The organism is Kosakonia cowanii JCM 10956 = DSM 18146, from assembly GCF_001975225.1.
In the GTDB taxonomy this organism is placed as follows: Bacteria; Pseudomonadota; Gammaproteobacteria; order Enterobacterales; family Enterobacteriaceae; genus Kosakonia; species Kosakonia cowanii.
This window is the reverse complement of sequence record NZ_CP019445.1, coordinates 2,479,007-2,536,266: the sequence shown is the minus strand read 5'-3', so window position 1 is coordinate 2,536,266 and position 57,260 is coordinate 2,479,007. Positions and strand designations below refer to the sequence as shown.

51 protein-coding genes (2 of these 51 running past the window's edge) are annotated in these 57,260 nt (G+C 59.3%); 20 read left to right on the top strand and 31 right to left on the bottom strand.

Annotation, left to right across the window (positions count from 1 at the left end):
• On the top strand, window positions 1-789 hold the final stretch of the coding sequence (gene leuA, locus BWI95_RS11905; protein WP_054804128.1) for a 2-isopropylmalate synthase. 882 nt of this gene lie to the left of the window's left edge; 789 of the gene's 1,671 nt are visible here — the last part of the coding sequence; its start codon lies off the left edge, out of view; the stop codon is at window positions 787-789.
• Here the strand turns inward: leuA and BWI95_RS11900 are convergent.
• The 7 genes from BWI95_RS11900 to BWI95_RS11870 form a co-directional block, all read right to left on the bottom strand.
• Window positions 779-1,540 carry an AraC family transcriptional regulator gene (locus tag BWI95_RS11900; protein ID WP_054804113.1) on the bottom strand — a complete coding sequence of 254 codons (762 nt, stop codon included), beginning with the start codon at window positions 1,538-1,540 and terminating at the stop codon, window positions 779-781. The two genes, leuA and BWI95_RS11900, sit on opposite strands and share 11 nt — an antisense overlap.
• 62 nt (window positions 1,541-1,602) lie before the next feature.
• A complete protein-coding gene (locus tag BWI95_RS11895) occupies window positions 1,603-2,349 on the bottom strand; it encodes an IucA/IucC family C-terminal-domain containing protein (RefSeq protein ID WP_054804112.1) in 747 nt (248 codons plus the stop codon).
• A complete protein-coding gene (locus tag BWI95_RS11890; protein ID WP_054804127.1) occupies window positions 2,336-3,133 on the bottom strand; it encodes an ABC transporter ATP-binding protein in 798 nt (265 codons plus the stop codon). Before BWI95_RS11890 ends, BWI95_RS11895 begins: the two co-directional genes overlap by 14 nt.
• Window positions 3,134-3,144: 11 nt before the next feature.
• A complete protein-coding gene (locus BWI95_RS11885) occupies window positions 3,145-4,176 on the bottom strand; it encodes a FecCD family ABC transporter permease (protein WP_076769536.1) in 1,032 nt (343 codons plus the stop codon).
• Complete coding sequence (locus BWI95_RS11880; protein ID WP_076769535.1) at window positions 4,166-5,152, bottom strand: FecCD family ABC transporter permease; 987 nt, start codon at window positions 5,150-5,152, stop codon at window positions 4,166-4,168. Before BWI95_RS11880 ends, BWI95_RS11885 begins: the two co-directional genes overlap by 11 nt.
• Complete coding sequence (locus BWI95_RS11875; RefSeq protein ID WP_076769534.1) at window positions 5,149-6,048, bottom strand: ABC transporter substrate-binding protein; 900 nt, start codon at window positions 6,046-6,048, stop codon at window positions 5,149-5,151. Before BWI95_RS11875 ends, BWI95_RS11880 begins: the two co-directional genes overlap by 4 nt.
• Before the next feature lie 38 nt (window positions 6,049-6,086).
• Window positions 6,087-8,183, bottom strand: a complete 2,097-nt coding sequence (locus tag BWI95_RS11870; RefSeq protein WP_054804111.1) for a TonB-dependent receptor — start codon at window positions 8,181-8,183, stop codon at window positions 6,087-6,089.
• A 283-nt stretch (window positions 8,184-8,466) separates the two neighbouring features.
• On the opposite strand from BWI95_RS11870, the gene BWI95_RS11865 reads away from it, so the two are divergent.
• From BWI95_RS11865 to BWI95_RS11855, 3 genes are read left to right on the top strand one after another with little or no spacing between them, the layout of a single operon-like run.
• Window positions 8,467-8,895: a DUF2231 domain-containing protein gene (locus BWI95_RS11865; protein ID WP_023479947.1), complete on the top strand. Its 429-nt coding sequence runs from the start codon at window positions 8,467-8,469 to the stop codon at window positions 8,893-8,895.
• Window positions 8,892-10,190, top strand: coding sequence for a PQQ-dependent sugar dehydrogenase (locus tag BWI95_RS11860; protein ID WP_076769533.1), 1,299 nt, complete (start codon window positions 8,892-8,894; stop codon window positions 10,188-10,190). The genes BWI95_RS11865 and BWI95_RS11860 overlap by 4 nt, the downstream gene beginning before the upstream one ends.
• 60 nt (window positions 10,191-10,250) lie before the next feature.
• Complete coding sequence (locus BWI95_RS11855; protein WP_054804110.1) at window positions 10,251-10,730, top strand: tetratricopeptide repeat protein; 480 nt, start codon at window positions 10,251-10,253, stop codon at window positions 10,728-10,730.
• A gap of 21 nt (window positions 10,731-10,751) precedes the next feature.
• Here the strand turns inward: BWI95_RS11855 and BWI95_RS11850 are convergent, their stop codons facing one another.
• From BWI95_RS11850 to BWI95_RS11840, 3 genes are read right to left on the bottom strand one after another with little or no spacing between them, the layout of a single operon-like run.
• Window positions 10,752-11,531 (bottom strand): ABC transporter ATP-binding protein, encoded by a 780-nt coding sequence (locus BWI95_RS11850; RefSeq protein WP_076769532.1) that lies wholly within the window; start codon window positions 11,529-11,531, stop codon window positions 10,752-10,754.
• On the bottom strand, window positions 11,528-12,556 hold the full coding sequence (locus BWI95_RS11845) for a FecCD family ABC transporter permease (RefSeq protein WP_023480010.1): 1,029 nt from the start codon (window positions 12,554-12,556) through the stop codon (window positions 11,528-11,530). The genes BWI95_RS11850 and BWI95_RS11845 overlap by 4 nt, the downstream gene beginning before the upstream one ends.
• Before the next feature lie 32 nt (window positions 12,557-12,588).
• Window positions 12,589-13,707: an ABC transporter substrate-binding protein gene (locus tag BWI95_RS11840; RefSeq protein ID WP_076769531.1), complete on the bottom strand. Its 1,119-nt coding sequence runs from the start codon at window positions 13,705-13,707 to the stop codon at window positions 12,589-12,591.
• A gap of 205 nt (window positions 13,708-13,912) precedes the next feature.
• On the opposite strand from BWI95_RS11840, the gene BWI95_RS11835 reads away from it, so the two are divergent.
• On the top strand, window positions 13,913-14,341 hold the full coding sequence (locus BWI95_RS11835) for a hypothetical protein (RefSeq protein ID WP_054804108.1): 429 nt from the start codon (window positions 13,913-13,915) through the stop codon (window positions 14,339-14,341).
• A gap of 290 nt (window positions 14,342-14,631) precedes the next feature.
• Here BWI95_RS11835 and mtnA read toward each other — a convergent pair whose 3' ends face one another.
• The gene (gene mtnA / locus BWI95_RS11830) at window positions 14,632-15,639 is read right to left on the bottom strand and encodes an S-methyl-5-thioribose-1-phosphate isomerase (protein WP_054804107.1); all 1,008 of its coding nucleotides are present in this window, start codon (window positions 15,637-15,639) and stop codon (window positions 14,632-14,634) included.
• A 102-nt stretch (window positions 15,640-15,741) separates the two neighbouring features.
• Between mtnA and mtnK the strand changes: the two genes are divergently transcribed.
• On the top strand, window positions 15,742-16,941 hold the full coding sequence (gene mtnK / locus BWI95_RS11825) for an S-methyl-5-thioribose kinase (RefSeq protein WP_076769530.1): 1,200 nt from the start codon (window positions 15,742-15,744) through the stop codon (window positions 16,939-16,941).
• A 31-nt stretch (window positions 16,942-16,972) separates the two neighbouring features.
• Here the strand turns inward: mtnK and BWI95_RS11820 are convergent, their stop codons facing one another.
• The 4 genes from BWI95_RS11820 to BWI95_RS11805 form a co-directional block, all read right to left on the bottom strand.
• Window positions 16,973-18,217 (bottom strand): LVIVD repeat-containing protein, encoded by a 1,245-nt coding sequence (locus BWI95_RS11820; protein ID WP_076769529.1) that lies wholly within the window; start codon window positions 18,215-18,217, stop codon window positions 16,973-16,975.
• 263 nt (window positions 18,218-18,480) lie between these two features.
• On the bottom strand, window positions 18,481-19,545 hold the full coding sequence (locus tag BWI95_RS11815; protein WP_023479928.1) for a sugar ABC transporter substrate-binding protein: 1,065 nt from the start codon (window positions 19,543-19,545) through the stop codon (window positions 18,481-18,483).
• Between the two features lie 18 nt (window positions 19,546-19,563).
• A complete protein-coding gene (locus BWI95_RS11810; RefSeq protein ID WP_023479978.1) occupies window positions 19,564-20,559 on the bottom strand; it encodes an ABC transporter permease in 996 nt (331 codons plus the stop codon).
• Complete coding sequence (locus BWI95_RS11805) at window positions 20,552-22,057, bottom strand: sugar ABC transporter ATP-binding protein (protein ID WP_054804106.1); 1,506 nt, start codon at window positions 22,055-22,057, stop codon at window positions 20,552-20,554. The genes BWI95_RS11810 and BWI95_RS11805 overlap by 8 nt, the downstream gene beginning before the upstream one ends.
• Before the next feature lie 162 nt (window positions 22,058-22,219).
• Here BWI95_RS11805 and BWI95_RS11800 point away from each other — a divergent pair, with 162 nt between their 5' ends.
• Window positions 22,220-23,308, top strand: a complete 1,089-nt coding sequence (locus tag BWI95_RS11800) for an oxidoreductase (protein WP_054804105.1) — start codon at window positions 22,220-22,222, stop codon at window positions 23,306-23,308.
• Window positions 23,309-23,873: 565 nt separating this feature from the next.
• On the opposite strand, the gene fic is transcribed toward BWI95_RS11800, so the two are convergent.
• On the bottom strand, window positions 23,874-24,950 hold the full coding sequence (gene fic, locus BWI95_RS11790; RefSeq protein WP_076769527.1) for a protein adenylyltransferase Fic: 1,077 nt from the start codon (window positions 24,948-24,950) through the stop codon (window positions 23,874-23,876).
• Window positions 24,951-25,624: 674 nt separating this feature from the next.
• The gene (locus BWI95_RS11785; protein WP_232374350.1) at window positions 25,625-26,218 is read right to left on the bottom strand and encodes a TetR/AcrR family transcriptional regulator; all 594 of its coding nucleotides are present in this window, start codon (window positions 26,216-26,218) and stop codon (window positions 25,625-25,627) included.
• 107 nt (window positions 26,219-26,325) lie between these two features.
• Here BWI95_RS11785 and BWI95_RS11780 point away from each other — a divergent pair, with 107 nt between their 5' ends.
• A complete protein-coding gene (locus tag BWI95_RS11780; RefSeq protein WP_054804596.1) occupies window positions 26,326-27,069 on the top strand; it encodes an SDR family oxidoreductase in 744 nt (247 codons plus the stop codon).
• A gap of 42 nt (window positions 27,070-27,111) precedes the next feature.
• Here BWI95_RS11780 and BWI95_RS11775 read toward each other — a convergent pair whose 3' ends face one another.
• From BWI95_RS11775 to entC, 7 genes are all read right to left on the bottom strand, one after another.
• Window positions 27,112-27,309, bottom strand: coding sequence for a YbdD/YjiX family protein (locus BWI95_RS11775; RefSeq protein ID WP_054804595.1), 198 nt, complete (start codon window positions 27,307-27,309; stop codon window positions 27,112-27,114).
• 14 nt (window positions 27,310-27,323) lie between these two features.
• On the bottom strand, window positions 27,324-29,429 hold the full coding sequence (cstA, locus tag BWI95_RS11770) for a pyruvate/proton symporter CstA (protein ID WP_076769526.1): 2,106 nt from the start codon (window positions 29,427-29,429) through the stop codon (window positions 27,324-27,326).
• A gap of 165 nt (window positions 29,430-29,594) precedes the next feature.
• Entirely contained in the window at window positions 29,595-30,008 is a 414-nt protein-coding gene (gene entH, locus BWI95_RS11765; protein WP_054804598.1) for a proofreading thioesterase EntH, read from the bottom strand.
• Complete coding sequence (entA, locus tag BWI95_RS11760) at window positions 30,008-30,763, bottom strand: 2,3-dihydro-2,3-dihydroxybenzoate dehydrogenase EntA (protein ID WP_076769525.1); 756 nt, start codon at window positions 30,761-30,763, stop codon at window positions 30,008-30,010. Before entA ends, entH begins: the two co-directional genes overlap by 1 nt.
• Window positions 30,763-31,614 carry an isochorismatase gene (locus BWI95_RS11755; protein WP_023479247.1) on the bottom strand — a complete coding sequence of 284 codons (852 nt, stop codon included), beginning with the start codon at window positions 31,612-31,614 and terminating at the stop codon, window positions 30,763-30,765. The genes entA and BWI95_RS11755 overlap by 1 nt, the downstream gene beginning before the upstream one ends.
• Before the next feature lie 10 nt (window positions 31,615-31,624).
• A complete protein-coding gene (entE, locus tag BWI95_RS11750; protein ID WP_054804593.1) occupies window positions 31,625-33,223 on the bottom strand; it encodes a (2,3-dihydroxybenzoyl)adenylate synthase EntE in 1,599 nt (532 codons plus the stop codon).
• 9 nt (window positions 33,224-33,232) lie between these two features.
• The gene (entC, locus tag BWI95_RS11745) at window positions 33,233-34,408 is read right to left on the bottom strand and encodes an isochorismate synthase EntC (protein ID WP_076769524.1); all 1,176 of its coding nucleotides are present in this window, start codon (window positions 34,406-34,408) and stop codon (window positions 33,233-33,235) included.
• Between the two features lie 185 nt (window positions 34,409-34,593).
• Between entC and fepB the strand changes: the two genes are divergently transcribed.
• Window positions 34,594-35,553 carry a Fe2+-enterobactin ABC transporter substrate-binding protein gene (gene fepB, locus BWI95_RS11740; protein ID WP_083699387.1) on the top strand — a complete coding sequence of 320 codons (960 nt, stop codon included), beginning with the start codon at window positions 34,594-34,596 and terminating at the stop codon, window positions 35,551-35,553.
• Window positions 35,554-35,736: 183 nt separating this feature from the next.
• Here fepB and entS read toward each other — a convergent pair whose 3' ends face one another.
• Window positions 35,737-36,972: an enterobactin transporter EntS gene (gene entS, locus BWI95_RS11735; protein ID WP_076769523.1), complete on the bottom strand. Its 1,236-nt coding sequence runs from the start codon at window positions 36,970-36,972 to the stop codon at window positions 35,737-35,739.
• A 112-nt stretch (window positions 36,973-37,084) separates the two neighbouring features.
• On the opposite strand from entS, the gene fepD reads away from it, so the two are divergent.
• From fepD to fepC, 3 genes are read left to right on the top strand one after another with little or no spacing between them, the layout of a single operon-like run.
• Complete coding sequence (fepD, locus tag BWI95_RS11730; RefSeq protein WP_054804592.1) at window positions 37,085-38,089, top strand: Fe(3+)-siderophore ABC transporter permease; 1,005 nt, start codon at window positions 37,085-37,087, stop codon at window positions 38,087-38,089.
• The gene (gene fepG / locus BWI95_RS11725; RefSeq protein ID WP_054804591.1) at window positions 38,086-39,078 is read left to right on the top strand and encodes an iron-enterobactin ABC transporter permease; all 993 of its coding nucleotides are present in this window, start codon (window positions 38,086-38,088) and stop codon (window positions 39,076-39,078) included. The genes fepD and fepG overlap by 4 nt, the downstream gene beginning before the upstream one ends.
• On the top strand, window positions 39,075-39,872 hold the full coding sequence (fepC, locus tag BWI95_RS11720; protein ID WP_076769522.1) for an iron-enterobactin ABC transporter ATP-binding protein: 798 nt from the start codon (window positions 39,075-39,077) through the stop codon (window positions 39,870-39,872). The genes fepG and fepC overlap by 4 nt, the downstream gene beginning before the upstream one ends.
• A 569-nt stretch (window positions 39,873-40,441) precedes the next feature.
• Here the strand turns inward: fepC and entF are convergent.
• The 3 genes from entF to fes are packed head-to-tail and all read right to left on the bottom strand — an operon-like array spanning window position 40,442 to window position 45,788.
• Window positions 40,442-44,329, bottom strand: a complete 3,888-nt coding sequence (gene entF, locus BWI95_RS11715; RefSeq protein ID WP_076769521.1) for an enterobactin non-ribosomal peptide synthetase EntF — start codon at window positions 44,327-44,329, stop codon at window positions 40,442-40,444.
• Window positions 44,330-44,339: 10 nt separating this feature from the next.
• On the bottom strand, window positions 44,340-44,555 hold the full coding sequence (locus tag BWI95_RS11710) for an MbtH family protein (protein ID WP_023479066.1): 216 nt from the start codon (window positions 44,553-44,555) through the stop codon (window positions 44,340-44,342).
• A 33-nt stretch (window positions 44,556-44,588) separates the two neighbouring features.
• A complete protein-coding gene (gene fes / locus BWI95_RS11705) occupies window positions 44,589-45,788 on the bottom strand; it encodes an enterochelin esterase (protein WP_076769520.1) in 1,200 nt (399 codons plus the stop codon).
• Window positions 45,789-46,040: 252 nt separating this feature from the next.
• Between fes and BWI95_RS11700 the strand changes: the two genes are divergently transcribed.
• The 6 genes from BWI95_RS11700 to BWI95_RS11680 all read left to right on the top strand — a co-directional run bounded on the left by BWI95_RS11700 (window position 46,041) and on the right by BWI95_RS11680 (window position 52,217).
• On the top strand, window positions 46,041-48,293 hold the full coding sequence (locus tag BWI95_RS11700) for a TonB-dependent siderophore receptor (protein ID WP_054804548.1): 2,253 nt from the start codon (window positions 46,041-46,043) through the stop codon (window positions 48,291-48,293).
• Between the two features lie 611 nt (window positions 48,294-48,904).
• Entirely contained in the window at window positions 48,905-50,140 is a 1,236-nt protein-coding gene (locus tag BWI95_RS11695) for an EAL and HDOD domain-containing protein (RefSeq protein ID WP_076769519.1), read from the top strand.
• Between the two features lie 62 nt (window positions 50,141-50,202).
• Window positions 50,203-50,622, top strand: coding sequence for a winged helix-turn-helix domain-containing protein (locus tag BWI95_RS11690; protein WP_076769518.1), 420 nt, complete (start codon window positions 50,203-50,205; stop codon window positions 50,620-50,622).
• 118 nt (window positions 50,623-50,740) lie between these two features.
• Window positions 50,741-50,839 carry a YoaK family small membrane protein gene (locus tag BWI95_RS23300; RefSeq protein WP_042717833.1) on the top strand — a complete coding sequence of 33 codons (99 nt, stop codon included), beginning with the start codon at window positions 50,741-50,743 and terminating at the stop codon, window positions 50,837-50,839.
• Between the two features lie 130 nt (window positions 50,840-50,969).
• Window positions 50,970-51,902: a nucleoside recognition domain-containing protein gene (locus BWI95_RS11685; protein ID WP_054804546.1), complete on the top strand. Its 933-nt coding sequence runs from the start codon at window positions 50,970-50,972 to the stop codon at window positions 51,900-51,902.
• A gap of 117 nt (window positions 51,903-52,019) precedes the next feature.
• Complete coding sequence (locus BWI95_RS11680; RefSeq protein ID WP_054804545.1) at window positions 52,020-52,217, top strand: hypothetical protein; 198 nt, start codon at window positions 52,020-52,022, stop codon at window positions 52,215-52,217.
• Between the two features lie 59 nt (window positions 52,218-52,276).
• On the opposite strand, the gene BWI95_RS11675 is transcribed toward BWI95_RS11680, so the two are convergent.
• Window positions 52,277-53,368: an NADH:flavin oxidoreductase/NADH oxidase gene (locus BWI95_RS11675; RefSeq protein ID WP_076769517.1), complete on the bottom strand. Its 1,092-nt coding sequence runs from the start codon at window positions 53,366-53,368 to the stop codon at window positions 52,277-52,279.
• Between BWI95_RS11675 and BWI95_RS23295 the strand changes: the two genes are divergently transcribed.
• Together BWI95_RS23295 and BWI95_RS11670 are read left to right on the top strand one after the other, a co-directional pair.
• Entirely contained in the window at window positions 53,361-53,768 is a 408-nt protein-coding gene (locus BWI95_RS23295; protein ID WP_156884908.1) for a hypothetical protein, read from the top strand. The genes BWI95_RS11675 and BWI95_RS23295 overlap by 8 nt on opposite strands.
• Window positions 53,769-54,228: 460 nt before the next feature.
• Window positions 54,229-54,633: an H-NS family histone-like protein gene (locus tag BWI95_RS11670; protein WP_023479043.1), complete on the top strand. Its 405-nt coding sequence runs from the start codon at window positions 54,229-54,231 to the stop codon at window positions 54,631-54,633.
• Between the two features lie 148 nt (window positions 54,634-54,781).
• Here the strand turns inward: BWI95_RS11670 and BWI95_RS11665 are convergent, their stop codons facing one another.
• Both BWI95_RS11665 and BWI95_RS11660 read right to left on the bottom strand, forming a co-directional pair.
• Complete coding sequence (locus tag BWI95_RS11665; RefSeq protein WP_076769516.1) at window positions 54,782-56,665, bottom strand: glucose PTS transporter subunit IIA; 1,884 nt, start codon at window positions 56,663-56,665, stop codon at window positions 54,782-54,784.
• Between the two features lie 122 nt (window positions 56,666-56,787).
• Window positions 56,788-57,260 carry the end of a glycoside hydrolase family 1 protein gene (locus tag BWI95_RS11660; RefSeq protein ID WP_076769515.1) on the bottom strand. Its footprint extends 931 nt past the window's final position, so the window shows 473 of its 1,404 coding nt (coding positions 932-1,404); its start codon lies beyond the right edge, outside the window; the stop codon is at window positions 56,788-56,790.

Genomic DNA, 57,260 nt, shown 5'->3' with positions numbered 1-57,260 from the left:
ATTGCGCCGGGCCTTGAGTTTAGCCAGATGAAAAAGGTGGTGGAGGTGGTCGAGGAGTGTAACCAGTTGCCGGTTGCGCCGCGCCACCCGTACGCCGGTGAGCTGGTCTTTACCGCCTTTTCCGGCTCGCATCAGGACGCGATTAAGAAAGGGTTTGCCGCGCGGCAAACCAGCCCGGCGGACGTCTGGCAAGTGCCCTATCTGTCGCTCGATCCGGCGGATATCGGCTGTAGCTACGAAGCGGTTATCCGCGTTAACAGCCAGTCGGGCAAGAGCGGTGCGGCCTGGCTGCTGGAGCAGAACCACGGCCTGACACTGCCGCGCAAGCTTCAGCAGGAGTTTAGCGGGCATGTGCAGCGGGCGGCGGACAGCGCGGGCAAAGAGATGTCGCAAATGGCGATCTGGAATCTGTTTCGCCAGACCTATGGCCTGGTGGATCAGCCGCCGCTGGCGTTGATTGAGTATGTCTGCACCAACCAGCCGGGGCAGCGCACCACTCTGCACGCGGAGATCCGCTGGCATAACGAGACGCTGAAGCTGGATGCGACGGGCAACGGTTTTCTCTCGGCGGCGTTAACCGCGCTCTGTCGCAGCCTGCGCGTTGAGATCAATATTGAGAGCTACCACGAACACACCCTCGGCAAGCACAGCGACAGCCGCTCGGTGGCCTATGTCTGCTGTACCAACGCGCGGGGCGAGCGCGCATGGGGCGTCAGTATCGACAGCGATATCACCCGCGCCTCACTACAGGCGGTGCTTAACGCCGCGCAGCCCTTTATCACTGGGTAAAGTAGTCGCCGGGCGGCACGCCCATCACCCGGCGAAACATGGCGCTAAAGGCGCTGGGGGTGGCATAGCCGCACTCCAGCGCCACCTGCGTCACCGACTCGCCGTGCGCCAGCCGCGTCAGGGCGATCAGCAACCGCGCGCGGCGCACCCACTCGCTAAACTGCAACCCGGTCTGCTGGTAGAAGTGGCGCGCGAGCGTGCGCCCGCTCATATTCACCTGGCGCGCGGCGTGCTCCAGCGTCCACGCCTGCGTCGGCGTTTGCCGTATCGCGTCACACAGCGGTTTTAAGCGCGCCGAAGTCGGTTCCGGCAGGCAAAACGGCAGCGTATTCATCAGCCGGATCTCATCCAGAATCAGCTCATAGATACGCTCGGCGCGGCTGCCGGGCTGGTAACTCTCCTCCAGCCGCAGCGCCTCGACCATCAGGGCGCGCAGCAGATCGTTGACGCGCACCACCTGGCACACCACCGGTAAATCGGCCCTCGCCAGCGGCTCGACAAACACCCCGCGCGCCTGCACATCGCCCTCAATAAAGAGCGTGTGCACCACCTGCGCCGGGATCCACACCCCGCGTCCGGGCGGCACGATCCAGATCCCCTGCTCCGTCTCCACGCGGATGACACCGCTCAGGGTGTGGATCAGCTGGTCGCAGGGGTGCGAATGCCACGGCTCATGCTCACCGTGTCGGTAGTCATGGGCGTAGGGAATCAACGCGCGGTAGGAGAAATCGAGTGCAAATGTCTGTTTCACGGCGTGACCGTTGGCGATTGATCAGGAAGCTTTACCATAATCACCGCTGCCCGCCCTGTCACCTACTTAACCCGGCAGAGCGGGCAGTTGAGGCAATACTCCACCGGCTGTGAGGCTTTGTAGTAGAAGCAGCAGGTGCGGCGAAAACGCACCGCCTCGCCAGCGCCATTGCGCTGCGCCGGGCGGCGAAAACGCTTAAGCGGGTTCCAGCCAAGGCCAAACAGCGCCGGGTCGGCCTCAGCAATCAGCCAGGCGAAATCCGCCTGCTGACGCGCGGCCTGCGCCTCACTCAGCCCCTCCATGCGCCCTTCGTAGAGCGAGTAGACGCGCACCGCGCAGTTCTCCCAGAGGATTTGCGCAGGCAGGCCGCTCACCGCTGAAAGGCGCTGCCAGATCGGGGCGATAAAATCACGAAACAGCCCGCCGACCACCTTTTCGCGCCACGCTTCACGCGCGCCGGGCGCATAGCCGGTAACGGTAAGCGCTGCGGGGAGTGACGAGGTCCACAAACCGTTGTCATGGGCATACTCCAGACGGCTGGCGTCTAGAGAGAGATGCAGCCCTTTATCAAACACACTCATCCCATAGAGCACATTCCCGGTCAGCAGAAATGAGAGCCGCTTGGTCAGCAGCGACGCGGCGATGGCGCGATCCGGTGCGCCAATAAGCGGCATGATCGTATCAAGCACGTCAGCACAAATGTCGGCATTAAGCATCTCGCCGCTCACCACGCTGCGTGCATCGGCCTCCTCCAGCGCGCGCAGGCGAAACGCCTTACGCAGGTAGGCGAGTTCGTCAGGGTTCAGCATGGTGTTCACCCGGAAAAGGAATGCACATCGGCGTATGGAAAAAGGGATCGTCAATGATGCGACAGCGCAGGTTAAAGACGTGGCTCACTAACGCTTCGGTCATGATCTGCTGCGGCGCACCCTCGGCAACAACCCGCCCTTCGCGGATAGCGACCAGGTGATCGGCGTAGCGGCAGGCGAGATTGAGATCGTGCAGCACCATAATGATAGTTTTGCCCTGCCGTCGGTTGAGATCGCGCAGCAGTTCGAGGATCTCTACCTGGTGCGCCAGATCGAGCCAGGTGGTTGGCTCATCGAGCAGCAGCGTATCGGTAGCCTGCGCTAATGTCATTGCAATCCACACCCGCTGGCGCTGACCGCCGGAGAGCGCTTCAACCGGGCGGTGCTGCAACGCCGTGGTCGCGGTTAAGCGCAGCGCTTCATCAACATGATGATCGTCCTCAACGGACCACTGACGCAGCCAGTTTTGATAGGGAAAACGCCCAAGGCTCACCAGCTGGCGCACGGTGATGCCTTCCGGTGCCACCGGCGTTTGCGGCAAAATCGCCAGCTTGCGCGCCACTTTTGCGCTGGCGCTGGCGTGAATATCCATTCCGTCGAGAGTGACCGCACCGGATTGCGGCGTGATTAGGCGCGCCATCGCTTTTAACAGCGTGCTTTTGCCGCAGCCGTTGCTGCCAATCAGCACCGAAACCTTGCCCGTCGGCAGGGTTAAATCGAGCCCGTCGATCACCTGCCGCTGCGCGTAGCTGACGCGCAGTTTTTCCGTTATCAGAGACACAATTTCCCCATTGCTTACGAACGCTGCCTTATCAGCAGCCAAAGAAAGAGCGGCGCGCCGGCCAGCGCGACAAAGATCCCGGCGGGCAGATCGGCGGGGCGAAACAGCGTGCGCGCCAACAGATCGGCGGCCACCACCATACTGCCGCCGCTGCACGTCGCGACATATGCCTGGCTGAAGATCCCCTGCGCCACCACCAGGCGAGCAAGATGCGGTGCCACCAGCCCGACAAAGGCCATCGCCCCGACCTGCGCCACCGCGCTGCCGGAGAGCGCGACGCAGGCCAGCAACAGCAGGAGGCGAATAGCATTCACCCGCACCCCCAGCCCGGTTGCCAGCGCATCCTCAAGCTGCAGCGCCTTCAGGTAACGCAGCAGAACGACCAGCAGCGGGATCGCCCACAGGTAGAAGAGAAGCAAGTGCAGCACCTTCGGCCAGCTGGCGGCATAGACGCTGCCGCTCAGCCACACCCACGCGGAAAAGGTGGTGGTCAGCGGGCTGAATACGAGGATCAGCGTCACCACCGCGCCCGCCAGCGCCGAGACGCCAACCCCGGTCAAAATCATGCGCAGCGGCGTTAACCCGCGCCGCGCGCTTAACAGAAAGATCAGCCCGACGGCGCAGGCCGCACCAGCCATTGCGGCATAAGGCATGCCCGCGCTGCCATAACGCAGACTAAAAAAGGTGAGCCACAGCAGCGCACCGGCACTGGCGCCTGCCGTGACGCCAAGGGTGTCCGGCGAGGCGAGCGGGTTGCGCACAAGGGTTTGCAAAATCAACCCGGCAAGCCCCAGCCCGCCGCCCGCCAGCAGCGCCAGCGCCACGCGCGGCAGACGCAGCTCATGCAGAATAAAATGCTCTGCGCTGTTATCAGTCAGCACCAGTAAGCGAAGGGTGTGCAGCAGCGGGATCGGCACATCGCCGACGCTCAGCGCAATAAGTACAATCAGCGCGGCGATCAGCGTGCAGCTCGCCAGCATCAGCAACTGGCGGCGCGAGTAGAGCCGGGCATACGCGCCGCAGCGAAAGAGTTGGCTATCCGGCATGCTGCCCCCGGCGCTGCGCCAGCAGGATAAAAAAGGGTGCGCCTAGCAGTGCGGTCATCACCCCGACCGGCACTTCCTGCGGCAGGATCACCACCCGCGCGGCGATATCCGCCGCCAGCAGCAGCAACGCCCCCAGCAGCGCACAGGCAGGGAGCAAGGTACGCACATCACTGCCGAAAAGTTGCCGGGCGATGTGCGGCACAATCAGCCCGACAAAGCCGATATTGCCCGCCAGCGCCACCGCGCAGCCCGCCAGCCCGACCACCAGCACGCTGGCCAGCAGGCGCACTCGGGCGATGTTCTGCCCCAGCCCGCGGGCAATCTCTTCACCTGCGTTGAGCACTCCCATCTGCCCGCCGCAGAGCATGGCGACAATCAGCAGCAGCCCGCCCGGCAGCAGCATCGGGTAGAGATGTGCAAGATCGTTGCCCGCAAGGCTCCCTGCCAGCCAGAAGAGCATGGTGTCGAGGCTCTCCTGATCCATCACCAGGATCGCCTGGGTAAAAGCGTTGCACAGGGCGGTGATCGCCACGCCCGCCAGCACCAGCCGCAGCGGGTTAAGCTGACCGCTGCTTCTCTGGCTGGCAAACCACACCAGCGACCCGGTGATGCACGCGCCGGTAAATGCCAGCAGCAGCGTGACCCACGCCTCGCCAATGCTGAACAGCGCACCCGCCAGCACAATCAGCAGCGCCGCACCGGCATTGACGCCAAACAGCCCAGGCGATGCGAGCGGATTACGTGTTAGTGCCTGCATCAGCGCCCCCGCCACCGCAAGGAAAGCGCCGACGGCCGCTGCCAACAGCGTGCGCGGTAAGCGCGAGGTATGAATAATCACATCACGCGCGAGAGTGGCATCCGGCTGCCACAGCGCGCGCGCAATCTCGCCCGGCGTATAAATTTGTGTTCCGACCATTACGCTGAGTGCCGCCATCACCAGCAGCAGCGCAAAGCAGAGCAGAAAGCGCCCCTTCATGCCCCCTCCCCGCGCAGCGCGGCGTCGACATCATCAAGCATGTGATTGGCGCCAAGAATGCCGCCGGACAAACTCCACGGCACGCTGTCCACCGTCCACAGCCGCTGCGCCTTCACCGCCCGCAGCTGTTGCCAGAGCGGGTGCGCGGTCAGCGCCTGATAGTGGCGCATAATCGCCGCGCTCTCTGTGCGCAGCAAAATGAAGAAGAGATCGGCATTAAGCAGCGGGATATTCTCGAAGCTTGAAAAGCGCAGCGAGGTGCTGCGCGCCTGCTGCGCGGCGCTGTTCCAGCCAAAACCCAGTTCGCTCATCACCGAGCCGGGAAAGCTGGCGGCGACATAGCTGCGAATATGATCGGGGCGCACTTCGATAACCGACACCGTCGGCGGTGCGGCAAAGTGCTGCGCAATGCGCCCGCGCAGCGTCACCACCCGGCGCTGCCACTGGTGCAGCAGCGCGTTGGCACTGTCGGCAAGACCGAGCCTGTCGCCAACCACGCTGAGCGTTTTTTTAAACTCAAACACATCATCGAGCAGCGCCACCGGGGCGATTTTCGCCATCAGCGGCGCGACATCCTGGTGGCGAAAACGCGAGGCGAAGATGATATCGGGCTTCAGCAGCACCATCTTTTCCAGCTGCGGCTGCGTCTCCAGCCCGAGTTGCGGCACGTTTGAGAAGCGCGGGCGCAGGTAGCGGTAGACCGGCTTTTCCGCCCATGACTCCACCATGCCGCAGGGCGTCACGCCGAGCGCTGCCAGGCTGTCCGTCGCCCCCTGAAAGAGTGAGATGGCGCGCGGCAAGGCTGGCGGTGCGGCAAACAGGCCAGGGGCGATGCCATAGAGCAGCATCGCTTGCAGGCCGCGCCGCCGGGAGAGTGAGATATTCAGGCTATTCATCCGTTACTTTGCTGCTCCCGCGAGGGGAGCGGCGACCATCAGAAGTTGAGGCTGTAACCGAGTGTGGCCGTGCGGCCCCGCCCGGCGAAGTAGCGATCCGGATCGACCGAGGCGCTTTGCGAGTAATAGGTGACGTACTGCTTGTTGAGCAGGTTAGAGATGCCAAGGCTCAGCTGACCATAAGGCAGCTTGTAGCCCACCGCCGCATCGACAATCCCATAGCCGGAGAAATCCTTCTCTTCGTCGTCGAACTTCTTACTCAGCGCCCAGTTAGCCTGCAAGAAGGTGCTCAGTTCAGTGTTCCAGTTCGCCGACCAGCTGGCGATGATGCGATCCGGGGCGATATTAAGACCGTCGAGTTTGGCATCAAGGCTGCCGTTATCATCGCTGTCGTAGCGGCCGCGCATATGCGACCACGCCAGCGTCAGCTTGTGGTCAGCGTTCGGCGCGTAGCCCGCGCTCACTTCAACGCCATCGATCTCGGTCTTTTCACGCCGCGCAACAAAGGCGTCGTTTTGCAACTCGACGCGGCTGCCCAGTTTAGAGGTCGATTTGTAGTAGCTGGCCTCAAAATCGAACGGCGCCTGCTGGACGCGGAAGCCGACTTCACTGTTTTTGGTAATGATCGGTTGCAGGCTGTTGTAATCACTCAGCTTCACCCCCGGCGTGTCGATGCCGCGCAGCACGCGGCCAACATCCGGCACGGTAAAGCCTTCGCTGTAGCTGGCAAACAGGCTCAGCGGCGTGACCGGCGTCCAGACAATTCCGGCGTTGTAGAGGGTTTCATCGAACGACGGCGTGCCCCCTTCGACCGTAACGCGATCGTTGGCCCACACCGTCTGGTAGCTGTCGATCTTCAGGCGCGCATACTCGTAGCGAATGCCGCCGCTCAGTTTGACCGACTCCACCGGCGCGTACTCAAGTTGCAGGAAAGGCGAGAGATCGGTGTAGTTGATCTCCGGCACATAGGTGCGCCCGGTGCTCCACAGATCCTGTTTCGAGTTATCAAACAGCGTGTCGAAGCCCACCGTCGCCTTAATGCGATCGTCCCAGATATCATCTTTTGTCAGGGCGATTTTGCTGCCGTACTTATCGGTATACGCGCGGCTCTGATCGTAGAGCGTACCAATTGGCGCAATCTGCGGGTCCTGGAAGGAGGAGGAGTTGGTGGCACCGAACAGCGCTTCGTAGCGCTGATAGTAGGCCAGCGCAGTCAGCTTCATCCCGGCGAGATTGTAGTTGTCGTAGGTGGTGCCCACGGTCCAGACATCGTTATGCGGCGCGGTGCCTTCCGGCGTGCCTTTGCGTGAGGTGGTCAACCTGCCCGCGTCGCGATCGCCGGTGACGCTGATATAATTATCTTTATTTTTCAGTCGGTAGCGGTTAAGGCTTAACTGCACACGCTGGTCGTTATCGAGCCAGTAACCTACTTTCGCCAGCAGATCCCACGCACGGGAGTCCATCAAATCACCCTGGGTGTTATCCACGCCAATGGCGTGATTATTCGCATCTTTGAACAACCCCTGATCTTCATAGCTGAGGGCGAAGAGGTAGTCGAGATACTCCTCGCTGCCATTGATGCTGTAGTTGGTTTTGTAGGCCAGGGTATCGTGATTAAGTTCAGAGGTCGGCGTGGTGGTTTCGATGCTGAAATGCTGGTTGGCGGTGCCCGGCTTCGCCCGTTTAGTGATGATGTTGATCACCCCACCCGTCGCGCCCACGCCGTTACTGGTGTTAGCCCCTTTGATCACCTCAATGCGCTCAATCATGGAGGCATCGACGGTGTGCATTTCACGCCCGGTCGGGCGCAGGGGGTTGGATTGCGGAATACCGTCAATCATCACCAGCGGCGTACGCCCGCGCAGGGTCTCACCGCTGCCGGACATCTTCTGCCGCGACGGCGAAAACGACGGCAGCAGGTTACTTAAGATCTGCGAGGTATCGGAGGTGAGCTGGCGCTGTTGGGCAATCTCCTTTTCAGTGATCACTTTGATCACCTGCGGGGAGTCATTGCGCGAGCCGTCGGTACGCGTAGCCGTTACAACCACGTCTTCTTCACTGCTTGTCGCATCCTGCGCATAAAGCGGCGACGCGATGACCAGAGTAAGCGCGCCATAGAAAGGGGAAAATCGCATGCAAACAACCCTCAATGTAATATCTCGCCGCACGGGCGAAGATCATCCGTAACAACATCAAATAAGAACAATAAGAAACAATTTGAGACCGATTATCATTATCAATAACTCAATGTAAAGTGAATATTCCCGTCTCGAAACTTATAACTATGCAGAATGCGTTATGGCGCACAACGCTGCTAACAAACCGCCGTTTCACATTATTTTGTCTACCCTTTATCAGGCACGTTCTGTGGCTTGAGTCGTGGTCACTTCCCGATCCCCTGTTTACTAAGGAAGACCAATGCAAACTACCTCCGGACCATCGCGGGTCGCCATTGCGCTCTATGAACTGTTAAACCCCCTGCCGCTCGGCTTTTTCACCGCCGCGTGGATCTTCGATATTCTCTACCTCAAATCTTTTCAAATTATGTGGACCGACGCGGCAAGCTGGCTTATCGCCATCGGGCTGGTGCTGGCGATTGTGCCGCGGCTAATAAACCTGGTGCAGGTGTGGTTCACCCAACGCCCGCTGGCGACGGCGGCGGTAAAAATCCACTTCTGGCTCTGGCTGCTGGCCATTGTGCTGGCGATTTTTAACGCCTTTGTCCACAGCCGCGACGCCTACGCCGTGGTGCCGCTGGGGGTGATCCTCTCCACCGCCGTGGTGGCGCTGCTGCTGATTGCTAACGTCCAGCTTGCCCTTCGTACCCGCAAAGGAGTGATCGCATGAGAATCCACCGCAAAACACTCCTCGCCTTTACGCTCACCGCGCTGCTGGCCGGCTGCGATCAGGGCGCCAGCCTCGATCCGGCTAAACAAGTGGGGCCAAACCCTGAACTGCCAAAAGCGCAAAACTTCCTGATGCCGCCGATGCAGGTGCCCGAAGGGGTGGCGTGGAAAGAGGGCGAGATGCCAAAAGTGGCGCAGGGGCTGAAGATTGAGAAAGTTGCCGATGGCCTGCAACACCCGCGTCAGGTCTATGTGCTGCCAAATAACGATGTGCTGGTGGCGGAAGCCAACGGCCCGGCGAAGCCAACCACGCGCCCGAAACAGCTGATTATGGGCATCGTGCAGAAAGCCTCCGGCAAAGGCGGCCCCGGCGGCAATCGCATTACCCTGCTGCGCAATGTCGACGGCAAATGGCAGAAGCACACCTTTATTGAAAACCTGCACTCGCCGTTCGGTATCCAGCTGATTGGCAACACCCTGTGGGTGGCGAATGCCGACAGCCTGGTGAAATTCCCCTATCAGGAGGGGCAAACCTCCATCACCGCGCCGGGTGAAGTAGTAACGGAACTGCCGGGCGGGCCGATTAACCATCACTGGACCAAATCCCTGCTCGCCAGCCCTGATGGCAGCAAGCTCTATGTCGGTGTTGGCTCCAACAGCAACATCACTGAGAACGGTATCGGCGCGGAATACCGCCGTGCGGCGGTGCTGGAGGTGGATGCCGCAACCGGAGCGAGCCGCATTTTCGCCAGCGGCCTGCGTAACCCGACTGGGTTGCAGTGGGAACCGGAAAGCGGTGCGCTGTGGGCGATCGTCAATGAACGTGACGAGATTGGCTCCGATCTGGTGCCAGATTACATGACTTCGGTACAGGATAAGGGCTTCTACGGCTGGCCCTATAGCTACTTCGGTCAGCATGTGGATGAGCGCGTCCAGCCGCCGCGCCCGGATCTAGTGAAGCAGGCGATTAAGCCCGATTACGCGCTCAGCTCTCACGTCGCCCCGCTCGGCCTGCTCTTCTACACCGGAGAGAATATGCCGCAATACCGCGGCGGCGCGTTTGTCAGCGAGCACGGCAGCTGGAACCGCAAGCCGCTTAACGGCTATCAGGTGGTGTGGGTGAAGTTTGAAAACGGCAAACCGGTCGGGCAACCGCAGCCGGTGGTGAGCGGTTTTCTTACCGATGATGAGAAGCAGGTGCGCGGTCTGCCGGTCGGACTGGCGATGGATAAGCAGGGCGGCGTCCTGATTGCCGACGATGCGGGCAACACCATCTGGCGGGTCAGCGCGCGCTAACCTTGTGGCTGCCTGCCGCCTCGCTTATAACATAGCCTCAACATTTTTAAGGAGAGGCGAATGGAGAGCAGGTTGCAGGCAGCGATTGCGCTGCGAAAAGCGGGCGAGCATGAGCAGAGCCGCGAGGCGTTAAAGGTACTTGCCGATGAACCGGCGCTGCGCGCGCAGGCGCTGCTCAATATCGCCTGGTCGTTTGATAACCAGGGCCGCGAGCGGGATGCCGAAGGGTATTACCTGGCGGCGATTGAGGCTGGCCTTAGCGATGAAGATGAGTTTGAAGCGCGCTTTGGCCTTGCCTCAACCTGGCGCTGCCTGGGGAAATACCCGCAGGCGAAAGCGCAGTTTGAGGAGATTATCGCCCGCTGGCCGCAGGCAACCGAAGTGCCGCCCTTCTATGCGCTCTGCCTGCACAACCTTGGCGAGCACGACGTCGCGCTTGCCGTGCTGCTGGGATCCATTGTGCAAAACCCCGATGTCCGCACGGCACCCTACGCTGAGGTGCTGCGCCACTACGCGCAGAACCCGCATCAGCGCTGGTGATCGCGCTGCGGCGGCTTACGCTCAGCTTAAACCGTCAATAATCACCTGTTTCATGCCCTGCGAGCAGGGCTCCACCCGCCCGCGCACGCCGTACACCTCTGCCAGCGTGTGCGGGGTGATCACTTCTCCCGGATCGCCGTCGGCCACCAGTTGGCCCTTTTTCAGGATCAGCACATGGTCGCCGTGGCGCAACGCGATATTGATATCGTGCACCACCACCACGGTGACGATGTTACGGCGCTGAGTTTCGCGCTTCACCAGATCCATCACGTGAAATTGATAATTAAGATCCAGCGCGCTGAGCGGCTCGTCCAGCAGCAACAAAGTGGGCTGGCGGATCAGCGACTGCGCCAGACCGACCAGCTGTTTCTGCCCGCCGGAGAGCTGATCAAGATAGTGCAGCGCCAGGTGCTCAATCCCCAACTGGCGCAACAGCGTCATCACCTGCGCCTGCTGCTCAGCGCTGTGCAGGCCGCCGGACGCGCGCTGCGCCACGATAATCGACTCCAGCACATGCAGATGCACGCCTGCCGGCAGCGACTGCGGCAGGTAAACCACCTGCTCGGCGCGTCTGGCGAAGGGTTGCGTCAGCAGATCATCGCCATCGAGGAGCAGTTCGCCCTGGGCTTTGTTCAGCCCGGCCATGGCGCGCAGCAGCGTCGATTTGCCGCTGCCGTTCGGCCCGAGCAGGATCGTCACTTTGCCGCGCGGCAGATGGTCAATCGCCAGATCCTGAATAATCGGCTGTTTGTGGTAACCCGCGCTGAAGCCGCGCAGGGATAAACCGGACTGCGGGCTCATACACTCCCCCGGTGGCGCACAATAATGGTGATAAAGAACGGCACGCCGACCAGCGAGGTGACGATGCCGACCGGGATAATGACGCCATCAATCAGGTTTTTGGAGACAATCGACGCCAGTGACAGCACCAGCGCGCCAATCAGCGCACTGCCCGGAAGGTAGAAGCGGTGATCCTCGCCAAACAGCATGCGGGCAATGTGCGGGGCTACGAGGCCGATAAAGCCAATCGGCCCGACGAATGCCACCGACAGCGCCGACAAAATACTGATGCGCAGCAGCGTTGTCAGCCGCAGGCGGCGCACGTTGATACCAAAGCTGATGGCGCGATCTTCGCCTAAACGCAGGGAAGTGAGCTTCCAGGAGCTGAGCATCGACAGCGGCATAATCACCGCCAGCGCCAGCAGCAGAATGCCGAGCTTCTCCCACGAGGCGCGGGCAATGCTGCCCATCGTCCAGAAGACCAGCCCCTGCAGGGTGTCCTCATTGGCGATAAATTGCAGCATCGACACCAGCGCGTTGAAGGTGAAGACCAGCGCAATACCAAACAGCACCACGCCGGAGGTCGCCACCTGCGTCCAGCGGGTGATGCCATCGAGCAACAGCGCCGCCAGCAGCGCGAAGATAAAGGCGTTAGCCGAGATAAACCACTGGGCGGGGATGCCGGGAATGCCGATGCCAAGCACGATCGCCAGCGCCGCGCCAAAGGCCGCCGCCGACGAAACGCCGAGGGTAAACGGGCTGGCGAGCGGGTTATTGAGGATGGTCTGCATCTCAGCCCCCGCCAGCCCCAGCGTTAAGCCGACGACAATCGCCATCAGCGCATAGGGCATGCGGATATCCCAGACAATCACCCGTGTTCCGGCATCCACGCTCTGCGGATGCAGCAGCGTTTGCCCCAGCACATCCAGCGACAGGCCAGAGGGGCCGAGGGTAAAATCGAGCAGCATCGAGGCGATAATCAACCCCACCAGCAGCGCCAGCAGGCCGACGCGACGACGAATTATCGCGCGGTAGTTATCCATCAACGCGCCCGCGTCAAGAGTGGTACTCATTCTGATTATTTGCCCTGCTGCCAGCTGTAAACAAAGCCGTCATCCGGCAATTTGGTGAAGTTTTTGATGATGTGATGATAAGTCGCATCCGGGTCGAGGTCGGCAAACGCCTGCGGGTAGATATCCTTCGCCAGATACTCCATGCCCACGATGTTATACGGGTGGTTATAGAAGTGGTGATAAACACCATAAACGTGCTTCTGCGCTACTGCCGGGATCTGGCTGATGCCGGTGCGGCTCAGCAGCAACTGCGCCTGCTTGTTCACCTCGTCCGGCGAGGCATTCAGGCCGAGCGGCAGCACCTGGCCGTTGCCGCGTTTGGAGCCGGTCATGATGTAGACATCCGGGTTGACGCTGATGAGCTTCTCAAGGGAGATAAAACCGGTGGCGCCCGGCAGCAGCTCGGAGCCGAGGTTGGTTGCGCCGACCGCTTCCACCAGCCCACCCCAGCCGCTGTGGCCGTGGGTAAAGCAGCAGCTGTCGGCTCTGCCCGCCAGCGCTTCGACAAACACTTTCGGCTTCGGCATAATGGCGGCGGTTTTCTGCGTGATCGCCTGCTGATGCTGGCGGTAGTAGGTGGTGTAAGCTTCAGCGTTGCTTTCGCGGTTAAGCACTTTGCCCAGCAGATCGACGCTTGGCGCGGTATCTTTCGCCGGGTTCACATTGTAATCGACAAACACCACCGGGATTTTCAACGCCGTCAGCTTGTCGAGCACGCCGCTGTCGGTGAGCGACGGTTTCGCGCGCAGCTGGGCAATCATCAGATCCGGCTGCTTTGCCAGCACGCTTTCGAGTTCAACATTCCCTTTATCGCTAAAGCCCATATCGAGAATGTTGGCCGCTTCCGGCCAGCGGGTTTTCAGCATCTTCCAGCTTTCGATATCCTGCTTTTTCGCCAGGTTGTTCCATGCCACCAGCCGCTTAAACGGGTTATCACGATCGAGCAGCGCGAGGGTCATGATGTCGCGACCATCCTGCAAAATCACGCGCTGCGGCTCGTGATCCAGCGTCACTTTGCGACCGCTAAAATCGGTCACCGTAAGGGGATATTGCGTGGCCTGCGCGAGAACGGGCAGCGTGAGCAGCGCGCCGAGAAGCAGCGTAGTGCGGATTTTTCCATGCATAGAAAAAGGTGTCCTGATGGTAATGAGAATTTTATACTTTTGATAATTATTATCATGTTTAGCTCAACAAAACCTATACGGTTTCAACAAATACACCCCTTTCTTAACATCCTGATTCTCTTTCTCTTTTTCTGACATATTTTCTTACGGGTTTATACGCGGCAATGCTTTACCCTCATGCTTTGCTTTTGCCGGACCCGCTGCCATGAAATACACCCTCTTCCTGCTGTTGATGTTTATTGCCACCGCCCGCGCCGACGATGCGGTAAGGCTGAACTGCCCGACGCGCGGCGCGCTGACCGTCTCCTTTTTTGATTACAGCCTGACGACCATGAAGTGGGGCGACCATTTTCAAATCGCAGCGGGCAAAGAGAGGGCGCATACCAAAGCGGGCGTGCCCTTCTGGAGCACCACCTTTCGCAACGGCGACAGCCTGGCCTTCTTCCCGGATTCGAATCAGTATTATCTCTTTTATGCGGGTGATGAAGATCCGGAGCAGTGCAGCGAAGTGGGCAGCTTTGTTTACCCGGCGATCACCCCGCCGCGGTATGAAAAAGGGCAGGATGACGCCGCCACGCAGGCGCAGGCCAACAGAAGAGAGAGTGAAGTGGTTTTGCAGCACCCGTTCGCGTGATGCAGCGGTTTGATATTGCCGGATGGCGCTGGCGCTTATCCGGCCTACGGGTGCGGAGCCGCTGAAACATCATTGCCGGATGGCGGCTGCGCCTTATCCGGCCTACGGATGCGGGGCTGCTGAAACCCCATTGCCGGATGGCGCTGGCGCTTATCCGGCCTACGGGTGCGGGGCCGCTGAAACCCCATTGCCGGATGGCGGCTGCGCCTTATCCGGCCTACGGGTGAGGATGCACTGAAACGGCGTAGGCCGGATAAGCGTTTACGCGCCATCCGGCAACGTTTTATGCACTACACAAAAAGATCCGCGGCCTTCGTTACCACACCGCTGTCGAGCACCCAACCGCTGATAAGCGCGGCGGGGGTAACATCAAACGCCGGGTTGTACACCTGCGCATCTTCCGGCGCCCACTGCACCGCGCCAAAACTCCCCGCCACGCCGGTCACTTCCGTGGCGGCGCGCTGCTCAATCGGGATCGCCTCGCCGTTCGGGCAATGGGGATCGAGGGTGGTTTGCGGCGCGGCGACATAAAACGGCACATTGTGGAACTTCGCCAGCACCGCCAGCGAATAGGTGCCAATTTTGTTCGCCACATCGCCATTGGCGGCAATCCTGTCCGCGCCGACCCACACCGCATCCACCTGCCCTTTTGCCATCAGGCTGGCGGCCATCGAATCGGTAATCAGTTGATACGGCACGCCCAGCTCGCCCAGCTCCCAGGCGGTAAGCCGTCCGCCCTGCAATAGCGGGCGCGTCTCATCCACCCACACATTGCTGATATTGCCCTGCTGATGCGCCAGCGCAATCACGCCGAGCGCCGTGCCGACGCCCGCCGTCGCCAGCCCGCCGGTGTTGCAGTGGGTCAAAATGCGGCTGCCGGGTGTAATCAGCGCGGCACCCGCCTGGGCGATGTTGTCGCAGAGCTGTTTATCCTCTTCCACCAGCCGCAGCGCTTCCGTCATCAGCGCATCGGCACAGTTCTCCTGCGCCAGCGCCTGCTTCATGCGGTCGAGATTGTTCATCAGATTCACCGCCGTCGGGCGCGCCGCGCGCAAGGTTTCCAGCGCCTGTGCCAGCTGTTCACGGCTCTCACCGCGGGCGGCCAGCAGCGCCAGCAGCAGGCTGGCAGAGAGGCCAATCAGCGGGGCACCGCGCACGCGCAGCGCGTGAATATGGCCGACAAGGTCATCTACCGAATCGGCGGCAAGCCAGCGTTTCTCCTGCGGTAACGCCTGTTGGTCGAGAATAAATAAACGATTTTCGGCGATGCGCAGGCTGGTGGTCTGTAATGACGGCATATCGTTAAATCCCTGTTGCGTTAATGTGGCGTATTGTGTCAGGATGCAAAGCGGATGTATAGACGTCTAAATGGCTTAAATCGCAAAAAGAGGATCGAGGCAATGTCGCAATACCATACCTTTTCCGCCCGTGATGCCGTGGCATATGCACAACAATTTGGCGGCTTTCGCGATCCCTCCGAACTGGTTGACGCGCAGGAAGTGGGCGACGGTAACCTCAATCTGGTATTCAAAATTTTCGACCGCAACGGCACAAGCCGCGTCATCGTTAAACAGGCGCTGCCCTATGTGCGCTGCGTCGGTGAGTCCTGGCCGCTGACGCTCGATCGTGCGCGTCTCGAAGCGCAAACACTGGTCGAACACTACAAGCACTGCCCGCAGCACACGGTCAATATTCTTCATTTCGACCCGGAGCTGGCGGTGATGGTGATGGAAGATCTCTCCGATCACCATATCTGGCGCGGCGAACTGATTCGCAATGTCTATTATCCGCAGGCAGCGACGCAGTTAGGTGAATACCTGGCGCAGACGCTGTTTCACACCAGCGATTTTTACCTCCACCCGCATGTGAAAAAAGCGCAGGTGGCGAAATTTATTAATCCGGCGATGTGCGAGATCACCGAAGATCTCTTCTTCAACGATCCCTACCAGATCCACGAGCGCAATAACTACCCGGCCGAGCTGGAAGCAGACGCCGCCGCCCTGCGCGATGACGCACAGCTGAAAGTGGCAGTCGCGTCGCTCAAGCACTGCTTCTTCTCTCATGCTGAAGCCTTGCTGCACGGCGATATTCACAGCGGCTCAATTTTTGTTGCCGACGGTAGCCTGAAGGCGATTGACGCCGAGTTCGGCTATTTCGGCCCGATTGGCTTTGATATCGGTACCGCTATCGGCAACCTGCTGCTCAACTACTGCGGCCTGCCGGGCCACCTCGGTATTCGCGATGCGGCGGCGGCACGCGAGCAGCGGCTGATCGATATTCAGACCCTGTGGGCGACCTTTGCCGAGCGCTTCCAGGCGTTAGCAACCGAGAAGACGCAGGACGCGGCGCTGGCGCAGCCGGGCTACGCCTCGGCATTTCTGAAAAAAGTGTGGGCCGATGCGATTGGTTTTTGCGGCACTGAGCTTATCCGCCGCAGCGTTGGACTGTCGCACGTGGCAGATATCGACACCATCAAAGATGAGGAGATGCGCCACGCCTGCCTCCGTCATGCCCTCTCCCTTGGCAAAGCGCTGATTGTGATTGCCGATCGCATTGATAGCGTCGATGAGTTAATTGCCCGCGTGCGCCAATACTCGTAAGCCGATAACGAAGCGCCCTCCGGCGCTTCGCTCACCCCAGATACTCAATAATCGACAACCCGCCGTTGTAGTCGGTGCTGTAGATGATCCCCTGCGCGTCAACAAACACATCGCAGGACTGGATCACGCGCGGGCGACCGGGGCGGGTATCCATCATTTTTTCCGGTGCCGCTGGCACCAGCGCGCCGGTCTCAACCGGGCGATAGGGGTTGGAGATATCGTAGGCGCGCACACCGGCATTCTGGTAGGTGGCGAAAATCAGCGTTGAGCTGATAAAGCTGCCGGGGCGGTTCTCATGCAGGTTGTGCGGGCCGAAGTGGGCCCCTTTCGCCACATAATCGATCTCATCCGGCTGCGGGAAGGTGGCGATGCTGACCGGGTTAGCGGGCTCGCGAATATCGAACAGCCAGATCAGCTTCTCGCCATCCTCCTGATTGTCGAGCACCGCTTCATCCAGCACCACCAGCAGATCGCGATCCGGCAACGGCAGCGCGGTGTGGGTGCCGCCGCCAAACGGCGGGCTCCAGTTGCGGTGGCTGATAAGCGTCGGCTGAGTGCGATCTTTCACATCCAGCAGCGTCAGGCCGCCGTCGCGCCAGCTACCGTAGGCGGTATCACCGGCAATAATCGCGTGGTGCAGCGCGTAGCGTTTGCCCTCTTCCCAGCCCGGCGTTTCGCCTGCGGCCTGGTTCATGCCCGGCAGCCACCAGCGTCCAGCCACCTCAGGTTTGCGCGGGTCTTTGAGATCGATGGTCAGGAAGATGTAGTCGGTAAAGCCGTCGATCAGCGCAGAAACATAGGCCCAGCGCCCTCCCACATACCAGATGCGGTGAATGCCGATACCCTCAAGCGACAGAAAGCTGATTTCGCGCGGCTTGTCCGGCGTGGAGATATCGAAAATACGCAGCCCGGCGCTCCAGCCCTTATCCTGCACATCGCTTACGGTTTCGCCGACCGAGCGGGTGTAGTATACCTTTTCATCAGCAAAGCGGGCGTCGGCAAAGAGATCGCGGGCGTTGATCACCAGCAGCAGATCGTCGTGGGCTTGCAGATGCACATTCCAGGTGCCGGGCGGCGCGGCGATATAGCCTGCGGGTTTCGGGTTCTTTGGGTCGCGGACATCCACAATTGAGACGCCCTGCGACACCATATGGCCGATATAGGCAAAGCCGCGGTGCACCATCAGCTGGACACCGTCCGGGCGACCGCCCTGGTCGCTGTGGCCAATCAAGCGCATATTGCGGCTGTAGTCCGGGCGTGGAAGTTCAGTTGCCATGATTTATCCTTGTTAAAGGCCGGTGCGATTGCTTATTGCGATACGCCCTTGTAGGCCGGATAAGCGTTAGCGCCATCCGGCAAACGGGTTCACCGCGATTGCTTATTGCGATACGCCCTTGTAGGCCGGATAAGCGAAGCGCCATCCGGCAAACGGATTCACCGCAATTGCTTGTTGCGATACGCCGTTCCAGGCCGGATAAGCGTTAGCGCCATCCGGCAATCAATGCCGCACCGGCCTACAAAACTGGCTCGTGTTGCAAACTATTTATTCTTCGCTTCGAGCGTTGCAAACCACGGCGCAATAAAATCCTGCGTCTGGCCCCAGCCGGGAATGATTTTGCCGAGCGACGCCACATTCACCGCGCCAGGCTGGCTGGCGAGCAGCGCCTGCGGAATGGCGGCGGCTTTAAAATCGTAAGTCGCAGGCGTCGGTTCACCGGCAATCTTATTGGCGATCAGGCGCACGTTGGTGGCACCAATCAGCTTCGGATCCACCGCCACGCTCACCTTCCACGGGCTGCCCGCTTCGCGCATCAGTTGCAGATCCTGGTTCGAGACATCAATGCTGTAGAGCTTGATCTCGGTGCGGCCATTCTCTTTCAGCGCTTTATAGGCCCCCTGGCTGAAGGCATCCCAGGTGCCCCAGATGGCATCAATCTGCCCTTTCGGGTATTTCGCCAGCACCGCGCCCACCTTATTAGCCGTGTCGCCCTGCACATCGGAAGAGACGGCACCAATCGACTCCAGCTCTTTAATCCCCGGGTTCGCTTTCAGCAGTTCCGCATAGGCCGCCTGACGGCGCTCCATCGGCGGGAAACCGGCGACCCACAGTTTGATAATGTTGGCTTTGCCGTTGAAATCTTTCACCAGCTCGCCGAAGGAGAGTTTGGTCAGCGAGGCGTCATCCTGCTGCGTCACGGTAACGCCCGGAATTTCGCCCTTAACGGCGGTATCAAACACCGCCACTTTGATCCCGGCGGCGACCGCTTTTTTGATCAGATCCGTCGAGTAGGGATCGCGCCCCTGCGAAAGAATAATGCCGTCATACTTCTGGCTGATCGCCTGGTTAACGAAGTCCTGGAATTTGGCGTCATCGCCGTTGCTTAAAAAGGTGCTGATCTTAAAGCCAAGTTTTTTACCCTGCTGCAAAGCACCGGCGACAAACTGGGTGGTGTTGTCATCAGAGCCGAGGTTACGGATCAGCGCAATGCGCACCGGGCCGTTATGGTTGGCGATGGCCTCCGGAACCGGCGCAGGTGTTGCGGCGTGGCCCGGCAGCGCATTCAGTAATCCTAGCGCCAGCAGTGAAAGTGCAATTTTTTTCATCTCTGTTTCCCCTGAAAGTTAACGACGCTGGAAGTAAGTCAACGCAAGAGCACCGGCCAGCACCAGCCCCTTAATAATGTCCATCGCGTAATAGGGCACCGACAGCATCACCAGCCCGTTCGAGAGCACGCCGAGGATCACCGCCCCGACCAGCGTGCCGAGCGCATTGGGTTTCCCCGAGCCCGCCAGCGAGAAGCCGATCCACGCTGCAGCGACCGCATCCATCAAATACCCGCCGCCCGCATTCACCTGCGAGGAGCCAATGCGCGAGGCGAGCAAAATCCCGCCAAGCCCGGCCAGCAGCGAGGCAATCACATACGCCGCCACTTTGTAGCGCGTGGTGCGAATGCCGGAGAGGCGCGCCGCTTCCGGGTTGCCGCCAATGGCGTACATCCGGCGGCCGTGGGTGGTCAGCGACAGGCCAAGCTGCGCCACCACCGTGACCACCAGCATGATAATGACGATGGTCGGCACCTGGCCGAGCAGCGAAAACGCCGCCGGGATGGTCCCTTCCGCCATATCGCCGCTCGGCAGCACCATGTTTTCGGTAATCGACCCGCCGTAGCTGTAGGTCATCGCTACACCCTGAATAACAAACAGGCTGCCGAGCGTCGCCAGCATGTCGGGAATGCGCAGCACGACGATGAGAAAAGCGTTAAACAGGCCGACCAGCGTACAGAGCGCCAGCGTCACGAGGATCGCCTCCGTCGTATCGAAGCCGTGCCAGACAAAGAGCGAGATCACCAGCGCGTTGGCCAATGACGCGGTGGAACCGACGGAGAGATCAAACCCACCAATGGTCAGCGAGATCGAGACGCCAACGGCAATCACCGTGACGATAGCGATCGAGCGCAGGATATTGATGATGTTATTGGGATCGAGAAAGTTGTCCGAGGCGATGCCAAAAATAGCTACCAGCGCCACCACGGTGAGCAACATGCCCCACTTATAAAGAAAATCGAAAAATTGCTGCCGCGGGGATGCCGCCGCACTGACTGAAAGGGCCTTACTCACGGGCCGTTCCTCCGGTGGAATAGTAAAGGAGTGTCTCTTCGCGGGCATCCTCGCCCTGCACTTCTGCCACAATGCGCCCATCCCACAGCACACAAATCCGGTCGCACAAACCCACCAGCTCGGCGAATTCACCCGACGCGTAAATCACGCCTTTGCCCTCGCGTGCCAGCCCGTCGATCAGCTGGAAGAGGTCGGTTTTTGCCTTCACATCGACGCCTTTGGTCGGCTCGTCAAAAATCACCACGTTCGCCTGGCCGCGCAGCCACTTGCCTATCGCCACCTTCTGCTGATTGCCGCCGGAGAGGCGGCGCAGTATCTGGCCTGGGCCACTGGCGCGCACGCCAACGCGGGCAATCACCTCTTGCGCCCAGCGCCACGCCTGGTGATGGGCAAAGATCCCCCAGCGCGAAAAGGTGCGATCGGCGCTGACGGCGAGGTTCATGCTGACCGGCTCATCGATAAAGATCCCCTCTTTACGCCGCTCTTCCGGCACCAGCGCCATGCCGCGCGATACCGAATCGGCCGGATCGCGCGGACGCCACGGCTGATGGTTCAGTTCGCCGCGCGTAACACGGCTTTTGCTCGCACCAAACAGGGCTTTGCACAGCTCGGTTTTGCCTGCGCCCGCCAGGCCAGCGATGCCAAGAATTTCGCCTTTACGCAGCCGCAGCGAGATATCTTTCAGCAGCCCTTCGTCGTGCAGGCCATCAATGCTGAGCAGCAGTTCATCGCTATGCGGCGGCCGCGCGGGCGGGTAGATATCGCTTAGTTCATGACCGAGCATCTTCTCAACAATCTCTTCGCCGCTTAGCGCCGTCATCGGCCCGGACTCCACCAGCCTGCCGTCGCGCAGCACCGTCAGGGTGTCGCAAATCGCCTTCACCTCATGAATGCGATGGGAGATAAACACCACGCCGATCCCCTGCTGTTGCAGGCGTCTGACCACCGTAAACAAGCGCTCGCTCTCGTGCTGATCGAGCGGCGCGGTTGGCTCGTCGAGGATCAAAAAGCGGCAGTGATGGGAGAGCGCCCGCGCCAGTAAGATGTGCTGTTTTTCCGCCAGCGTGCAGCTGTCGATAGCGCGGGTGACATCAAACTCAACATCGAGCTGTGCCAGCGCGTCGCGCGCCTGGCGGCGTATCTCACCCCAGCGAAAGCGGTGCCCGCCCTCTGCCAGCTTATCCAGCATGATGTTCTCGGCGATGCTCAGCCCCGGTACCAGCGCAACGTCCACCTCCTGCTGCACGAGGTGAATGCCGAGCTGTTTCGCATCGCGCGGGGAGCGGATCGACACCACCTGATGGTTAATGGCGATCTCCCCTTCGTAATGATCATAAGTGCCGCACAGCACCGCCATCAGGGTCGATTTGCCTGCGCCATTTGCGCCGGTTAAGGCATGGACTGAACCGCCCCGTAAAGTGAGGTCGACATTCGACAGTGCGTTGAAGCCGCCAAAGGCGAGGCGCATGCCACGCATTTCGAGGAGGTTGCTTCCCATAGCGCGTGAATACCTGCGATTAATAGATTGATTTAGCGAATTTTTCACAGCCTCGCTTGACTGGCAACGACAGAAAAGGCATAAGTTAAAGCGAAATAATATTAGCCATCCGGATGTCCAGACATAACATCGGGTTAGCGATCACCTTTAAGGACACCTCATATGAGCAACACCGATATCCGCGTTGTACCCGGCCCCGCCAACTACTACTCCCACGCAGGCAGCCTTGCGCGGCTGGAGGATTTTTACTCCGCTGAGCAGCTTTCCCGCGCGGTGTGGATCTACGGCGAGCGCGCCTTTGCCGCCGCAAAACCGTTTCTGCCACAAGCGTTTAACGCGCCTGGCGCCACGCATCTGCTGTTTAAAGGCCACTGCAGCGAGCACGATGTGACGGAGCTGGTTCAGCAGGCGGGCGCGGATCGCAGCGTGGTGATCGGCGTTGGCGGCGGCGCTCTGCTGGATACGGCAAAAGCGGTCGCGCGCCGGCTCGGCTTGCCGGTGGTGGCGATCCCGACCATTGCCGCCACCTGCGCGGCGTGGACGCCGCTCTCGGTCTGGTATAACGACGCCGGTCAGGCGCTCCATTTTGAGATCTTTGATGACGCTAACTTCCTTGTGCTGGTCGAGCCGCAGATTATCCTTGATGCCCCGGTGGAGTACCTGCTGGCGGGTATCGGCGATACGCTGGCGAAGTGGTATGAAGCGGTCGTGCTGGCGCCGCAGCCGGAAAACTTACCGCTGACGGTGCGGCTGGGGATTAATAATGCGCTGGCGATCCGCGATGTGCTGCTGGAGAGCAGTGAAGCGGCGCTGGCCGATCAGCAGCGTGGAGAAGTAACGCAGGCGCTTCGCGATGTGGTGGATGCGATTATCGCCGGTGGCGGCATGGTCGGCGGGCTTGGCGAGCGCTATACCCGCGTGGCGGCGGCACATGCGGTGCATAACGGGCTGACGGTGCTGCCGCAAACGGAGAAGTTCCTGCACGGCACGAAAGTCGCCTACGGCATTCTGGTGCAGAGCGCCCTGCTCGCCCAGGACGACGTGCTGGCGCAGCTTGTGGCGGCCTATCAGCGTTTCAACCTGCCGACTACGCTTGCAGAGCTGGAGGTGGATATTCACAACCGTGCCGAGCTGGATAAGGTGATCGCCCATACCCTGCGCCCGGTGGAGTCGATCCATGCTCTGCCGGTGGCTGTCAGCGCCGACAAACTCTATGCGGCGTTTGAGAAGGTGGAGACCTTCGCGCGGTAAATTGCAAACGCGCCAATCCCGTAGGCCGGATAAGCGTTTACGCGCCATCCGGCATTATCACCGCGGCACCGATTGCCTGATGGCGGCTACGCCTTATCCGGCCTACAACAGCGTGCTTTCAGCAACACCGATATTGCCTTTACCTCCGGTCTCGCAGCGAGGGGTTGTGTCCCCGCTGAAATCGGCGAACCGAAGCGTGAATGACAAGGTCTGGACGCCATGGATGGCGGACAGAGGCGAACCGAGCCAGGACGGCGAGTCGAGCCGACCGCCGTCAGGCACGCGGGAGGTGAGCGCAGTGCGCAGCACCGATTTCCTCGCGGGACCGCGGGGATTGACAAGGGGAGCGCGGCCGCTTCCCTTGCCCCGTTCACCGCATAAGGAGTTAATGAAACTCCCCAGCGCCTGGTGAACGGAACCCTTCCACAAAATGCCACATACCAGGCCCATCGCCGGATGGCGGCTACGCCTTATCCGGCCTACGGGGTCGGAGCGATTGGTAGGCCGGATAAGCGGCACGCGCCATCCGGCAGGAGAACAGCGTGGGAGAGCTGACTCGCGGCAATTAGTTATTTAACTCCTGCAATAGCCGTGTATTGAGGTAGAGTTTTTCGCGCCCCACGCTCATCTCCTCCAGCACGCCTATGTCTGCTAACTGCTTAAGGTAGAGCGATGCAGTCTGGCGCTTAGCCACTTGCCCTTTTACAAGGTTATCTATCCGACAGTAGGGCTGTGCAAAAAGTATTTGCATCAACTCATGGGTATAGATTTTTGGCAGTCGCTCACGCACAAATTGTGTCGTATCCACCATCAGTTCACGAATGATGGCGATTTTTTTCTTGGTCCAGCGCGCCGTGTTTTCTATCGCTTCCAGCATAAATAAGATCCACGCCTCCCAGCGACCTTCGGCGGTCACGTCACGCAGGAGCGTGTAATAGCGATCGCGCCTTTCCAGGATAAACCGAGAGAGGTAAAGGATAGGCAGCGAGAGCAATTCACTCTGAATCAGGTACAAAATATTCAGGATTCGGCCTGTTCTGCCATTTCCGTCCGGAAAGGGGTGAATACACTCAAATTGGTAGTGTGAAATCGCCATTTTTATCAGCGGATCCAGGTCATCATCGGCATGGATGAAACGTTCCCAGTTCGCCAGCAGATCGCGAATAGCCGCTTCACCTACCGGAGGGGTATAAACCACGTCACTGTTCTGATCGCGTAATACCGTTCCCGGGGTTTTACGAATATCCGTTTGTACGCCGCGTAGCGTGGTGCAGATAGCGATCGCAGTGTTAGTACACAACGGGTAACTGCTCAGGTAAGTAAAGCCATCGTGCAATGCAGTCCGGTAACGTAACGCCTCTTTTGTTGCGGGATCGGCGTTCTCGGCCTGATCAGCGTACTGGAAGAGCTGGTCGCTGGTGGTCACGATATTTTCGATGCGCGAGGAGTCCTTTGCTTCAAGTAGAGGAAGGAGGTTAATCAATAATCCCTGATCGGGAATTAACTCCCCTGCCGTGTTCAACTCTGCCAGTGCAGCACGCGCCTTTATGCAGGCCTTAAGTACCTTGCGGGTCTCAATCTCCTCCACGTTGGGCGGCAGCATCGGTAAAGCGTTATAGGGTATGGTCGGATCCCAGCGCATATGTTTACAAAATCCATTTTTATCGACATATGCTGATAATATGTCGATGCAATCGACCTGTCACGATGACATGTTTAATAAATGTGATTTTATCGGCGTATTTAACATTTTTGGCGGCATACGTGCTTTCGCACAATCCGGAAATGGAGACGGGATCACATGCCGGATGGCGGCTTCGCCATATCCGGCCTACAAAAACGCAGCTCCAGCGATACCGTTTTTGCTTTTATCTGCGGTCTCGCAGCGAGGGGTTGTGTCCCCGCTGAAATCGGCGAACCGAAGCGGGAATGACAAGGTCTGGACGCCATGGATGGCGGACAGAGGCGAACCGAGGCATGGAGCGAGTCCGTAGGGGCGAGCAAGCCGAGTCGAGCCGGCCGCAGTCAGGCACGCGGGAGGTGAGCGCAGTGCGCAGCACCGATTTCCTTGCGGGGCCGCGGGGATTGACAAGGGGAGCGCGGCCGCTTCCCTTGTCCCGTTCACCGCACCGGTGATAAAAACATTCCGCCCAACACCTGGTGAACGGAACCCTTCCACAATATGCCACATACCAGACCCATTGCCGGATGGCGGCTGCGCCTTATCCGGCCTACAGAACCTCGTCCACCGTGGCAACATGCTGCACCCATCGCCGGATGGCGCTCACGCTTATCCGGCCTACAAACCACCGGTATTTATTCCGTTGGCCATAGCCCCATCGCCATGCGGGCGATACCGAGCAGCGTTTCGCGGCTGGCGCCGTCGCGCGCCTGGATCGACATCCCCTGCTGGATGCTGGTGTAAAGCCGGGTCAGGGCATCAATATCGGTATCGGCGGGCAGTTCGCCCTGCGCTTGTGCCTGCGCCAGACGCGCTTTCAGTAATGCCATCCCGCCGTTGCGCATAGCCTGCACACGTTGACCAAGGCGATCGTTACCTTCGCTGGCGACAGCGGAGAGCGTCACCATGCAGCCGTGCGGCAGATCGCAGCGCGTCAGCATGTCGGCTGAGCGTTCAAGCCAGCTTGCGACAGCGCGTTTTGGCGAGGGCTCCTGCTCCATATCGCCCCAAATCAGCGGCGCAACACACTGCTCGTAGTGCTGCAACACCTCATCGTAGAGGTTCTCTTTACTGCCGAACGCCGCATAGAGGCTCGGCGACTTAATGCCCATCGCCTCATAGAGATCGCTCATCGAGGTGGCGGTATACCCCTTGCGCCAGAAGAGCAACATCGCCTTGTTCAGCGCTTCTGTTCGATCAAACTCGCGCGGTCTTCCCCGGCTCATCATCGGCTCCTCACATTTTGTGCTGATCGGTATATTAATAATATTGACGAATAGATGGAAGCCTGATTATTTTAATTATGTATCAATCGACACATAATCCAGGAGTCATCATGTCATATTCACTGTCAGGTAAACGCGGGCTGGTCACTGGCGCCAGCCGGGGTATCGGCAAAGCCATCGCTTTAACGCTGGCGCGCGCCGGGGCGGATGTCGCCATCACCTATGAAAAATCGGCAGAGAAAGCCGAAGCGGTTGCTGAAGCGATCCGCGCGCTTGGGCGCAACGGCGTCGCCATCCAGGCCGACAGCGCCAACCCGCAGGCGGCGCAGGACTCCGTTGCACAGGCGGTGGTGCAGCTGGGCGGGCTGGATATTCTGGTCAATAACGCCGGGATTGCGCGCGGCGGGTCGCTGGAGTCAATGTCGCAAGAGGATATCGATGCACTGATCAACGTCAATATTCGCGGCGTGGTCTATACCACCCAGGCGGCGCTGGCACACCTGCCGGATGGCGCGCGCATTATTAACATCGGCAGTAACCTCTCCGACCAGGTGCCGTTTAAAGGCGTCACGATTTATTCCATGACCAAATCGGCGCTTAACTCCCTGACGCGCGGGCTGGCGCGGGATCTGGGCGCGCGCGGCATCACGGTCAATATGGTAAAACCCGGCTCGACGGACAGCGATATGAACCCGGCGGATGGCGCGCAGGCAGATGCGCAGCGCAGTTTCACGGCGTTAGGCCACTACGGCGAGCCACAGGATATTGCCGAAGCGGTGGCGTTTCTTGCCAGCCCGGCGGCGAAGCATATTACCGGCGCGGATATTGTGGTGGATGGCGGAACCAATGCCTGATGAGCGGCAAAAAAAGGCGGCACAGTGTGCCGCCTTTTTTCGTTAACAGCAGCGTGCGCCGCCTTTGCCACCGTAGCGCGCATCCTGGCGCTCACGGAAAAACTCCTCATAGGTCATCGGTATCTGGTCCGGATGAGTGACGCGCATATGCTCAACGTAGTTGTCATAATCCGGCACGCCAATCATCATCTTTGCCGCCTGGCCTAAGTATTTGCCCGCTTTTGAGAGCGTATCGAACATATCTGCTCCTTCGCTTAATGCGCGTTTTTGGCGCGCGCCACAACCTGATCAACGTTGTCCGGCATCGCTTCGTAAGGCGTCTCTTGCGCCGTCGGGTGATCCGCTTTCAGCGCCGCCAGCGCGGTCTTCAGCGAGTAGAAGGCGAGTACCACCACCACGACCATAAAGAAGAGCGTTAACCCGGCATCGAGGCGGTTGTTAAACACCAGTTGCGCCAGTTGAGACTGGGTATACTGCGCCGGAATAGTGCCGCTGTCGATCATCGCCTGGAACTTATTGGCAATCGCCAGGAAGCCCACTTTGTTGTCCGGGCTGAAGGTTTTCTGCCAGCCGGCGGTAAGCGTACAGACCAGCAGCCAGGCCGTTGGCACTAACGCCACCCATGCGTAGCGCTGGCGCTTCATCTTAAACAGCACCACCGCGCAGAGCATCAGCGCCATGCCAGCCAGCATCTGGTTGGCGATACCAAACAGCGGCCACAGCGTATTGATACCGCCCAGCGGATCGACCACCCCCTGATGCAGGAAGTAGCCCCACGCCAGCACGCAGAGCGCGGTGGCAAGCAGGTTAGCGGGCAGCGATTCGGTGCGTTTCAGCGTCGGGGAGATGACCCCCAGCAGATCCTGCAACATAAAGCGCGCCGCGCGGGTTCCGGCATCCACCGCCGTCAGAATAAACAGCGCCTCAAACAGAATCGCAAAGTGATACCAGAAGGAGACATCCATCAGGCCGCCGAGCGCGCCGTGCAGAATATAGGCCATGCCGACCGCCAGCGTCGGTGCCCCGCCCGCCCGCGAGATGATCGACTGCTCGCCCACTTCATCGGCAATCTGCCGCAGCGCATCCGGCGTAATGGTAAAGCCCCAGTTGCTCACCACCTGCGCCGCAGACGCCACCACATCGGTGGTGCCCGCCGGTGCCAGCACCGCCATAGGGCTGTTCATCGCAAAGTAGACGCCCGGATCGATAATGCACGCCGAGACCAGCGCCATGATCGCCACAAACGACTCCATCAACATGCCGCCGTAGCCGATAAAGCAGGCCTGCCCTTCGCTGGCGAGCATCTTCGGTGTAGTGCCGGAGGAAATCAGCGCGTGGAAGCCGGAGACCGCGCCGCAGGCGATGGTGATAAAGAGGAACGGGAAGAGATTACCGGTCCACACCGGGCCGGTGCCATCGACAAACTTGGTCAGCGCGGGCATTGTCAGCGTCGGGCGCATAATCAGAATGCCAATCGCCAGGCCAATAATGGTGCCGATTTTCAGGAAGGTGGAGAGGTAGTCGCGCGGGGCCAGCAGCAGCCACACCGGCAGCACCGAGGCGACAAAACCGTAACCGACCAGCATCCAGGTGAGCTGCACGCCGGTGAAATCAAACCACGGTGCCCAGGTCGGGCTTTCGGCGACCCAACCGCCGGAGATAATGGCGAACACCAGCAGCACCAGGCCAATCACCGACACTTCGCCAATACGCCCCGGGCGCAGGTAGCGAATATAGATGCCCATAAATACCGCCAGCGGAATGGTGAACGCCACGGTATAGGTGCCCCACGGGCTGTGGGTCAGCGCTTTGACGACAATCATCGCCAGCACGGCGAGAATAATCACCATGATCATAAAGGTCGCCACAAGCGCTATCACGCCGACGGTCGGCCCCATCTCTGCCTTCACCATCTCGCCAAGGGAGCGCCCGTCGCGGCGGGTGGAGATAAAGAGCACCATAAAATCCTGCACCGCACCGGCTAACACCACGCCTGCGAGGATCCAGATCATGCCGGGCAGATAACCCATCTGCGCCGCCAGCACCGGGCCAACCAGCGGGCCTGCGCCTGCAATCGCTGCAAAATGGTGACCGAACAGCACTTTTTTGTCTGTCGGTACATAGTCGAGGCCATCGTTGTAGCGCACCGCCGGGGTCATGCGCGTCGGGTCAACCTGCAGCACATTTTTGGCGATATAGAGACCATAAAAACGGTAAGCAATGAGGTAAATACAGACGGCTGCGACCACGATCCAGAGTGCGTTGATCGGTTCGCCGCGATTCAGAGCGATATAGCCGAGGGCAAACGCGCCAACAAGCGAGAGCGCGCCCCAAACAAGGTATTTCCCTGGGTTGTTCATAGCGGTTATCCGTTTGAGAGACAGAGAGATGTTACATTTTGTTTCTATATCAACTCAAAGAACTTAACAACTTTGAAACACAGGAAAGGCGGCCTGCCGCACGGCATTTGGTTGATTGTGTTAACGGGATCGCAAGAATGCCCTCCTGAGCCGGAGGGCGAAGGGTTAGCCGAGCACCGCGGTGCTGAGGCGACAGGTTGCGCAGCGCCGCCCCTGTTCATCAAACACCACGATCTCCCAGCTCTGATTCTGGCGGCCAAGATGCAGCGGCTGGCAAACGCCGCGCACTGTGCCATGCGCCACCGCGCGGTGATGGGTGGCGTTAAGCTCGGTGCCGACCACGCACTGCCCGTCACGGGTCATCATATAACCGGCCATTGAACCCAGCGTTTCCGCCAGCGCCGCCGACGCGCCGCCGTGCAACAGGCCAAACGGCTGGTGCGTGCGGCTATCGACCGGCATCTCCGCTTCGAGAAAATCATCCCCGATGCGGGTATAGGTAATCGCCAGATGCCCGATCAGGGTGTTATCGCTGGTGGCATTCAGCGCCTCCAGCGTTAAGTGACGTTTCCAGATCATCATGCCCCCAGCGTCGAGCCACCATCCACCACGATATCCTGTAGCGTAATGTGGCTGGCGAGATCGGAGGCGAGGAACAAAATGGTGTTCGCCACCTCCTGCGGACGGGCGATTTTCCCCAACGGAATGCCGAGCTTGAACTGCTCGCCGAAGCCGCGAATGCGCTGCTGCTCCGCATCGTCGCTCACCCATAGCGTGCGCTGCATATCGGTGTCGGTCGAACCCGGCGAAACGATATTACAGCGTACGTGGCTGGCAGCCAGCTCAAGACCGACGGTCAGGGCAAGGCTTTTCAGCGCCGCTTTCGACGCGCCATAAGCACTCATGCCGATGCGCGGCGTGTGCGCGGCGTCAGAGCAGACGGTGACAATCGCCCCGCGCTGCTGGCGACGAAAGTGCGCCATCGTCTGGCGAAAGAGGTTAAAGGCACCGCCGACGTTAACAGTGAACGTCTGCTGCCACTCTTTGTCAGAGAGCGCATCCGTTGCGCCCATATGCAAAATGCCCGCGGCATTGACCAGCACATCCAACGGCGCGTTGTTTGCCAGCAGGCGCTCGCTGACGGCGGCGACCTGCGCGGCGTCGGCGATATCCAGCGTTTCACAGGCAAACGGATAGTGCTCGCCGTTAAAGGCGAGATCGAAGCCGGTCACCTGTGCGCCCGCCTCAACGAAGGCGAGCGCGGTGGCATAGCCGATCCCCTTCCCTGCCCCGCTCACCCAGACGCTGCGTCCGCTGAAATCGAGGCTCGCCATCACTGCACCCCGCGCGCGAGCAGCGCCCACCAGGCATCGATGGTTGGTTTTTTCGCCAGCATGACAAAATCGATATCGCCATGCACTTTGCGCCAGCGGGCGGCGAGCGCCATCATGCGCACCGAATCGAGGCCGTAATCAATCAGGTTTTCGTCATCCAGCGGCTCGTCAGACTCATCCAGCAACGGCAGGATGATTTCGCGCAGTGCCGCTTTACTTGCCGGTAGCGGCAGCAGCTCTTGCGTCAGCACCACGCGGCCGGAACGCCCGGCGACATAGTTGAGCGACATTAAGTGCTCTTCGCGGCTGAAATCCGCAAGCGCATCGGCCACCATAAACGGCTTGATATCGCGCATAAAGGCGTCGGTGGCGGTGGTCATACAGCCGATATGCGAATAGACGCCGGTGATCAGCAGCTGGTTGCGGCCGGTCTCTTTCAGCATCTGCTCCAGCGGCGAGCGGTGAAACGCGCTGTAGCGCCACTTCACCAGCACGGTGTCGGCCTCGTCCGGTGCCAGTTCGCTGACGATCTGCTGCTGCTCCGGCGAGCGGGTCAGGCCCGGCCCCCACATGTCGTTCAGCAACGCGCGATCTTCATCGCTCTGCTCTTTCGGCTGCGCGGTGTAGTAGACCGGAATATTGTGCTGTTTGCAGAAGTGACGCAGCGCGGCGATGTTCGCCACCACTTGCTGCATCATCGGACAGTTATCGCCCCAGAAATTAACAAAATAGTCCTGCATATCATGGATCAACAGCGCCGCACGGGCGGGCTCAAACGACCAGTTCACTTTATTGTCCGGGATATCAGCCGCTGCGGGCAGCGCGTAGCCCTGTAGTTTTGGGATTGCCATCTTCTCTCCTTTACGCCGGGGTGCGTTGTGCTACCCACTGGCGTAACTGTTTCTTGTCAACTTTTCCTACCGGCGTCAGCGGCAGCGCTTCAAGGCACTCGACGCGATCCGGCAGCTTAAACTCCGCCACGCCCTGCTCGCGCAAGAAGCGGCGGATCGCCACCGCGCGCAGCGGGGTTTTCACCACCAGATACGCACAGCTCTTCTCGCCAAGCAGGCTGTCCTCCATGCTCACAAGCGCGGCGTGGATCACCGCTTCATGGCGCAGCAGCAGGTTTTCAATCTCCTCGGCGGCAATCTTCTCGCCGCCGCGGTTGATCTGATCTTTTTCCCGTCCCTGCACGGTGATGTAGCCCTGCTCATCAATGGCGATGAGATCGCCCGAGCAGTAGAAGCCCTCAGCATCAAAGGCGCTGGCGTTGTGCTGCGGGCTGTTGAAGTAGCCGCGGAAGGTATAGGGGCCGCGCGTCATCAGGCGTCCGGTCTCCCCTGCGGGCAGCGGGTTGCCGTTCTCATCGGCGACCCACACTTCATCATCCGGCGACATCGGCCGCCCCTGGGTGTTGATGATGCGCTCCAGCGGATCGTCGAGGCGGGTGTAGTTCACCAGCCCTTCTGCCATGCCGAACACCTGCTGGAGCTGACAGCCAATCTCCGCCGGAATACGCGCCGCCAGCGTTGCGGAGAGCCGCGCGCCGCCCACTTGCAGCAGTTTCAGCGAGGCAAGCTGAGCATTGCTGCCCCACTCGGCTATCGCCTGTAACCAGAGGCTGACCGCCGGGGGCACCAGCGCGGTGACGTTAACCCGGTGTTTTTCAATCAGCGGGAAACAGAGCGTGGCGCTCGGGTCGCTCGCCAGCACCACAGAGCCACCGGCGAGGAAGACGCCGAGCGCGCCGGGCGAACTTAACGGGTAGTTGTGCGCCGCCGGTAAGGCGCAGAGGTAGCGGGTTTGCGCCGTGAAATGGCAAATCTCATTACTGCGCACAATGCTGTAGAGATAGTCATTGTGCGTGCGCGGGATCAGCTTCGGCGTACCAGTGCTGCCGCCGGAGAGCTGGAAGAAAGCCACCTCATCCGCCGGAGTTGGCGTAGCGGTAACATTATCCGCCGGGCGGGCAATCGCCTGCTCCAGCGACTCGCCGCGCAGCATAATGGCGCGCAGCGACGGGTGATCGTTTTCCAGCGCGCGGAGGAAAGCGTCATCGGCAAACAGCCCGTGGGCGCGATCGGCAATCAGCAGCGCAGGTTTGATTTGCGCCGCGTAAGCGTTGAGCTCGCTGCGCTGATGGCTGAAGAGCGCGTTCACCGGCGCGACGCCGATTTTCAGCAGGGCGAAAAAGGTGATGTAAAACTCGGCGACATTGCCCAGTTGCACCAGCGCGGTATCACCGCGCGCAATGCCCATCGACTGTAATGCGCAGGCGAGGTTGTCCGAGGCGGCATGCAGCTGGCTGTAGCTTAACGCGCGATCGCCGTCGATTACCGCAACGGCTTCGCTGGCAGCGTGGCGGGTCAAAATATCGCTCAGCGGCAGATCCTGCCAGTAGCCCTTTTCACGGTAACGACGGGCAAACTCTTGCGGCCAGCGGCTAAAAGGAATGGTCACTGTGGCTCCTTAATGCAAACCGAAGGCATTCAACATGGTGGTCAATTTGACGCCGGTTTCGCGCCATTCAGCGAGCGGCGACGAGGCGGGGACAATCCCGGCTCCGGCAAACAGGCGGACGTTGTTGTCGCGGATGCGCGCGCAGCGGATGGTAACCACCCACTCGCCGTTTCCTTCCGCATCGCACCAGCCGACAATGCCGCCGAAGAGTTCGCGGTTAAACGGCTCAAGCTCGGCGATTATTTTCTTCGCAACCTGGTGCGGGAAGCCGCTCAGCGCGGGTGTTGGATGGAGCAGGCAGGCGAGCGTCAGGGCGTTTTCACCCTCTTTTGCCGTGCCCTCAATCGGCGTTGCCAGGTGCCACAGCGTCGGCGTATTCACCAGCTGCGGCGACGACGGCAGCGTCAGCATGCGGCTGCGCGGTTGCAGCACTTTTTTCATCGCCTGAGTCACCAGCTCGTGTTCATGGCGATCTTTTTCTGAGGCCAGCAGTTTGTTGCCCGCTTCGCGATCGAGCATGTCATCAGGCTGACGGCGCGCCGAACCGGCCAGCGGCAGAGAGCTGAAGTGATCGCCCTCTTTACGCAGCAGCAGCTCGGGGCTGGCGCCCAGCAGCGCGCCGCCATCGGGCAGCGGAACGTGGAAGTTGAAACTGGCGGGGTTCTGCGCAATTAAGCGCTCAAGCAGCACGCCGCTGTCGACCGGGCGGTCAGTTGCGATCTCAATCAGGCGTGAGAGCACCACTTTGTCCACTTCCGGCGTTGCGGTGCGCGCGGAGGCATTCGCCACCATCTCCATAAACAGATCCTGCTCGGGCACCGCTGTTTGCGCCTTCACATTCGGCATCGCGCCGCTGTTGAAGTAGCGTGCAGCGCGCTGTTTTTCCGGGCGGGAGAAGCTCTGCCAGCGTTGAGGGATAAAGAGCGCCGAAGGCTGCGTGGTATCAAACGGGATAGCGCCGACCATAATCGGCCGCGCGATGCCCTGCGCTCTGGCATCGGCAAACGCCTGCGCCAGTTTTCGCTGGAAGGCGCTGTCTGGCGCATCACCTCCCACTGCCGGCTCTGAGAAACGCGCAACACACCCCGACGTGGTGAAACTGCGGTACGGCGACATAAAGAAAAATTGATCGGCGGCCAGTGTCGTTGCAGACAGCTGGATCTCTTCAGCCAATGACGTATCCATATCATCCTCCGGCAATGATAAATGTATTAAGAATGATTATCATTTTTGTTTGGTGCAGTAAGATAAAAAGTTATTGCCGGTGATGTCAACAGCAGAATCTCCTCTCGCACTGCCACAACTTGCATCCATGACGCTCAACGATGAAAATGAGAAGCATTAACTTCAACAGAAACAGGACTCACGTTGTGAATTTTCTTAGCTGGTGTCGTAAACACGCTCTGTTAGTGGGCGTTTTCGTTTTAGGACTTAACTCAGCCTGCGCCGCCGACTGGCCGCGCCAGGTGACCGACAGCCGCGGCGTGCATCAGCTTGCCAGCGCGCCGCAGCGCATTGTTTCCACGAGCGTTACCCTCACCGGCTCGCTGCTGGCGATTGATGCGCCAGTGGTCGCCAGCGGCGCAACGACGCCAAATAACCGTTTTGCCGACGGTCAGGGCTTTTTGCGCCAGTGGGGCGAGATTGCCAAACAGCGCAACGTTGCGCGTCTCTACATCGGCGAAGCGAATGCCGAAGCGGTTGCCGCGCAGATGCCGGATCTGATTTTGATCAGCGCCACCGGCGGCGACTCGGCGCTGGCGCTCTACGATCAGCTCTCGACGATCGCGCCGACGCTAATCATCAATTACGACGATAAGAGCTGGCAGGCGCTGCTTACCCAGCTTGGCGAAATCACCGGCCACGAGCAGCAGGCCGCCGCGCGTATCACTGAGTTCAACCAGCAGCTGGCGGCGGCAAAAACGCACATGAAACTGCCGCCGCAGCCGGTGAGCGCGCTGGTTTATACGCCCGCCGCGCACAGCGCGAATCTCTGGACTCGCGACTCCGCGCAGGGCCAGTTAATGCAACAGCTCGGTTTTACCCTCGCGCCGCTGCCGGCGGGACTGCAGGCGAGCCAGAGCCAGGGTAAACGCCATGACATCGTGCAACTCGGCGGTGAAAACCTCGCCGCCGGGCTGAATGGCGAAGCGCTGTTCCTGTTCGCCGGCGATCAAAAAGAGGCCGACGCCCTGAGCGCTAATCCGCTGCTGGCGCATCTTCCCGCAGTACGCAATAAGCGGGTTTATGCGCTGGGTGCCGAGACCTTCCGGCTTGATTACTACAGCGCAACCCGCGTGTTGCAGCGCTTGTCTACGCTGTTTGGCTGAGGGTTTGCCGCAAGCCTTATTGCCGGATGGCGCTGGCGCTTATCCGGCCTACAAAAACCTCGGTATTGCCGGATAAGGGTCGTGACTTATCCGGCCTGTGAAGGCATCCCGTTTGCAGTCAAGGGGGGTGATCAGATCGCCGTAACGCTGAAGCTCCGGTGACGCTAACGCCACCGGAGAATTTTATGCGCCGGACTGAACCTGTCGGAAACGGCGTAGTTCGCCGAGGATGAGAACCAGCACTAATCCCACTATCGCTAACGCCAGCCCGCTGAAGCTCGCCGAGGCGGCGGGCGTCAGCATCGATCCCATTGCGCCCAGCAGCGCCGCACCGATGGCGTCGCCGGTGACGTTTTGCGCCGTCCATAAGCCGTTAATGCGCCCGAGCATCGCTTCCGGGGTCTGGGTTTGCAACAGGGTGTATTGCAGCAGTGAACTCACCGCCGTCAGCCAGCCGCAGAGCGCGAGAAAGAGCACGCCGAGCGGCCAGACGGGCATCAGGCTAAAGAGCGCAATGGCGATAAACGCGCCGACGCTGGTCAGCAACATGATGATGCCGGGCCGCTCGCTGTGCGCCAGCCTGCCGCTGGTCAAGGCGCCGATGGCTGCGCCGAGCGGCAGTGCAGCATAAAGCACGCCAATCTCCGCCGCCGACATCTGCCAGCTCATCGCCAGTGCCGGGTAGAGCACGCGCACGGCGCTGGCCATCGTCAGCAGGCCGCCGAGCAGCGCAATGCCGCCAACTAACGGGTTACGCAGCAGAAAGTGCAGCGCAGCGGCAAGAGATTTAAGCGGGTGTTCGCGCGGTTGCGGCGGCGGTGGGAGCGCAGGCAGCGTCAGCAGTGGCAGCAGGGTGATAAAGGTGCCCGCCGCCGCCAGACCGTAGTTCCACGCCACGCCGCCAGAGGCCAGCAGCAGGCCGCCAACCATCGGCGAAATCACCGAACCGATGCGCACGGTGAGCATGGTGATCGCCCCCGCCTGCATCAGGTTTTCCCGCCCGACCAGCGCAGGCGTTGCCGCCAGCAGCGCCGTCACGCCAAGCGCGCCGAAAAAGCCATCCCACACGCCAAGCAGATAGATCGCCGACAGCAACGGCGCGGGTAACAGTGCATTGAGAAAGAGGCCAATAAAGCCGATACCGCAGGTGGATCGCGCCAGCAGAATCAGCTTTTTACGTTCAAAGCGATCCGCCAGTACGCCGCCGAGCATCAGGCCGACAAACATTGCGCCGCCGGTCAGCGTCACGGCAAGCCCGACCTGCCAGCTGGAGTGGGTCATCGCCTGGATCTGCACCGGTACTGCCACGCCCAGTAAGCCCAGCGATAAAATTGAGATAAAACGCGCGAGGAAAACGACGCGATAAGCCGGATGTGTCCGCAGCAGGCTGAGATTCAGCAGCCAGGAGTGTTGCTTCATTACAAGACCTTGTATTCCATACTTTCTGTGTCCAATCTCAGGCTGCGCATGGTAACATAACAAAACAGGATCGATAACGATAATTACTATCATTATCAAAATTGGGATTTTTATGTCGTTTTCTGCTTCCCCGGCGCGCGTATTGGTTCTCGTCGGGCTATTGATACTGCTTATATTTGCTGCGGCACTGAGCCTGTTTATTGGCGCAAAACCGATGCCTGCCGCGGTCATCTCCGACGCCCTTTTTGGCGCTTGCCACAGCGCAGATTGCACCATCATTCGCGATGCGCGCCTGCCGCGCACGCTGGCAGGCTTACTCGCCGGCGGCGCGCTTGGCCTTGCCGGTGCGCTGATGCAAACCCTGACGCGCAACCCGCTGGCTGACCCGGGCCTTTTAGGCGTCAATGCGGGCGCCAGTTTCGCCATTGTGCTCGGCGCCGCGCTGCTGGGCGCGACCACGCCAACGGAGCAGCTGCTGTTCGCCTTTTGCGGCGCATTCGCCGCCTCGCTGCTGGTGGCGTTTACCGGCAGCCAGGGCGGTGGGCAGCTTAGCCCGGTGCGCTTAACACTCGCGGGCGTGGCGCTCACCGCCGTGCTCGACGGACTCTCCAGCGGCATTTCGCTGCTCAATGCTGATGTCTACGATCAGCTGCGTTTCTGGCAGGCCGGTTCCCTTGATATTCGTACGCTGGCAACCCTGCGCGTGGTGCTGATCCCGGTGCTGCTGGCGGCGGGCGTCGCCTTGATGTTGAGCCGCGCACTTAACAGCCTGAGCCTCGGCAGCGATACGGCGACGGCGCTCGGCAGCAAAGTGGCGCGCACCCAGTTGCTGGGTTTACTGGCGATAACCGTGCTCTGCGGCAGCGCCACGGCGGTCGTCGGCCCAATCGCCTTTATCGGTCTGATGATGCCCCACCTGGCGCGCGGGCTGGTTGGGGCCGATCACCGCTGGTCGCTTCCTGTCACGTTAATTGCCACCCCTGCTCTGCTGCTGTTTGCCGATATCATTGGCCGTGTGATCGTGCCGGGCGAGCTGCGCGTTTCGGTCGTGAGCGCCTTTATCGGCGCGCCGATGCTGATCCTGCTGGTGCGCCGCGCGCGCGGAGGCGGCTTATGATCGCTCCCTCCCGCCGTTTAGTGGCCAGTTGCCTGCTGATGGTTATCGCCGCCCTGCTGCTCGCAGCCTGGGGGTTGCGCAGCGGTACGGTGATGCTCACCTTCACGCAGGTTTTCGACGCGCTAAGCGGTGCTGCGCCGCGCGCAATGCAGCTGGTGGTGATGGAGTGGCGCTTGCCGCGAGTGTTAATGGCGCTGGTGGTTGGCGCGGCGCTTGGCGTCAGCGGCGCGATTTTCCAGTCGCTGATGCGTAACCCGCTCGGCAGCCCGGATGTCATGGGCTTTAACACCGGTGCCTGGAGCGGTGTGCTGGTGGCGATGGTGCTGTTTGGCCAGCATCTGACGGCGATTGCGCTGGCAGCGATGGCGGGCGGCATCCTTACCTCGCTGCTGGTGTGGCTGCTGGCCTGGCGCAACGGCATTGAAACCTTCCGCCTGATTATTGTCGGCATTGGCATACGCGCGATGCTGGTGGCCTTCAACACCTGGCTGCTGCTGAAAGCGTCGCTTGAAACGGCGCTCTCCGCCGGGCTGTGGAACGCCGGATCGCTCAATGGCCTGACGTGGGCGAAAACGCTGCCGTCGGTGCCGATTATGCTGGCGATGTTTTTTTTCGCCGCCCTGCTGGCACGGCGCATGCGGCTGCTGGAGATGGGCGACGACAGCGCCTGCGCGCTGGGCGTCAACGTTGAGCGCTCGCGTTTGCTGCTGATGCTGGTAGCGGTGGCGCTGACCGCAGCCGCCACGGCGCTTGCTGGCCCCATCTCCTTTATCGCACTGGTGGCACCGCATATTGCCCGCCGCCTGAGCGGCACGGCGCGCTGGGGGTTAACCCAGTCGACGCTCTGCGGCGCGCTGCTGCTGCTGCTGGCGGATATGATCGCCCAGCGCGGCTTTACGCCTTACCAGCTACCGGTTGGCGTGGTCACCGTCAGCCTCGGCGGTATTTACCTTATCGCCTTGTTAATTCAGGAGTCCCGAAACAAATGAGCGCCTTATCTCCCCGTCTGCGCGGCGAAGCGTTAACCCTGGGCTACGGCAAAAAAGTGATTGCCGAGAAGCTGAGCGTCGCCATTCCGGATGGCCATTTCACCGCCATCATCGGCCCGAATGGCTGCGGGAAGTCGACCCTTTTACGCACCCTCAGCCGCCTGATGACGCCGAGCGAAGGGCACGTTTACCTTGATGGCGAGCAGATCCAGCGCTTTGCCAGCAAAGAGGTGGCGCGGCGCATTGGTCTGCTGGCGCAGAACGCTACCACGCCTGGCGATATTACGGTGCAGGAGCTGGTGGCGCGCGGGCGTTACCCGCATCAGCCGCTCTTTACCCGCTGGCGCAAAGAGGATGACGAAGCGGTGAAGCGGGCGATGAAAGCCACGGGCGTGGAGAGCCTGGCGCAGCAGAGCGTCGATACGCTCTCCGGCGGGCAGCGCCAGCGGGCGTGGATCGCCATGGTGCTGGCACAGGAGACGGCGATTATGCTGCTTGATGAGCCGACTACCTGGCTTGATATCAGCTATCAAATCGATCTGCTGGAGCTGCTCAGCGAACTGAATCGCGAGCAGGGGTATACGCTGGCGGCGGTGCTGCATGATTTGAATCAGGCATGCCGTTACGCCACCCATTTGATTGCGCTGCGCGACGGGAAGATTGTGGCGCAGGGCGCACCGAAAGAGATTGTCACCGCCGGGTTGATCGAGGAGGTGTACGGGCTGCGCTGCATGATCATTGATGATCCGGTAGCGCATACCCCATTGGTGGTGCCGCTGGGGCGCAGCGGTTGAACGTTGTTGGCAAATCCCATTGCCGAATAAACGTTTACGCGCCATACGACATGATCCCCCCAGAAAACAGAGCCACTGAAACCGCGTAGGCCGGATAAGGCAAAGCCGCCATCCGGCATGCTCTCCGCATCCATTGCCGGATGGCGCGTTACACGCTTATCCGGCCTACGCGGTTCCAGCAACAGCTATTTTTCATTCAGCCCCCATCTTGCAGCGACGGTGTTTACCCCCGCTGAAATCGGCGAACCGAAGCGTGAATGACAAGGTCTGGACGCCATGGATGGCGGACAGAGGCGAACCGAGACAGGGAGCGAGTCCCGGAACGGGCGAGCAGGTCGAGTCGAGCCGGCCGCCGTCAGGCACGCGGGAGGTGAGCGCAGTGCGAAGCACCGATTTCCTCGCGGGGCCGCGGGGATTGACAAGGGGGGAGCGGTCCCCCCCTTGTCCCGTTCACCGCATAAGAGGTCAATGAAACCCCACCACGTATGGTGAACGGAACCCTTCCACCGAGGCAATGCCACCCCCATTGCCGGATGGCGCGTAAACGCTTATCCGGCCTACATGGTTTTTTACCTCTCCAATAACTCCCTCAACACTGGCCCGATCTGCCCGAACGCCTGCGGGGAGATGATATCGACATGGGCGCAATCCTGACGATACACCGCCAGCTCGCGCACCCAGGGTGCCCAGGCGCGTTGCGGGTCGGTGCCGGGCGGCAGGGTGCGCTCGGCGACAAACAGCGTGGCTTTACCATCAAACGGCACGCTGTGCGCAGTGGTCAACAGCCGCACCGCATCGGCGTAATTCCCCTCAATCTGCGAGAAGAGTTCTGTGGAGGCCTGCCCCTGCTGCGCGGCGAGAAACGCCTGGCGCTCGTGCTCAATCTCCGCCAGCACGGCGGGATCAAGGCCGTTGGCCTCCTTCTCTGCCCAGTTTTGTGTCTCCGGCGGCCAGGTATCGAGCAGCCCGAGGAAGGCCACCTCTTCGCCGCGCTGTCGCAGCCGCGCCGCAATGCTGTGCGCCAGCGTCCCGCCAAGGGAGTAGCCAAACAGGTAGTAAGGCCCGTGCGGCTGCTGCGCCAGCAGCGTCGCCAGCTGTTGATCGCAGGCTTCATCCAGCGTTGCCGCCTGCTGTAGCGGCCCATCCGGGCGCGGAGACTGAATGCCGGTAATCGACCAGCGCGGCGCAAGATAGCGCGCCAGCACGCTGAACTGCCAGGCGAAACCGGAGGCCGGATGGAAGCAGAAGAGCGTCGGCCCCGCGCTTTCGCGCAGCGGCAGCACCGCTTCCAGCCCTAGCCGCCCGGCCTGCTCATTTGAGAGCGGCTGTTCCAGCAGTGCGGCCAGCTTCTCCACCGTCGGCGCGACCATGATCTGCCCCGGCGTCACTTGGCGGTCGCACTGGCGACTAAGCTGTGCGGCAAGCCGCATCGCCAGCAGCGAGTGGCCGCCAAGGGCGAAGAAATCCGCCTGCGCATCATTCACTTCACAGCCCAGCAGTGCGGCAAAAGCCTGTGCCACCTGCGTTTCCATTCCGGCATTGAGCGGGCGACCGCCCTGCTCTGCTTGTAAGGCGGGCAGCGGCAGCGCTTTGCGATCGAGCTTACCGTTCGCGCTAAGCGGCAGCGCGCTCACCTGCATTAACAGCACCGGCACCATATGCGCCGGTAACTGCGCGCGCAGTTGCTCCAGCAGTGCAGCCGTATCCAGTTGCTGAGCAGATGAAGAGACCAGGTAGCCAACCAGCTGGCGGGCATCGCCGCCGCTCGCCGCCGCCTGGTTAAAGACGCAAGCATGGGCCACCGCCTGAGCGATATCCGGCAGTGCCAGCATTGCCCGGTCAATCTCGCCCAGTTCAATGCGCTGACCGCGAATTTTCAGCTGATCGTCGCTGCGTCCGAGGTACTCCACCGCGCCACTCTCCAGCCAGCGGGCGACATCGCCGGTGCGGTACATGCGCTCGCCCGGCGCAAAGGGGTCGGCAATAAAGCGGCTGGCGGTCAGATCCGGGCGACCAAGATAGCCCTGCGCCAGCTGAATGCCGGTGAGATAGAGATCGCCCGCCACGCCGAACGGCACCGGGCGCATCATCGCATCCAGAATGCGCAGCCCCGTGTTCCACACCGGGTAACCAATCGGCACGCTGTTGCCGCGCACCTGCGCCAGCGTCTCGCCATACGCCGGATAGAAGCTGACATCCACTGCCGCCTCCGTCGGGCCATAAAGATTATGCAGCGCCACGCCGGTTAAGGCTTCCCACTCGCGGCAGAGATCGGCGGGCAGCGCTTCGCCGCTACAGAAAACCTGCTTCAGCGTGCGGCAGCTCTGCTGCGCGCTTTCCGGCGTCAGCGAGGCGACAAAGGCCGCCAGCATCGAGGGTACAAAGTGGGTGGTCGTCACACCCGCTTCAGCAAAGAAGGCTTGTAACGCCTGCGGATCGCGGTGCGCCTCCGGCTCGGCCATCACCAGGCTGGCACCGGCGATAAACGGCCACCAGAACTCCCACACCGAAACATCAAAACTGCACGGCGTTTTTTGCGCCACCACATCGTTAGCGCTAAGCGGGTAGGCTGCCTGCATCCACAGCAGGCGGTTGACGATGGCGGTATGCCCGACCATCACCCCTTTTGGTCGCCCGGTGGAGCCGGAGGTGAAGATGATATAAGCCGTCTGCTCCGGGCGAGCAAGATTGAGCGTCTCAGCTCCATTGCTCTCCAGCGGCGCGTCGTAGCAGAAGTGCGCCAGCCCAGGAATATCGGCAAAGCGCGCATACTGATCGTCGGTGGTGATTAAAAGACGCGGGCGAGCATCCTCCAGCATCATGCGCAGGCGATCGTCGGGGTAGCCGGTGTCGAGCGGCAGCCAGGCGGCGCCCGCTTCAACAATGCCATGCAGCGCGAGCGTCAGGAAAACCGAGCGCGGCAGCGCAACCGCCACGCTGTCGCCAGGCTGCACGCCCAGCGCGCGTAGCTGGTTCGCCAGCGCCACCACTTGCTCGCGCATCTCCCGGTAGCTGAAGCGCCAGCGGGCATCGGATAACGCCGGGGCATCGGGCGTTTTCGCTGCCTGCTGTGCCACCAGCTCGCTCAGAGTTGTGGCGGGCAGCGACACGGCGGTAGCGTTGATCTGCGAGAGTTGTTCCGCCTCTTTCGCGGTTAAGAGTTCCGCATCGCCACAGCGCAGGGCCGGGTTGTCGGCAAACTGCTGCAACAGCTGGGCAAGGCGCGCAACGTGAGTATTAAGTGTCGCTTCGTCATAGCGGCTGCGGTTCGCCAGCACCTCCAGCGACAGCCCGCCCGCCTCATCCGGGAAGATCGCGATCTCCAGATCGTTGACCGGCCCGGTGGCTAAGGTGTGGGTAATGCCCTGGATGCCGTCGAGCCTGAGCTGGTAATCAAACAGTTTGACGTTCAGCACCGGGCCGAACAGCGGCTCACTCCCCGCCGCGCGCCCGGCGTCGCGCACGATCTGCTCCGCGTCGTAACGCTGGTGGCGGCGCATTGTTTTAAGCGTTCGGGCAAGGTCGCTGGCCAGCTCCGGCAGCGTTTGCGTGCCATCCAGATGAATCCCCATCGGCAGGACATTGAGCACCGGGCCAGTTGCGGTGAGCGCTGCCGACCCCATGCGGCGCATAAAGATAAACCCGGCGGCATAATCGGTGCGTCCGCACAGCCGGCCCAGCCAGAGCGCCACTAAGGCCAGCGCCAGATCGGCGGGCGTCGTGTTTGCCATCGCCTGGCTCAGGCGGCGAAAGGCTGCGCTCTCCAGGGCGACATTGAGGCGAAGAATATCGGTAGTTGCCGCGCGCCCCGGTAGCGGTTCGCTGGAGAGCGACACCGGCGGCGGAAGCGCGCGCCGCTGCTCTGCCCAGAAAGCGGCATCACGCGTAAAGGCATCGCTGCTCTGATAGCGTTGATACTCTTCGACGACCTCAGCAAAAGGGGTAAATGGCGAGGCGGGCGTCGGCTCACCACGTTGCCATGCCGTATAAATAGCGGCAATCTGGCGGGTTATGGCGGGGAAACTGAAGCCATCGACCAGCAAATGGTGATAACGCTGATACCAGTACCAGCGCCGCTCGCCGACGCGCATCAGCTGGTGGTGCACCAGCGGTTTGCCGCTCTCCACGCGCAGGTTTTGCGCCAGATCGGCCTGCATTAGCGCCAGCGCGGCGCTGTGTGAGTCCCCCTGCTGGCGCAGGTCGGCAATCGCGGGGGCGGCAAAGGTCAGCGTCTCATCGACCGACTGCCACACTTCGCCGTTATCTTCAGTAAAACGCATGCGCAGCGTGTCAGCCTGCATCAGGCCAGTGACAATCGCCTCGCTGAGCTGCACGGCATCGATATCGCCCTCAAGCTCAACATAGTGCGCCACGCTCCAGGCATTGGGCAGCGAGGAGAGTTTTTCTGCCATCCAGATCCCCGGCTGGGCCGCGACCAGCGGTAAACGTTCGCTCATCTTCCGCTCCTTATTGCGCGTGGGGGTGCGCATAGTGCGCCGGGGTTAAGCTCTGCCAGTGTGCGGCCAGCCAGTTGTTACAGTCCGCCTGCGATTGCGGCTCGCAGATGACGCGCCAGCCTGCGGGCAGTGCGCACTGCGCGGGCCACAAACTGCACTGCTGCGCGCTGTTTTGCAGAATATAAAACCGCCCTTGCGGATGATCGAAGGGGTTGGTGAACTCCATAGCAAACTCCTGTCGTGGAAAAGCGCCCTGGCGTTACAGCGGCTGCCAGAGGGTAATTAACCCCGCCGTCAGCCCGCCTCGCCAGCAAAGCGCATCATGTCCGCCGTCAACCTGACGCCAGAAAACCCGCTGCTGTGTCTGTTGTAAAAGGGATAAAAGGGTCTGGTTGGTGCGAAAAATCAGCGGCTCGCGCACCCCGGCTTCAAGCACGATGCGCAGCCCCTGCGGGCCTATTTCACCCTGTTTGAGTTGTTGGATAAGCAGCCCTTCACCCTCGCCGCCGCGATGTGGCCACCAGTAAGAGCCGGACTGGCTCAGCACGCAGCCAAAGCGCGTCGGCCAGTGCAGAGCGGCATAGAGCGCCGAAAGCCCGCCGAAACTCTGCCCCGCCACCACCGTGCGATCGGCGCGATCGCTGAAGGGCGCAATTTCGCGTACCTGCGGCAAGAGTTCCTCCTGCACCGCCAGCCAGAAATCGGCATTACAGGGCAGTTCCTGGCTGCGCTGAGCATTATCGATGGCGTCAATCAGCACATAGACCGCGGGCGGCAACTGGCGGGCATTGGTCAGCGCCGCCAGCGCAGGCCACACCGGCATGCTTTCGGCCCAGAACTGACCGTCGAGCAGGATCGCCAGCGGTCGTTCAGCACCCTGCGCCTCGCCGGTGGCATAGACCCAGACGCGGCGGCGGTTTTGCAGCCGCGGGCTCTGCCAGTGCAACAGATGAGGAGGGGTAAAAGCGGTATCGGTTGCCTGCCAGCCGGGCTGAGGCGGTGCGCCGGGCATCTCCAGCGCCGAGACCGGATGCCCGCGTCCGCCGCGCCAGCTTTGCGCATTGAGCGGGTCGGCAATCGCGCGCGGCAGCAGTTTGCGCCACCCTTCACGCAGCGCCGCGCGATCCGGCGGCATGCTGGCGAAAACGGTATCGGCGAAATCGTTATCCTGCTCAGAGGGGATCAGGCAGTAGCTGCCGCGCCAGCCCGCTTCGAGGGTGGTTTTCCAGCACCAGATATCGCTTCCGGCGATGCGTGCCAGTGATTGCGGCTGCGCTTGTTGATGGTGATCGGTAACACCAGTGATGTAAATCCAGACCCGGCGCAGGCGCGAAGTCTGCTCAGACCCCGCCGGATCGCGCCACCAGAAGGTCACTTCATAGCGCCCGTCGGCGGTTTTAACCCACTCCGGCCCCTGTTTTGACGCCCACCAGGCATCGCTTCCCGTCGTTGACGTCACGGTTTAACCCCAAATCGCTGCGGACTTATTTTTATCGATCAAAATTTATAGATAATATTATTGATAACTATTCTTATTTGCAATAGCGTATTGGCGCGCTGTGGGAAGCGCGTCTTTCACCTAACTCTGCCTGTCGCAGGCCTTTTTTCTCAGGGCTGAGAGAATTGCCGCGCGCGGGCTTCATCACTGCCGTCTCCTCTCCCCTGGGAATGGAGAGTTACGGGGATACGGCAAAGGAACGCAGGTAACATAATGAATAAGAAGATGAAATCCCTGACCTTGCTGGTCAACCTCGGGATCTACGGCGCGGCAATGCCCGTGATGGCGGCGGATGAGAAGAGCAGCGACGCCAGCAGCGCGGACACTATCGTCGTCACGGCGGCACAGCAAAACCTCCAGGCACCCGGCGTGTCGACCATCACCGCCGATCAAATTCGTAAGAACCCGCCAGCCCGTGATGTGTCGGAGATTATCCGCAAGATGCCGGGCGTTAACTTAACCGGCAACGCCACCAGCGGCCAGCGGGGCAACAACCGCCAGATCGACATTCGCGGTATGGGCCCGGAAAACACCCTGATCCTGGTGGATGGCAAACCGGTCACCAGCCGTAACTCGGTGCGCTTAGGCTGGCGCGGCGAGCGTGACAGCCGCGGCGACACCAGTTGGGTGCCGGCAGAGATGATTGAGCGTATCGAAGTGATCCGCGGCCCGGCGGCCGTGCGTTACGGTAACGGCGCGGCGGGCGGTGTGGTGAATATCATCACCAAAAAAGATAGCGCCCAGGAGTGGCATGGGTCATGGAACGCCTACGTCAACGCGCCGGAGCATAAAGCGGAAGGTGCCACCAAACGCACCGACTTTAGCCTCAGCGGCCCGCTGGGCGATGATGTCAGCTTCCGCCTCTATGGCAACCTGGCGAAAACCCAGGCCGATGCGTGGGATATCAACCGCGATCACCAGTCTGAACGCACCGGGATTTACGCCAATACCCTTGCCGCCGGGCGCGAAGGCTCAATCAATAAAGATATTAATGGTGTGGTGCGCTGGGATTTCGCGCCGATGCAGTCGCTGGAGTTCCAGGCGGGCTACAGCCGCCAGGGCAACCTCTACGCGGGTGATACGCAAAACACCAACAACGACAGCAGCAGCAATAACTACGTGCGCGAGAACTACGGTAAAGAGACCAACCGTCTCTATCGCCAGAACTACTCCGTCACCTGGAATGGCGGCTGGGATAACGGGATCACCACCAGCAACTGGATCCAGTATGAGCACACGCGCAACTCGCGTCTGGGCGAAGGACTGGCGGGCGGGCTGGAAGGGCTGTTCAACAGTAATAAATTCACCGATATCGACCTCTCCGATGTGATGCTGCACAACGAGGTGAACCTACCGCTGGATCTGCTGGTTAACCAGACCCTGACACTGGGTACCGAATGGAACCAGCAGCGGATGAAAGATCTCGCCTCTAATACCCAGGCCTTCCAGGGCGGGGCGATTAGCGGGCTGAGCAGCACCAACCGCAGCCCCTACTCCAGCGCCGACATCTACTCTATTTTTGCCGAAGACAATATGGAGCTGACCGACAGCACCATGCTGACCCCGGCGCTGCGTTTCGATCATCACACCATTGTTGGTGATAACTGGAGCCCGTCGCTGAACCTCTCGCAGGGATTAGGCGACGATTTTACCCTGAAAATGGGCATTGGCCGCGCGTATAAAGCGCCGAGCCTCTACCAGACCAACCCGAACTACATTCTCTACAGCAAGGGCCAGGGGTGCTACGCCAGCGGCAACGGCGTCGGTTGTTACATGATGGGTAATGACGATCTGAAAGCGGAGACCAGTATCAATAAAGAGATTGGTCTTGAGTTCAAACATGATGACTGGCTGGCCGGTGTGACCTGGTTCCGTAACGATTACCGCAATAAGATTGAAGCGGGCTACTCCCCGATGGCGCAAACGGCGGCGGGCGCGACCAAAACCGATATCTACCAGTGGGAAAATGTGCCGAAAGCGGTGGTTGAGGGGCTGGAGGGTACGCTGAACGTGCCGGTTTCTGAAACGGTGGCCTGGAGCAACAACTTCACCTATATGCTACAAAGCAAGAACAAAACCACCGGCGAGCGGCTCTCCATTATTCCGGCCTATACGCTTAACTCGACGCTGAGCTGGCAGGTGACGCAGGATGTTTCTCTGCAATCGACCTTTACCTGGTACGGAAAGCAGCAGCCGAAGAAGTATGACTACAAAGGCCAGCGCGTGACCGGGTCAGCGACGAACGAAGTGAGCCCTTACAGCATTGTGGGACTCAGCGGCACCTGGGACGTGAACAAAAACGTCAGCCTGACCGCCGGCGTCGATAACGTGTTTGATAAGCGCCACTGGCGCGCGGGCAATGCCCAGAGCACCGGCGGCACTACCGGCTATATGTATGGCGCGGGCGCAGAGACCTATAACGAATCGGGCCGCACCTGGTTTATGGGCATCAACACCCACTTCTGATGAGAGCCTGAGCGGCTACAAAGAGAAGGCCCCGTCATTGCTGGCGGGGCCTTTTATTACTGATTACCTGGATGTTGAATATCTGACACTGTTATACCCCGCCCGGCGCTTATCTCCGGCACTCACTCTGAGGTGGTGTTAGCTCTTTGCTGGGGTGAATTCACAATAAGCCATCGGAAAATTCCTAACAAGAGGAAAATAATACCTGTACGTGAATATATGATATCGATCATACTTTCTTGCTGCTGTTCATCTCCTGGTGTGATGAGCGTCACGACGTTTTTTCACTCAGTCGTCAACCTGTTTACCGGCGTAATAATGATGGCCCGGCTAAAGCCTCTCTCTCAGCACGATCGCCGCAAGTGTGCTTACTTTTTGCTTTAGTTGCCTGAAAATGCAGCAGCAGATATTATTTTGCACTGCGGAATTTGACTTAAATTCTGCAGAAGTTTACAAAAGATACCGCCTTTCCCCTATCCGACTTGCGTCTTTGCGGTTTTCGTCCAGGCTTGCCTTTCAGGCGCTGGAAAAATAGCAAAGGTTCGCCCGGTTCAGGTTTGCGCGCCACCGACGTTTCTATAATTTGCAGGCATCTGTGAGTGGAGTATCGAATGTTCTCTTTTGTCGCCCGCCAGGCGATTTTTGATGCAAATATGAACACAGTCGGCTACGAGTTGCTGTTCAGGGACAGTATGACCAACCGGTTTCCTGACGTCACACCGGAGTACGCCACTGCGCAAATTATTGTTGAACAGTTTCTTGGCGCACCGCTGGGGCGGTTAAAAGAGTACAGTGCGATTTTCGTCAACTTCCCCTATGAACTGCTGGTACAGGGAATGGCGGAAACGCTGCCGAAAGATCGGGTGATCGTTGAGATCCTCGAAACCGCCGAGCCCACGCCGCTGCTGCTTGAAAGCATCAAAAAACTCTCCGCGCAGGGTTTTCGCATTGCGCTGGATGATTTTGCGCTCGGTGATGTATGGAACGACTTCCTGCCCTTTATTCACATTATTAAATTCGACGTGCGCAATAATACGCCGGAAGAGATCGGCGGTTATATCAAGGGCAAAGCACATTTACTGCATGACACGCTGTTTCTCGCTGAAAAGGTGGAGACCCAGCAGGAGTATGAGTGCTACAAAAACCTCGGCTGCACCCTTTTTCAGGGCCACTTCTTCAGCCGCCCGGTGATCCATGCGGCGAATAAACTGATCCAGAACCAGGCAATCACCCTCAGGCTAATGAAAGAGGTGAATGCTGATAAGCCCGATTTTGCCCGCATTGAGGCGCTGTTAAAACAGGATCTCGCCCTCTCCTTCAAGCTGATGCGCTATGCGCAAAATATTGTCTTTAACGCGCGCGGAATTAAAAACGTCCGCAGCCAGTCGTTAAAAGATATTATTTTTTATCTCGGTGCCAATGAGCTGCGCCGCTTCGTGCTGGTCTCCTGCCTGACCTCGGTAAATAAAGAGGAGATTGGCGAGATCTATCAGCAGAGCCTGATCCGTGCCAAATTCTGCGAGCTTGCCTCGTCACACTCTATTACGCGCCACTCGGCGGATGATGCCTTTATCGTCGGTCTTTTTTCGCAACTCGACAGCATTTTTGAAATGCCGATGGCCGATCTGATTGGCCAGATTGATATTTCCGACAATGTGATGATGGCGCTGAAAGCGCAAAAAGGGCCGCTCTATCCCTATTTGCGCCTGATTGAGCTTTATGAAAACCATCAGTGGGAAGAGGTGAGCGCGCTGGGCCATCGCCTCGGTTTTCATCGCGGCACGGTGGCGGAGCTGGTCAAAACCGCAACCGAATGGACGCAGGCAATCCCCTCAACCCGCCGCTAATTTTAGTTTCTGCGTCAAAAGGCCGATGTAATTAGCAGAACGCATCCCTTTGGACGAACACGATGGAATCACTCTCGGTATATGGCTACCGCCTCGGCAACGATCATGAGGTGGAATATCTGCCGTTTAAAAAACGCCTGATTAACTACGCTTCGCCGGGTAAGGCTGACTATTTACGCACTACCATGGCAAACCTGCTTCACTTTCTGCTGACGCACGCCGTCGGTCGCGTGGTGGCAGACAGAACGCTGCAAACGCAGGTGTGGGAAAACAATGGCCTGAGCTGCTCCAGCCAGCGGCTGTGGCAGGTGATGAATAACCTGAAGCGTAAACTGGCGGCATTTCATCTGCCTGAGGATTTTATTCTGCGCGTCGAGGGTAAAGGCTACCTGATCCCCGAAGAGAAAGTGCTGCAACTCTACTGCCGCCAGACCTTTTTTGCCGCCGGTGAACACGCCACACATGCGGGCGTGACGCGTTAATGGCTGACGAAGCCCCCTATTTTTATCCGCCTTATCCGGCCAATTATGCTAACGTTGTGCCGCCGCAGGCGATGCGGCGCCCTCCACTCCCCCTGCTGGCAAAATTGAATGAGGCTTTATGAGAATTGGTATCGCGTTTCCCGTGCTGGTATTTATTGTCGCCGTGGCATTTCTGACCTGGTTTATTGTGGGCGGCTACGCTACACCGGGCGTTTAATATTAAGAGGTCTCCCGGCTGCGTTATTCAATACAGCGCATCATTTGCCGTTCAACCACTTTAATTTGTGATCCTGCTCGCCTTTTGGCGGGTGTAGAATGCCGGGCACGCAAGTTCACCGGAGCAGTTAATGAATATCATCGAAATCATCATGTCGGCGGGTCGGGTATCCGTAGATGTTGCCCTTTATACCCTGCTGCCGATCATGGTGGTGATGCTCATCATTATGAAGTACCTCGAGGAGAAGGGCGTACTGGACGCGATTGTCCGTCTCACCTCCCCGGCTCTCAAACCTTTTGGTATTAGCGGGATGGGCATTTTTGCCCTTATTCAGCTTAACTTTGTCAGCTTTGCTGCTCCGCTCGCCGCGCTGGCGATTATGGAGCGACGCGGAACCTCCGATCGTCATCTCGCCGCGACGCTGGCCATGGTTTTTGCCATGGGCCAGGCCAATGTCTTCTACCCTCTCACCCCCTTTGGTCTGCACTGGGGCGCAGCGATTGGCATTTCGCTGATTGGCGGGCTGGCGGCTTCGTCGTTTACCTACTACCTTGCCGGGCGCAGGCTCTCCAGCGCCACGCTGCGTGACGAAGAGGGCGAGCTTGCGCAGGAGAAGTCGCGTGCCGGGCTGATTGCGGTGATTAACGGTGCAGGGGCGGATGCGATTCGCTTATCGCTTGGCTCACTGCCGATGCTGCTGCTGTCGCTGACGGTGGTCGGCATATTAAAAGCAGCGGGCGTGGTGGAAGCGCTGACGTCGCTACTGACGCCGCTGATGTCTTTCTTTCACATCTCAACGGTCTACGTGTTGCTTACACTGACCAAATGTCTGGCCGGCGGTACTGCTTACTTTGGTGTTGCATCCGAAATGGCGCAGCACGGCCAACTGACAGCGGCGCAGATTAACGCCTCGGCAGGCTTTCTGGTACAAACCCTCGATCTGCCGGGGATCGGGATTTTTCTCGGTATCGCCAGCCGCTTTGTACGCCTCTTCCGCTTCGCGCTTGCGGGCGCGATTGTGGGTATTCTGCTGCGCACGCTGCTGCACGCGATGCTGTTTTAAACCTGTCCCGTAAACGCGAGCAGTTCAAAACGTCCTCTTTTGCCCCTTGCTGGCAGGCTGGCTACAAATGAAGCAGGTTGTGCTATTTTTGGGAGGGGCAAGAAGGGAGGACAGGGTATGAAGTTCAATGATGAGCACACGGGACTCATTGGATTAGCCATTGGTGCAGCGGTGATTGTCCTGGTTGCGGCGCGCGAGCCTCTCAATCGGGACAATATTGTGCGTGAAATTGAGCGGCAAGGGCGGGATCGGGGAATTGGCGTTGAGGAAGAGGTGTTTCTCAAAGCCGCGGAACTGATCAGTAAAGGCGTGTAGCCACGCCCATTAATCACAACAGGCGAGTTTGTCACAGCGGCAAACTCGCCTGTTTGTTTCTATTTCACCGTACCTTTCACACCGTGCGGCTCCGCGCGCTGATACTGCGGCGCAATATTAACGGCACCACCCAGTTTTGCGGCTGCGTGCCACGGCCAGCGCGGGTCATAAAGCATGCCGCGTGCCAGCGCCACCAGATCCGCCTCGCCTTGTTGCAGAACCGCTTCCGCCTGCTCTGCTTCGGTGATCAGCCCTACGGCAATAACCGGCATCTTTGTCCTCTCGCGCAGCGCTTTGGCAAACGGCACCTGGTAACCCGCTTTTACGCTGATCTGCTGTAACGGAGAGAGTCCGCCGCTGGAGACGTGCACATAGTCGCCGCCGACCGCTTCAATCTGCGCGGTGAGCGCTGCGGATTGCTCGATATCCCAGCCCCCCTCCACCCAGTCGGTAGCCGACAGGCGGAGCCCGACCACAACGGAAGACGGGACCGCTTCGCGCACCGCGCGGAACACTTCCACGGTGTAACGCAGGCGGTTTTCAAGGCTGCCGCCATATTCATCGTCGCGTTCATTAGAGAGCGGAGAGAGGAATTGATGCAGCAAATAGCCATGCGCCGCATGGATCTCGATCACCTCAATGCCAAGCTCCACCGCGCGCAGCGCGCTGTCGACGAAACGCTGCTTTACGCGCGCCAGATCCGCTTTGCTCATCGCGTGCGGTGGGCGTTCTGTTTCGTCATATGCCTGCGCAGACGCGGAGAGTGTCTGCCACCCGCCCTCGTCCAGCGAAAGCTGCTTACCGCCCAGCCACGGCGCGCTGGTAGAGGCTTTACGCCCGGCGTGACCGAGCTGGATACCGATTTTGATCGGTGAATAGCGGCGAATATCGTCCAGCACCACGCGCAGCGCCTCTTCGGTGGCATCGTCCCACAACCCGAGATCCTCAGGCGAAATGCGCCCTTCCGGCTCAACGGCGGTCGCTTCAATAATCAGCAGACCGGCTCCCGAGAGCGCCAGGTTGCCGAGATGAATGCGATGCCAGGCGGTCGCTTTACCTTCGTCAGCCGAATACTGACACATCGGTGCGATCACAATACGGTTATCGAGCGTCACACGCCCAAGCGTCACTTCTGAAAATAATTTGCTCATATCTCATCCTTTTCCGGCTTCGTTTACTGCACAACTGCAAGCATTTGCGCGCAGTAAAGAGAAGAAACTGTCAGCCAATTACCATAGCTTGTCTTTGGCGGGATGTGCCGTTAGCGGCAGGCTGAACGATATTCAGGCAATCAATGGTCTGGTTAACGTTATGAAAGCTAAGTTGAAAATAATTTTCCAATTTTGCGATAAAAGCACATATATCGCGATGCGCAGGAGGACGTTATCCTGCCGCAGAGAGGGTTATTATTGCCGCGAGTCATTTTTTAACCGCCAGCGCAAGGCAGAAGATCACCTGAAATTTTTTCAGCATCGGTGCAATCATATAGCGATCTTTATTGCAATGATGATTAAACGGCGGCGAGCAAATAACACCAGTCTGGCAGCGTGAAGTATTAGTGCTGTCTATTGCGCATTAACCTGAGCTGTTTCTCAGCGGAGAAAGATCTGAAAGTGGGATTTTGCCGCTAAGTGAGAATATTCTCAGTTACGGCGGATATAAGTGAAACTTTCTGTCGCTTATTGCGACGTCGTTGAACAAAGCGCACGCACAATGTTTAAGTAATCCTACAGTGCCGCTGAAATCGCTGTCCTTCTAACCTATAAGCTATTTTCTTAATACTGCTTAAGCTTCAACCAGGGCTTAAGTTAAAAATAACCCTTAAATGACCCTGCCTTTATCAGGCCGCGATCTTACTAAATTTCTTAGTGCAACAGAGCTACCTAACATCAAGGGTTGCAATTTCCTCACGCTATTTGATAAAACACATAATCCTAAGTTGATTTTTATCTCTTTATCACTAAAAATTAATTCCGATCGATTTTCATTTACCCGCACACGGAGTGACATCATGTCAGAAGCACTTAAATCGTTAAATAACATTCGCACCCTGCGAGTACAGGCGCGTGAAGTTACGCTCGAAACGCTGGAAGAAATGCTTGAAAAATTGTCCGTGGTTGTAGAAGAACGCCGCGAAGAAGAATCTTCTTTACGTAAAGAGCAGGAAGAGAAAGAAGCTAAACTGGCGGCATTTCGTCAGAAGTTGCTGGATGAAGGTATCGACCCAACCGAACTTTTATCCTCTTTGAAAGGTCAGGCGACTAAAACCAAATCTGTTCGCGCACCGCGTCCTGCTAAATATAAGTATATTGACGAAGACGGTACTGAAAAAAGCTGGACCGGCCAGGGCCGTACGCCGAAAGTCATCGCTAAGGCGCTGGAAGAAGGCAAAAAGCTGGAAGACTTCTCCATCTAAAAGGCAGGGCGATAATAATATCGCCCTCTTTTTTATCTGCTCTGCAACGTCCTCATCTCCTTTGCAAATACGGCTTCACACCAGCTTTTATCAGGGTTGTGATAAATACCGCCTGTGTAGATCTTCCGCTATCCCTGCCGTCAAAACGTTATATCGATAATGCAGAGCTTCGCTCACCGCTACGCGAGCGCGGTTTTTCGCTGGCACCTAATGAGCGCCAGGCTTCGCTATTGGTGATGATGATGGGGGTTACCGTGTCATAACCCTCAGCGGCAATAGCCAGCAGGTCGAATGTCATTAATAGTTGTCCCTGTTTTACCACCTCTCCCGTTTGTACCTCGACGCAAAAATATTTCCCCGCCAGCTGTACGGTATTAATCCCGACGTGAATCAGGATCTCTGCCCCGGCGTCCGAGCAGATGCGTATTGCATGCCTGCTGGCATATGTGCTGGCGATATAACCATCCACCGGTGAATAAACGCGTCCTTCATCGGGAATAATTGCGAAACCAGGCCCAACGCTGCCAGTAGAAAAGACCCCATCATTGACCTGGGCAAGTGAGATCACTTCACCTGAAACCGGGGCGATAATTTGCTCTGTAATATCAGAAACCGGTTTCGCGGCAGGTGGAGGACGCCTGACTGCTATATTTTCCCGGTCCGGGGATTCGCCCCAGTTCACCGGTAGCGAACTCTCCTCAATCCCTGTCAGCAGGATTAATCCCAGGCTGCCTACAAATGCGAGACTGCACGCAAGAATATACGTGATAAAGCCTTCGCCATAAAAAACCGGGATTGTCAGCAGCCCAGGCATTGCCATGGCGATAGCGGAATTTTTGCCGTAGCCAACCATTGCGCCGCCAAAAGCCGCCACCACCAGCACGCATAAAAACATTTTCTTACGTTTTAACGTTACGCCATAAATAGCCGGTTCGCTGAGACCGAAAAGCGAAGGAATAATTGCGCTGCGGGTCAACGCTTTCAATTTACTGTTACGGCTACGCAGATTGACCGCCAGCAACATAGCAGAGCAGGCAAATATTGCCGGGCCGCACGCCGCCAGCAAAAAACTCTGCCCCATCACCGAAATATCATTAATAAAAAGCACAATAAATGCCTGGTGCAGACCTAACATCAGCAGCAGCGGCCAGGCGGCCGCCATTAGCGCGCAGGTAAAAATGGGGCTGAAGTTATAAAGCGCGCTAAATAGCGCGCTAATTGCCTGGCTTATGCTCACTCCCACAGGAAAGAGAAGCAGTACGATTAAGGGCACAATAATCAGCAACAGGAAACAGGGCGTCACTATCGCGCGTTTTGCCGCGTCAACATAGCGCTCGATGACCTGCTCAATGCGCGATATTAACCAGACGCCGACTATAACCGGGATCACCGCACCGCTACTATTCATCAACCTGAACGGTAGCCCTGAAAAAGCCTCTTGCTGCCCGCCTGCCGAAATCCCCATGCCCAGCGGCGAAAGAGAAGCGCCCGCCATCGCGACGGCAATAAAGAGATTGGCTTTAAATTTACGCGCGCAGAGGATAGCGAGAAATAGCGGCAGAAAGTTAAAAGGGCTTTCGGCAATGGCAAACAGGGTCGCGGCGCGTTGTCTGCCAGGGTTCAACCATCCGGCATCGACACACATAATAAGAATGCCTTTTAGGATCCCTGCGGCCATCATGACACCCAGAAGCGGCATCGTTATATCGGCCAGACCATCGCTCCATCTCATCAGTTGCGCGCAACCCGCCCTTTCATGCTGCCCGCGCTTTTTTTCAGTGCTGATTAAACCGCAACGCACGCTCAGGGCGTGGAACACTTTTGCTACGCGATTGCCAATCACGACCTGTAATCGATCGCCCTCACACACGACGGTGAGCACGCCATCCAGCGCCCTCAGCTCCGCCAGTTTTACTTTGCGATTATCGATAACGGTGAATCGTAAGCGCGTCGCGCAATGGATTACCGTTACGACGTTACTTTCGCCCCCCACCATCCGCAGAATATTGTCTGCCAGAACCGTGCTATTCATTCTTCTTCTTCCGTTTTATCAAACAACCTGAAACGTCGTTTGTCGCCGCTGTCCGTTGACGAGTGAGCAAAAGGGCCATCGCATGCAGCGATGACCGTTTGTAGCGTAATAAGGGTTATGGATTAAATCGGCTCACTCAGCGTGGCGCCGTTGCTGTGGATCACATCGCGATACCAGTAAAAGCTCTTCTTGCGCTGACGCCTCAGGCTGCCGTTACCGCCATCATCGCGATCGACGTAGATAAAGCCGTAGCGTTTTGACATCTGCCCCGTTCCGGCGCTGACCAGATCTATCGGCCCCCAACAGGTGTAACCAAGCAGTTCAACGCCATCTTCAATCGCCTCGCGAACCTCCAGCAGGTGGGCGTGAAGATAGTGAATGCGATAGTCATCCTCAATTGAGCCATTCAGCTCCGGCACATCTTTCGCCCCAATGCCGTTCTCCACGATAAAGAGCGGCTTGCGGTAGCGATCGTAAAGTTCGTTGAGCAGAAAACGCAGACCCTTAGGGTCGATCTGCCACCCCCACTCCGACGCAGAGAGAAAGGGGTTGGGGATCATTTTGAGGAGCGTGCCGTGACCGCGTTGATAGAGAT

What these genes read in the sequence shown, in the direction of transcription:
- fic (WP_076769527.1), bottom strand. Translation starts at nt 24,950, where the DNA reads ATGCGCTGGGATCCGACCATACCCTATAACGCTTTACCGATGCTGCCG.
- BWI95_RS11865 (WP_023479947.1), top strand. Translation starts at nt 8,467, where the DNA reads ATGCAAACTACCTCCGGACCATCGCGGGTCGCCATTGCGCTCTATGAA.
- BWI95_RS11805 (WP_054804106.1), bottom strand. Translation starts at nt 22,057, where the DNA reads ATGGGAAGCAACCTCCTCGAAATGCGTGGCATGCGCCTCGCCTTTGGC.
- BWI95_RS23300 (WP_042717833.1), top strand. Translation starts at nt 50,741, where the DNA reads ATGAGAATTGGTATCGCGTTTCCCGTGCTGGTATTTATTGTCGCCGTG.
- BWI95_RS11860 (WP_076769533.1), top strand. Translation starts at nt 8,892, where the DNA reads ATGAGAATCCACCGCAAAACACTCCTCGCCTTTACGCTCACCGCGCTG.
- BWI95_RS11835 (WP_054804108.1), top strand. Translation starts at nt 13,913, where the DNA reads ATGAAATACACCCTCTTCCTGCTGTTGATGTTTATTGCCACCGCCCGC.
- BWI95_RS11885 (WP_076769536.1), bottom strand. Translation starts at nt 4,176, where the DNA reads ATGCCGGATAGCCAACTCTTTCGCTGCGGCGCGTATGCCCGGCTCTAC.
- BWI95_RS11820 (WP_076769529.1), bottom strand. Translation starts at nt 18,217, where the DNA reads ATGGCAACTGAACTTCCACGCCCGGACTACAGCCGCAATATGCGCTTG.
- BWI95_RS11800 (WP_054804105.1), top strand. Translation starts at nt 22,220, where the DNA reads ATGAGCAACACCGATATCCGCGTTGTACCCGGCCCCGCCAACTACTAC.
- fepC (WP_076769522.1), top strand. Translation starts at nt 39,075, where the DNA reads ATGAGCGCCTTATCTCCCCGTCTGCGCGGCGAAGCGTTAACCCTGGGC.
- BWI95_RS11700 (WP_054804548.1), top strand. Translation starts at nt 46,041, where the DNA reads ATGAATAAGAAGATGAAATCCCTGACCTTGCTGGTCAACCTCGGGATC.
- entH (WP_054804598.1), bottom strand. Translation starts at nt 30,008, where the DNA reads ATGATCTGGAAACGTCACTTAACGCTGGAGGCGCTGAATGCCACCAGC.
- BWI95_RS11665 (WP_076769516.1), bottom strand. Translation starts at nt 56,665, where the DNA reads ATGAATAGCACGGTTCTGGCAGACAATATTCTGCGGATGGTGGGGGGC.
- BWI95_RS11880 (WP_076769535.1), bottom strand. Translation starts at nt 5,152, where the DNA reads ATGAAGGGGCGCTTTCTGCTCTGCTTTGCGCTGCTGCTGGTGATGGCG.
- BWI95_RS11785 (WP_232374350.1), bottom strand. Translation starts at nt 26,218, where the DNA reads ATGATGAGCCGGGGAAGACCGCGCGAGTTTGATCGAACAGAAGCGCTG.
- entC (WP_076769524.1), bottom strand. Translation starts at nt 34,408, where the DNA reads ATGGATACGTCATTGGCTGAAGAGATCCAGCTGTCTGCAACGACACTG.
- mtnK (WP_076769530.1), top strand. Translation starts at nt 15,742, where the DNA reads ATGTCGCAATACCATACCTTTTCCGCCCGTGATGCCGTGGCATATGCA.
- BWI95_RS11840 (WP_076769531.1), bottom strand. Translation starts at nt 13,707, where the DNA reads ATGCATGGAAAAATCCGCACTACGCTGCTTCTCGGCGCGCTGCTCACG.
- BWI95_RS11780 (WP_054804596.1), top strand. Translation starts at nt 26,326, where the DNA reads ATGTCATATTCACTGTCAGGTAAACGCGGGCTGGTCACTGGCGCCAGC.
- BWI95_RS11670 (WP_023479043.1), top strand. Translation starts at nt 54,229, where the DNA reads ATGTCAGAAGCACTTAAATCGTTAAATAACATTCGCACCCTGCGAGTA.
- BWI95_RS11680 (WP_054804545.1), top strand. Translation starts at nt 52,020, where the DNA reads ATGAAGTTCAATGATGAGCACACGGGACTCATTGGATTAGCCATTGGT.
- fepG (WP_054804591.1), top strand. Translation starts at nt 38,086, where the DNA reads ATGATCGCTCCCTCCCGCCGTTTAGTGGCCAGTTGCCTGCTGATGGTT.
- BWI95_RS11895 (WP_054804112.1), bottom strand. Translation starts at nt 2,349, where the DNA reads ATGCTGAACCCTGACGAACTCGCCTACCTGCGTAAGGCGTTTCGCCTG.
- cstA (WP_076769526.1), bottom strand. Translation starts at nt 29,429, where the DNA reads ATGAACAACCCAGGGAAATACCTTGTTTGGGGCGCGCTCTCGCTTGTT.
- BWI95_RS11850 (WP_076769532.1), bottom strand. Translation starts at nt 11,531, where the DNA reads ATGAGCCCGCAGTCCGGTTTATCCCTGCGCGGCTTCAGCGCGGGTTAC.
- BWI95_RS11870 (WP_054804111.1), bottom strand. Translation starts at nt 8,183, where the DNA reads ATGCGATTTTCCCCTTTCTATGGCGCGCTTACTCTGGTCATCGCGTCG.
- BWI95_RS11695 (WP_076769519.1), top strand. Translation starts at nt 48,905, where the DNA reads ATGTTCTCTTTTGTCGCCCGCCAGGCGATTTTTGATGCAAATATGAAC.
- BWI95_RS11685 (WP_054804546.1), top strand. Translation starts at nt 50,970, where the DNA reads ATGAATATCATCGAAATCATCATGTCGGCGGGTCGGGTATCCGTAGAT.
- BWI95_RS11710 (WP_023479066.1), bottom strand. Translation starts at nt 44,555, where the DNA reads ATGGAGTTCACCAACCCCTTCGATCATCCGCAAGGGCGGTTTTATATT.
- BWI95_RS11855 (WP_054804110.1), top strand. Translation starts at nt 10,251, where the DNA reads ATGGAGAGCAGGTTGCAGGCAGCGATTGCGCTGCGAAAAGCGGGCGAG.
- entS (WP_076769523.1), bottom strand. Translation starts at nt 36,972, where the DNA reads ATGAAGCAACACTCCTGGCTGCTGAATCTCAGCCTGCTGCGGACACAT.
- BWI95_RS11875 (WP_076769534.1), bottom strand. Translation starts at nt 6,048, where the DNA reads ATGAATAGCCTGAATATCTCACTCTCCCGGCGGCGCGGCCTGCAAGCG.
- BWI95_RS11815 (WP_023479928.1), bottom strand. Translation starts at nt 19,545, where the DNA reads ATGAAAAAAATTGCACTTTCACTGCTGGCGCTAGGATTACTGAATGCG.
- entA (WP_076769525.1), bottom strand. Translation starts at nt 30,763, where the DNA reads ATGGCGAGCCTCGATTTCAGCGGACGCAGCGTCTGGGTGAGCGGGGCA.
- entF (WP_076769521.1), bottom strand. Translation starts at nt 44,329, where the DNA reads ATGAGCGAACGTTTACCGCTGGTCGCGGCCCAGCCGGGGATCTGGATG.
- BWI95_RS11675 (WP_076769517.1), bottom strand. Translation starts at nt 53,368, where the DNA reads ATGAGCAAATTATTTTCAGAAGTGACGCTTGGGCGTGTGACGCTCGAT.
- mtnA (WP_054804107.1), bottom strand. Translation starts at nt 15,639, where the DNA reads ATGCCGTCATTACAGACCACCAGCCTGCGCATCGCCGAAAATCGTTTA.
- BWI95_RS11690 (WP_076769518.1), top strand. Translation starts at nt 50,203, where the DNA reads ATGGAATCACTCTCGGTATATGGCTACCGCCTCGGCAACGATCATGAG.
- BWI95_RS11755 (WP_023479247.1), bottom strand. Translation starts at nt 31,614, where the DNA reads ATGGCAATCCCAAAACTACAGGGCTACGCGCTGCCCGCAGCGGCTGAT.
- BWI95_RS11775 (WP_054804595.1), bottom strand. Translation starts at nt 27,309, where the DNA reads ATGTTCGATACGCTCTCAAAAGCGGGCAAATACTTAGGCCAGGCGGCA.
- fepD (WP_054804592.1), top strand. Translation starts at nt 37,085, where the DNA reads ATGTCGTTTTCTGCTTCCCCGGCGCGCGTATTGGTTCTCGTCGGGCTA.